The organism is Leisingera sp. M523 (assembly GCF_025141335.1).
In the GTDB taxonomy this organism is placed as follows: Bacteria; Pseudomonadota; Alphaproteobacteria; order Rhodobacterales; family Rhodobacteraceae; genus Leisingera.
Window position 1 is genome coordinate 4,070,187 of record NZ_CP081036.1, and the last position, 55,344, is coordinate 4,125,530.

At 64.2% G+C, this 55,344-nt stretch carries 51 protein-coding genes and 1 pseudogene; 23 read left to right on the forward strand and 29 right to left on the reverse strand.

All coding sequences use genetic code 11. The features are described 5' to 3' along the window. The first annotated feature begins 475 nt into the window (after window positions 1-475). Together K3557_RS20185 and K3557_RS20190 are read left to right on the forward strand one after the other, a co-directional pair. The gene (locus tag K3557_RS20185) at window positions 476-1,228 is read left to right on the forward strand and encodes a hydroxypyruvate isomerase family protein (RefSeq protein ID WP_259996437.1); all 753 of its coding nucleotides are present in this window, start codon (window positions 476-478) and stop codon (window positions 1,226-1,228) included. 90 nt (window positions 1,229-1,318) lie between these two features. Continuing rightward, on the forward strand, window positions 1,319-1,555 hold the full coding sequence (locus K3557_RS20190; RefSeq protein ID WP_259996439.1) for a DUF2798 domain-containing protein: 237 nt from the start codon (window positions 1,319-1,321) through the stop codon (window positions 1,553-1,555). Between the two features lie 343 nt (window positions 1,556-1,898). Here the strand turns inward: K3557_RS20190 and polA are convergent, their stop codons facing one another. The 3 genes from polA to K3557_RS20205 all read right to left on the reverse strand — a co-directional run bounded on the left by polA (window position 1,899) and on the right by K3557_RS20205 (window position 5,845). Continuing rightward, on the reverse strand, window positions 1,899-4,700 hold the full coding sequence (polA, locus tag K3557_RS20195) for a DNA polymerase I (protein WP_259996441.1): 2,802 nt from the start codon (window positions 4,698-4,700) through the stop codon (window positions 1,899-1,901). Between the two features lie 333 nt (window positions 4,701-5,033). Then, entirely contained in the window at window positions 5,034-5,519 is a 486-nt protein-coding gene (locus tag K3557_RS20200) for an NAD(P)H-dependent oxidoreductase (RefSeq protein WP_259996447.1), read from the reverse strand. Window positions 5,520-5,650: 131 nt separating this feature from the next. Beyond that, the gene (locus K3557_RS20205; protein ID WP_129372375.1) at window positions 5,651-5,845 is read right to left on the reverse strand and encodes a zinc-finger domain-containing protein; all 195 of its coding nucleotides are present in this window, start codon (window positions 5,843-5,845) and stop codon (window positions 5,651-5,653) included. Between the two features lie 71 nt (window positions 5,846-5,916). On the opposite strand from K3557_RS20205, the gene K3557_RS20210 reads away from it, so the two are divergent. Continuing rightward, the gene (locus tag K3557_RS20210; protein WP_259996448.1) at window positions 5,917-6,855 is read left to right on the forward strand and encodes an ABC transporter ATP-binding protein; all 939 of its coding nucleotides are present in this window, start codon (window positions 5,917-5,919) and stop codon (window positions 6,853-6,855) included. 174 nt (window positions 6,856-7,029) lie between these two features. Here the strand turns inward: K3557_RS20210 and K3557_RS20215 are convergent, their stop codons facing one another. Next, window positions 7,030-7,512 carry a DUF1203 domain-containing protein gene (locus tag K3557_RS20215; protein ID WP_259996449.1) on the reverse strand — a complete coding sequence of 161 codons (483 nt, stop codon included), beginning with the start codon at window positions 7,510-7,512 and terminating at the stop codon, window positions 7,030-7,032. A gap of 234 nt (window positions 7,513-7,746) precedes the next feature. Here K3557_RS20215 and K3557_RS20220 point away from each other — a divergent pair, with 234 nt between their 5' ends. From K3557_RS20220 to K3557_RS20245, 6 genes are all read left to right on the forward strand, one after another. Continuing rightward, window positions 7,747-10,674: an error-prone DNA polymerase gene (locus tag K3557_RS20220; RefSeq protein ID WP_259996450.1), complete on the forward strand. Its 2,928-nt coding sequence runs from the start codon at window positions 7,747-7,749 to the stop codon at window positions 10,672-10,674. 145 nt (window positions 10,675-10,819) lie between these two features. Further along, a complete protein-coding gene (gene gpmI, locus K3557_RS20225) occupies window positions 10,820-12,337 on the forward strand; it encodes a 2,3-bisphosphoglycerate-independent phosphoglycerate mutase (RefSeq protein WP_259996452.1) in 1,518 nt (505 codons plus the stop codon). Then, window positions 12,334-13,467, forward strand: coding sequence for a murein hydrolase activator EnvC (locus K3557_RS20230; protein WP_259988223.1), 1,134 nt, complete (start codon window positions 12,334-12,336; stop codon window positions 13,465-13,467). The genes gpmI and K3557_RS20230 overlap by 4 nt, the downstream gene beginning before the upstream one ends. A 7-nt stretch (window positions 13,468-13,474) precedes the next feature. Continuing rightward, window positions 13,475-14,809: a S41 family peptidase gene (locus tag K3557_RS20235; protein WP_259996454.1), complete on the forward strand. Its 1,335-nt coding sequence runs from the start codon at window positions 13,475-13,477 to the stop codon at window positions 14,807-14,809. A gap of 429 nt (window positions 14,810-15,238) precedes the next feature. Next, window positions 15,239-16,303 carry a bifunctional transcriptional activator/DNA repair enzyme AdaA gene (locus K3557_RS20240; RefSeq protein ID WP_259996456.1) on the forward strand — a complete coding sequence of 355 codons (1,065 nt, stop codon included), beginning with the start codon at window positions 15,239-15,241 and terminating at the stop codon, window positions 16,301-16,303. Continuing rightward, a complete protein-coding gene (locus K3557_RS20245; protein ID WP_259996458.1) occupies window positions 16,300-17,043 on the forward strand; it encodes an isocitrate lyase/phosphoenolpyruvate mutase family protein in 744 nt (247 codons plus the stop codon). Before K3557_RS20240 ends, K3557_RS20245 begins: the two co-directional genes overlap by 4 nt. 7 nt (window positions 17,044-17,050) lie before the next feature. Here K3557_RS20245 and K3557_RS20250 read toward each other — a convergent pair whose 3' ends face one another. The 3 genes from K3557_RS20250 to K3557_RS20260 all read right to left on the reverse strand — a co-directional run bounded on the left by K3557_RS20250 (window position 17,051) and on the right by K3557_RS20260 (window position 18,981). Next, window positions 17,051-17,428 (reverse strand): hypothetical protein, encoded by a 378-nt coding sequence (locus K3557_RS20250; RefSeq protein ID WP_259996460.1) that lies wholly within the window; start codon window positions 17,426-17,428, stop codon window positions 17,051-17,053. A gap of 12 nt (window positions 17,429-17,440) precedes the next feature. After that, a complete protein-coding gene (locus K3557_RS20255) occupies window positions 17,441-18,202 on the reverse strand; it encodes a DUF6478 family protein (protein WP_259996462.1) in 762 nt (253 codons plus the stop codon). Window positions 18,203-18,291: 89 nt separating this feature from the next. Next, complete coding sequence (locus K3557_RS20260) at window positions 18,292-18,981, reverse strand: hypothetical protein (protein ID WP_259996473.1); 690 nt, start codon at window positions 18,979-18,981, stop codon at window positions 18,292-18,294. A 289-nt stretch (window positions 18,982-19,270) separates the two neighbouring features. Here K3557_RS20260 and K3557_RS20265 point away from each other — a divergent pair, with 289 nt between their 5' ends. The 3 genes from K3557_RS20265 to K3557_RS20275 all read left to right on the forward strand — a co-directional run bounded on the left by K3557_RS20265 (window position 19,271) and on the right by K3557_RS20275 (window position 22,581). Further along, on the forward strand, window positions 19,271-20,185 hold the full coding sequence (locus K3557_RS20265; protein ID WP_259996474.1) for a CPBP family intramembrane glutamic endopeptidase: 915 nt from the start codon (window positions 19,271-19,273) through the stop codon (window positions 20,183-20,185). Between the two features lie 63 nt (window positions 20,186-20,248). Continuing rightward, on the forward strand, window positions 20,249-21,199 hold the full coding sequence (gene accD, locus K3557_RS20270) for an acetyl-CoA carboxylase, carboxyltransferase subunit beta (protein WP_259996476.1): 951 nt from the start codon (window positions 20,249-20,251) through the stop codon (window positions 21,197-21,199). A 110-nt stretch (window positions 21,200-21,309) separates the two neighbouring features. Continuing rightward, window positions 21,310-22,581: a folylpolyglutamate synthase/dihydrofolate synthase family protein gene (locus K3557_RS20275; RefSeq protein WP_259996478.1), complete on the forward strand. Its 1,272-nt coding sequence runs from the start codon at window positions 21,310-21,312 to the stop codon at window positions 22,579-22,581. Between the two features lie 171 nt (window positions 22,582-22,752). Here K3557_RS20275 and K3557_RS20280 read toward each other — a convergent pair whose 3' ends face one another. Both K3557_RS20280 and zapE read right to left on the reverse strand, forming a co-directional pair. Continuing rightward, entirely contained in the window at window positions 22,753-23,658 is a 906-nt protein-coding gene (locus K3557_RS20280; protein WP_259996480.1) for a bestrophin family protein, read from the reverse strand. Continuing rightward, window positions 23,655-24,728, reverse strand: coding sequence for a cell division protein ZapE (gene zapE, locus K3557_RS20285; RefSeq protein WP_259996482.1), 1,074 nt, complete (start codon window positions 24,726-24,728; stop codon window positions 23,655-23,657). Before zapE ends, K3557_RS20280 begins: the two co-directional genes overlap by 4 nt. A 193-nt stretch (window positions 24,729-24,921) precedes the next feature. Between zapE and K3557_RS20290 the strand changes: the two genes are divergently transcribed. Continuing rightward, window positions 24,922-26,166: an MFS transporter gene (locus tag K3557_RS20290; RefSeq protein ID WP_259996484.1), complete on the forward strand. Its 1,245-nt coding sequence runs from the start codon at window positions 24,922-24,924 to the stop codon at window positions 26,164-26,166. Between the two features lie 100 nt (window positions 26,167-26,266). Here the strand turns inward: K3557_RS20290 and K3557_RS20295 are convergent, their stop codons facing one another. The 7 genes from K3557_RS20295 to fghA all read right to left on the reverse strand — a co-directional run bounded on the left by K3557_RS20295 (window position 26,267) and on the right by fghA (window position 32,610). Beyond that, a complete protein-coding gene (locus K3557_RS20295) occupies window positions 26,267-27,196 on the reverse strand; it encodes an alpha/beta fold hydrolase (RefSeq protein WP_259996486.1) in 930 nt (309 codons plus the stop codon). After that, entirely contained in the window at window positions 27,193-28,110 is a 918-nt protein-coding gene (locus K3557_RS20300) for an ornithine cyclodeaminase family protein (protein ID WP_259996488.1), read from the reverse strand. Before K3557_RS20300 ends, K3557_RS20295 begins: the two co-directional genes overlap by 4 nt. Before the next feature lie 29 nt (window positions 28,111-28,139). Then, window positions 28,140-28,760 carry an HAD-IA family hydrolase gene (locus K3557_RS20305; RefSeq protein WP_259996489.1) on the reverse strand — a complete coding sequence of 207 codons (621 nt, stop codon included), beginning with the start codon at window positions 28,758-28,760 and terminating at the stop codon, window positions 28,140-28,142. 5 nt (window positions 28,761-28,765) lie between these two features. Next, on the reverse strand, window positions 28,766-29,728 hold the full coding sequence (locus tag K3557_RS20310) for a DMT family transporter (RefSeq protein ID WP_259996490.1): 963 nt from the start codon (window positions 29,726-29,728) through the stop codon (window positions 28,766-28,768). Window positions 29,729-29,810: 82 nt separating this feature from the next. Next, window positions 29,811-30,266: a YaiI/YqxD family protein gene (locus K3557_RS20315; protein WP_237456484.1), complete on the reverse strand. Its 456-nt coding sequence runs from the start codon at window positions 30,264-30,266 to the stop codon at window positions 29,811-29,813. Continuing rightward, a complete protein-coding gene (gene sthA / locus K3557_RS20320) occupies window positions 30,263-31,759 on the reverse strand; it encodes a Si-specific NAD(P)(+) transhydrogenase (RefSeq protein ID WP_259988188.1) in 1,497 nt (498 codons plus the stop codon). Before sthA ends, K3557_RS20315 begins: the two co-directional genes overlap by 4 nt. A gap of 17 nt (window positions 31,760-31,776) precedes the next feature. Beyond that, the gene (fghA, locus tag K3557_RS20325) at window positions 31,777-32,610 is read right to left on the reverse strand and encodes an S-formylglutathione hydrolase (protein WP_259996491.1); all 834 of its coding nucleotides are present in this window, start codon (window positions 32,608-32,610) and stop codon (window positions 31,777-31,779) included. A gap of 226 nt (window positions 32,611-32,836) precedes the next feature. Here fghA and K3557_RS20330 point away from each other — a divergent pair, with 226 nt between their 5' ends. Then, entirely contained in the window at window positions 32,837-33,178 is a 342-nt protein-coding gene (locus tag K3557_RS20330; RefSeq protein WP_259988184.1) for a cupin domain-containing protein, read from the forward strand. 7 nt (window positions 33,179-33,185) lie between these two features. Here K3557_RS20330 and K3557_RS20335 read toward each other — a convergent pair whose 3' ends face one another. After that, window positions 33,186-34,109, reverse strand: a complete 924-nt coding sequence (locus K3557_RS20335) for an AEC family transporter (RefSeq protein ID WP_259999708.1) — start codon at window positions 34,107-34,109, stop codon at window positions 33,186-33,188. Window positions 34,110-34,484: 375 nt separating this feature from the next. Then, window positions 34,485-35,459, reverse strand: coding sequence for an iron exporter MbfA (mbfA, locus tag K3557_RS20340; RefSeq protein ID WP_259996492.1), 975 nt, complete (start codon window positions 35,457-35,459; stop codon window positions 34,485-34,487). 137 nt (window positions 35,460-35,596) lie between these two features. On the opposite strand from mbfA, the gene K3557_RS20345 reads away from it, so the two are divergent. Beyond that, window positions 35,597-36,214 (forward strand): TetR/AcrR family transcriptional regulator, encoded by a 618-nt coding sequence (locus K3557_RS20345; protein WP_259988178.1) that lies wholly within the window; start codon window positions 35,597-35,599, stop codon window positions 36,212-36,214. 49 nt (window positions 36,215-36,263) lie between these two features. Here the strand turns inward: K3557_RS20345 and K3557_RS20350 are convergent, their stop codons facing one another. Then, the gene (locus K3557_RS20350; protein WP_259996493.1) at window positions 36,264-36,740 is read right to left on the reverse strand and encodes a cytochrome c; all 477 of its coding nucleotides are present in this window, start codon (window positions 36,738-36,740) and stop codon (window positions 36,264-36,266) included. Window positions 36,741-36,852: 112 nt separating this feature from the next. Here K3557_RS20350 and K3557_RS20355 point away from each other — a divergent pair, with 112 nt between their 5' ends. The 3 genes from K3557_RS20355 (at window position 36,853) to K3557_RS20365 (ending at window position 39,758) form a co-directional block, all read left to right on the forward strand. Continuing rightward, complete coding sequence (locus tag K3557_RS20355; RefSeq protein WP_259996494.1) at window positions 36,853-38,535, forward strand: DNA polymerase Y family protein; 1,683 nt, start codon at window positions 36,853-36,855, stop codon at window positions 38,533-38,535. Window positions 38,536-38,608: 73 nt separating this feature from the next. Then, on the forward strand, window positions 38,609-39,298 hold the full coding sequence (locus K3557_RS20360) for a helix-turn-helix transcriptional regulator (RefSeq protein ID WP_259996502.1): 690 nt from the start codon (window positions 38,609-38,611) through the stop codon (window positions 39,296-39,298). Between the two features lie 115 nt (window positions 39,299-39,413). After that, window positions 39,414-39,758: a DUF2794 domain-containing protein gene (locus tag K3557_RS20365; protein WP_129372345.1), complete on the forward strand. Its 345-nt coding sequence runs from the start codon at window positions 39,414-39,416 to the stop codon at window positions 39,756-39,758. A 93-nt stretch (window positions 39,759-39,851) separates the two neighbouring features. Here K3557_RS20365 and K3557_RS20370 read toward each other — a convergent pair whose 3' ends face one another. The 3 genes from K3557_RS20370 to K3557_RS20380 all read right to left on the reverse strand — a co-directional run bounded on the left by K3557_RS20370 (window position 39,852) and on the right by K3557_RS20380 (window position 42,494). Beyond that, on the reverse strand, window positions 39,852-40,676 hold the full coding sequence (locus tag K3557_RS20370; protein WP_259996504.1) for a C40 family peptidase: 825 nt from the start codon (window positions 40,674-40,676) through the stop codon (window positions 39,852-39,854). Between the two features lie 4 nt (window positions 40,677-40,680). Further along, entirely contained in the window at window positions 40,681-42,063 is a 1,383-nt protein-coding gene (locus K3557_RS20375) for a M17 family metallopeptidase (RefSeq protein WP_259996507.1), read from the reverse strand. 86 nt (window positions 42,064-42,149) lie between these two features. Beyond that, window positions 42,150-42,494, reverse strand: a complete 345-nt coding sequence (locus K3557_RS20380; protein ID WP_259988167.1) for a hypothetical protein — start codon at window positions 42,492-42,494, stop codon at window positions 42,150-42,152. A gap of 193 nt (window positions 42,495-42,687) precedes the next feature. Here K3557_RS20380 and K3557_RS20385 point away from each other — a divergent pair, with 193 nt between their 5' ends. After that, window positions 42,688-43,338, forward strand: coding sequence for a carbonic anhydrase (locus K3557_RS20385; protein ID WP_129372341.1), 651 nt, complete (start codon window positions 42,688-42,690; stop codon window positions 43,336-43,338). 2 nt (window positions 43,339-43,340) lie between these two features. On the opposite strand, the gene K3557_RS20390 is transcribed toward K3557_RS20385, so the two are convergent. Beyond that, window positions 43,341-44,504, reverse strand: a complete 1,164-nt coding sequence (locus K3557_RS20390) for a DUF3095 domain-containing protein (protein WP_259996509.1) — start codon at window positions 44,502-44,504, stop codon at window positions 43,341-43,343. Window positions 44,505-44,620: 116 nt separating this feature from the next. Between K3557_RS20390 and K3557_RS20395 the strand changes: the two genes are divergently transcribed. The 4 genes from K3557_RS20395 to K3557_RS20410 all read left to right on the forward strand — a co-directional run bounded on the left by K3557_RS20395 (window position 44,621) and on the right by K3557_RS20410 (window position 49,130). Next, window positions 44,621-45,793 carry an MFS transporter gene (locus K3557_RS20395; RefSeq protein WP_259996511.1) on the forward strand — a complete coding sequence of 391 codons (1,173 nt, stop codon included), beginning with the start codon at window positions 44,621-44,623 and terminating at the stop codon, window positions 45,791-45,793. An 82-nt stretch (window positions 45,794-45,875) separates the two neighbouring features. Then, entirely contained in the window at window positions 45,876-46,898 is a 1,023-nt protein-coding gene (locus tag K3557_RS20400; RefSeq protein WP_259988161.1) for an aspartate-semialdehyde dehydrogenase, read from the forward strand. A gap of 132 nt (window positions 46,899-47,030) precedes the next feature. After that, on the forward strand, window positions 47,031-47,378 hold the full coding sequence (locus tag K3557_RS20405) for a hypothetical protein (RefSeq protein WP_259996513.1): 348 nt from the start codon (window positions 47,031-47,033) through the stop codon (window positions 47,376-47,378). A 102-nt stretch (window positions 47,379-47,480) separates the two neighbouring features. Further along, window positions 47,481-49,130, forward strand: coding sequence for a DUF4139 domain-containing protein (locus K3557_RS20410; protein ID WP_259996514.1), 1,650 nt, complete (start codon window positions 47,481-47,483; stop codon window positions 49,128-49,130). Between the two features lie 191 nt (window positions 49,131-49,321). Here the strand turns inward: K3557_RS20410 and K3557_RS20415 are convergent, their stop codons facing one another. The 6 genes and pseudogenes from K3557_RS20415 to K3557_RS20440 form a co-directional block, all read right to left on the reverse strand. Then, on the reverse strand, window positions 49,322-50,092 hold the full coding sequence (locus K3557_RS20415; RefSeq protein WP_259996515.1) for an HpcH/HpaI aldolase/citrate lyase family protein: 771 nt from the start codon (window positions 50,090-50,092) through the stop codon (window positions 49,322-49,324). 15 nt (window positions 50,093-50,107) lie between these two features. Beyond that, complete coding sequence (gene hpaH, locus K3557_RS20420; RefSeq protein ID WP_259996516.1) at window positions 50,108-50,908, reverse strand: 2-oxo-hept-4-ene-1,7-dioate hydratase; 801 nt, start codon at window positions 50,906-50,908, stop codon at window positions 50,108-50,110. Next, window positions 50,905-51,759: a fumarylacetoacetate hydrolase family protein gene (locus tag K3557_RS20425; RefSeq protein ID WP_259996517.1), complete on the reverse strand. Its 855-nt coding sequence runs from the start codon at window positions 51,757-51,759 to the stop codon at window positions 50,905-50,907. Before K3557_RS20425 ends, hpaH begins: the two co-directional genes overlap by 4 nt. Beyond that, complete coding sequence (locus K3557_RS20430; protein WP_259996518.1) at window positions 51,756-53,168, reverse strand: pyridoxal-dependent decarboxylase; 1,413 nt, start codon at window positions 53,166-53,168, stop codon at window positions 51,756-51,758. Before K3557_RS20430 ends, K3557_RS20425 begins: the two co-directional genes overlap by 4 nt. Before the next feature lie 60 nt (window positions 53,169-53,228). Next, window positions 53,229-54,209: a 3,4-dihydroxyphenylacetate 2,3-dioxygenase gene (hpaD, locus tag K3557_RS20435; protein ID WP_259996519.1), complete on the reverse strand. Its 981-nt coding sequence runs from the start codon at window positions 54,207-54,209 to the stop codon at window positions 53,229-53,231. Window positions 54,210-54,300: 91 nt separating this feature from the next. Continuing rightward, window positions 54,301-55,344: pseudogene (locus K3557_RS20440) on the reverse strand (aldehyde dehydrogenase family protein); the annotation flags it as partial.

The following is a 55,344-nucleotide window of genomic DNA, read 5'->3' on the forward strand; positions in this document are numbered from 1 at the left end:
GCCTGCCGCTGACGCGACAGGCCAGCGTAAATAATCGCGGTAGAGCTAAACCCGGCTGCCGCCCACCGGCTCTGCTGGCTTGGGCCGCTTGTTCTGTGCGGCAATTCCCCTCCAGCCGGTCAACCGAGGACAGCCGCAACAGCTGGCTCAGCATCACCGGTACCAAGCCGAAAATCAGCAGCAGCATTTCAGCCGCTGGAAGGCCTGCTGACTAGGGGATCATCGCGGCTGCTGCCAGGGCATTGCCGCCAAACCCAGTTACCGGCAGCGGCGCATAAAGACCTGCGGTCAGGCGCTCGCGGGGCATCGTCATGGCTGCTATCCTTCGGATTTCCGGCGGAAACATGCCGGTTTCCTGAAGCTGCAGCCGAATCGCGGCCTCAGCTATTGCGGGAAAGCGACAATGCGTCGTTTTCTATCTCTTGGCCTCACGGATTTGCGCGGGATAAACCACCGTGAAGCCAGGAGAAACCCGATGCCCAGATTCGCAGCCAACATCTCGATGCTGTTTGCCGAGCTGCCCTATCCCGACCGGTTCCAGGCCGCAGCGGCGGCGGGGTTCGAAGCGGTGGAAATCCTTTACCCCTATGAGCTTGCCGCCAAGGAAACCCAGCGCGCCCTGCTGGCCAACGGGCTGGAGCTGCTGCTGATCAACGCGCCGCCGCCGAATTACACCGGCGGCACACCCGGATATGCGGCCATCCCAGAGGGCGTCGACCGGTTCCAGCGCGACATCCGCCGGGTGCTGCGTTACGCCGAGGTACTGAAGGCTGGCAAGATCCATGTGATGGCGGGCTATACCAAGGGTGCAGAGGCGCAGCGGACCTTTGTTGAGAACCTGAAATGGGCCGCCGGCCGCGCGCCGGAGCAGCAGTTCACAATCGAACCTTTGAACAGCGGCGACCAGCCCGGTTACTTCCTGGACGACTACAACCTGGCGATGGAGGTGCTGGAGGCGGTGGACCGCCCCAATGTCGGTTTGCAGTATGATGCCTACCATGCCCAGCTGATCCACGGCGATGCAGCCAAGGTCTGGGAGATGTTCGGCTCCCGCGCAGTGCATGTGCAGATCGGTGCAGCACCCGGACGCTGCGAGCCGGGCACCGGTCCGGTCGATTTCCCAGCGCTGTTTGCCGCCATCGACGCCAGCGGTTATGACGGTTGGGTCAGCGCCGAATACACGCCCTCGACCCGGCGCACCGAAGACAGCCTTGGCTGGATGCGTTAAGCCGCCGCAGGCGGGCTGTTACATTCGTGAATTGAAATATGATGCGGCGGCCTGCATAAGGGCGGCAGGATCACAGGAAGGACCCCGCCGATGCTGCCCGCCCGCTTTGCCCCTCTGCTGTTCAGCCTGATCCTGTCGGGGCTGATGTCCTTCATTGTGACCGGTGTGGCGACCTGGAAAGCGCTGGGGATTGGTGGGGGGTTTACGCAGGCCTGGATGCAGGCCTGGTCGGTCAGCTGGCCGATTGCGTTTGCCGTCGCCTTCACGGCCGCACCGCTGGTGCGGCGGCTGGTGGGAAAACTGGTCAAAAAACCGGCCGGCGGCTGAGGCCGGGCAAGGGAAAACTCCCGCCCGCTGCAAGCTGCATCTGCGATGCCGCAGCAGCCGTTGGGCGTGGCGCCGCTGGCGCGGCGCAGAGGTTCCGCTAGGAAGCCCCTAAGGGCAGGCCTGCCCTTGAGGGGTGTTTCCGATTGTTTTCTGTGCAGTCCGCGTCAAGGGCAAGCCGCGCTGAACGCGCGGAGCCTTGCGGCTCCCTTGACCCGGGGTGGAGAGGATGCGGCAATCGCCGCGCCGCGCCAGCGGCGCTTGGCCCAACGGGATGAGATCGCCAGATCGAAGCCGGGCGGGAGTGCCCCGCCTGCCGCGCGAGGGCCGCCTCAAGAAAACTGGCTTAGTGCGCCTCGGCCCAGTTCTGGCCGCGGCCTGCGTCCACCACCAGCTTCACGTCCAGATGCACCGCCGGATCGGCGGCAGTCTCCATCACCTGGCGGGCGGCTGCGATGGTCTCCTCCACGGCCGCTTCCGGCACTTCGAACAGCAGTTCATCGTGCACCTGCAGCAGCATCCGCGCGGGCAGATGGGCAATCGCCGCAGGCATCCGGACCATCGCCCGGCGGATCACGTCGGCAGCTGTCCCCTGGATCGGGGCGTTGATCGCGGCGCGTTTGGCAAAGCCTGCTTTGGGCCCCTTGGCGTTGATTTCCGCGGTGTGGATCTTGCGCCCGAACAGGGTCTGCACATAGCCATGCTCCTTGGCGAACTCCACCGTCTGATCCATGTATTTGCGGATGCCGGGGAAGCGTTCGAAATAGCGGTCGATGAACCCCTGCGCGTCCTTGCGCGGAATGCGCAGATTACGCGCCAGGCCAAAGCCCGAAATCCCGTAGATCACACCAAAGTTGATCGCCTTGGCCTGACGGCGGATCTCCGGTGTCATCTGGTCCAGCGGCACCTCAAACATCTCCGACGCAGTCATCGCGTGAATATCCTGCCCTTCGGCAAAGGCCGCCTTCAGCGCGTCGATCCCGGCCATATGCGCCAAAATACGCAGCTCAATCTGGCTATAATCCAGTGACAGCAGCACATTGCCCTCGTCCGCCACAAAGGCTTCGCGGATGCGGCGGCCTTCCTCGGTGCGTACAGGGATATTCTGCAGGTTCGGATCGGTCGAGGCCATCCGCCCGGTGCTGGCCCCGGTCTGCGCATAAGACGTATGCACCCGGCCGGTATCTGCGTTGATATGGTCCTGCAGCGCATCCGTGTAGGTCGATTTCAGTTTGCTGAGCTGCCGCCAGTCCAGCACCCGCGCGGGCAGATCATGCTCGGTCGCCAGATCCTCCAGGATATCCGCACCGGTGGCATAGGCGCCTGTCTTGCCCTTCTTGCCGCCGGGCAGCGACATTTCGTCAAACAGGATCTCCCCCAGCTGCTTGGGGGAGCCGACGTTGAAGCTGCGGCCCGCCAGCTCGTGGATCTCGGCCTCCAAGCCAGCCATCTTCTGGGCAAAGGCATTGGACATCCGGCTCAGCGTATCGCGGTCCACCTTGATGCCGTTGCGTTCCATATCCGCCAGCACCGGCACCAAGGGCCGTTCCAGCGTCTCGTAAACCGTGGTCACCCGCTCCTGATGCAGCTGCGGCTTGAACGCCTGCCACAGGCGCAGGGTGATATCGGCGTCTTCGGCGGCATAAGGCACCGCATCGTCAATCGGCACCCGGTCAAAGGTGATTGCCGATTTGCCACTGCCCAGCAGCGGCTTGATCGGGATCGGCGTGTGGTCCAGGTAGCGTTCCGACAGCGCATCCATGCCATGACCGTGCATCCCGGCATGCAGCGCATAAGACATCAGCATAGTGTCATCAATCGGCGCCACATCCACCCCGTAGCGGTGCAGGATCTTAGCGTCGTATTTCATGTTCTGGCCGATCTTCAGGATCGCCGGATCTTCCAGCACGTCCTTTAGCATTGCCACGGCGTCTTTCAGCGGCATCTGCCCGTCGGACAACCCCTCGCCGCCAAACAGATCGTCGCCCCCGGCCTTATGCGCCAGCGGAATATAGCAGGCCTCGCCCGGCTCCACGCACAGCGAAATGCCGACCAGATCGACGACCATTTCATCCAGCCCGGTGGTCTCGGTATCCACCGCCACCCAGCCGCGCCGGCGGATGCGGTCCACCCAGACCTGCAAGGCTTCCGCCTCGCGGACGCATTCGTATTTGTCCTTGTCGAACGGCACTGCTTCGGGTGCTGTGACCTCAGCCGCAGCGGCGGCCGCTTCGGGAATAGCAGGCGCATCCATGCCCAGCTGATCGGCAAGGCGCTTGGTCAGGGTGCGGAACTCCATCTCCGACAGGAAGGTCAGCAGGGTCTCGGCATCCGGTTCCATCACTTCCAGATCCTCCAGCGAGAAATCCAGCGCCATATTGTAATCCAGCTGCACCAGCCGTTTGGACAGTTCAATCTGCGCGCGGTGTTCGATCAGGGTCTGGCGGCGCTTGGGCTGTTTGATCTCCTCAGCCCGGTCCAGAAGGCTGGTCAGATCGCCGAATTCATTGATCAAAAGCGCTGCGGTCTTGATCCCGATGCCCGGCGCGCCCGGCACATTATCCACGCTGTCACCCGCCAGCGCCTGCACATCCACCACCCGGTCGGGGCCGACACCGAATTTCTCATGCACGCCGTCGCTGTCGATCCGCTTGTTCTTCATCGCGTCCAGCATTTCAACGCCGCCGCCGACCAGCTGCATCAGGTCCTTGTCGGATGAAATGATAGTACAGCGCCCGCCGGCATCACGCGCCTGATGCGCCAGGGTGGCGATGATATCGTCGGCCTCGAACCCTTCAACTTCCTTGCAGGCGATGTTGAAGGCGCGGGTCGCCTCGCGGGTCAGCGGGAACTGCGGGCGCAAGTCCTCAGGCGCGGGCGGACGGTTGGCCTTGTAAAGGTCGTACATCTCGTTGCGGAACGAATTGCCGGAATGGTCAAAGATCACCGCCACATGGGTCGGCGCATCGGGGCCTGTGTTGCCCTCCACATAGCGCTGCAGCATGTTGCAGAAGCCGGCCACTGCCCCAATCGGCAGCCCGTCGGATTTCCGCGTCAGCGGCGGCAGCGCGTGATAGGCGCGGAAAATGAAAGCCGAGCCGTCGATCAGATGGAGATGACAACCTTTGCCGAACTGAGTATTGCTCATGGTTATTCACTCCCGTTGATTTGGCGCCCGCGTGTTTCAAAAATCCTTATCCTTCATCCCCCGCTGCACTGCAATTGCCGTTCTGCCGGTTGCTACTGACGGTTCTTGTGTCTTGCACTGAACCCATGGGCAATGATGGCACAATCGACGCCCTTTTCCCGCAGAGTGCTCAACTGTGCAAGGCAGCCCGGGCAACTGTGCGTCCCTGGCGGCCTGCCTGGAAGGAGGAGAGATTTTCACCGGGGCCGCAACAGGCTGGCTTAAGGGCAGTTTCAACGGCGAAACGTCCTCGGGCGTGACACAGCCGTGGTCTTCAGTGGCGCAAATGAAGGGTTAAAACACCCCCATCGCCAGCCCCGCGCCTAACGCCAGGCCCAGTTCGCGGCAGGCATCCAGCTGGTGTTTGGGGATCGCCTTCTCGGCCAGAATGGCCTCAGGCGTCTGCGTATGGGTGCAGATGATCAGCGGCTCCTGCACCTGTTTTAATCGCCAGCCGGTGGCAATCCGGGCGCATTGGCGGGCGGCGTTCTCCCCATCCGAGCCGGCACAGACCATCTGCGCATAGGGCCGTCCGCTGAGCCGCCCCAGCACCGGATAATAGCAGCGGTCGAAAAATTCCTTCATCTGGCCGGACAGCGCCGCCAGGTTTTCCGGCGCGCAGAATATGTAGCCATCCGCCGCCAGCAGATCCTCCGGCCCGGCCTCTTCGGCCCGCTTCAGAACCGTGGGAACCTCACCGCGTGCCGCCTCCGCCGCCGCCTCCGCCATCCGGCGGCTGCCGCCGGTGCGCGAGTGGTAGACGATCAGAAGCTGTGCCATGTGCACCATCCGTTTGCTTCAGCCCTGCGGGACCATACCGGGCGCTGGCAAATTTCTTCAAAGAAATTTGGCCGGAAAATTTGAATTTTCCGGTTCCCAGCCGCTGCAGGCCTGGGCTGGGCCGCGTTGGATCACTCCGCCGCCTTGGCTGCATCCTCATAGATATACTTGCAGTCGCAATAGGGGCATTCTACGAAACCCTCGGCCTCGGGGATCTGCAAATAGACCCGCGGATGCCCCAGTGCGCCCTCGCTGCCGTCGCAGGCCACCTTGCGGCTGTTCACGATCCTGGTTTCCGGCGCTTCAGGGGGCGTGGCGGTGCTCATGGCTGGCAGTCCTTTCACTTTTCGGCTAGGCGCTTTTATGAGCCAAGGAAAAACCGGGGGCAAGAGCGGCGATGACAAGCGATGCAATCCGTATCAAAGCTTTGCGCAAAATTTACAAAGGGCACAAAGGCCAGCCCGGGAAACACGCGCTGAAGGGTGTCGATCTCACGGTGCCGCGCGGTTCGGTCTTTGGGCTATTGGGGCCGAATGGCGCCGGTAAATCCACTCTGATCAATATCCTGGCAGGGCTGGTGCGCAAGACCAGCGGACAGGTGTCGATCTGGGGCTTTGACCAGGACGAAAACCCGCGCCAGAGCCGGGCTGCCATCGGTGTCATGCCGCAGGAGCTGAACCTTGATCCTTTCTTCACCCCGCGCGGCGCGCTGGAGGTGCAGGCGGGTCTTTACGGTGTGCCCAAACCCGAACGCCACAGCGACGAAATCCTGCGGATGATCGGCCTCACGGACAAGGCCGGGGCTTATGCCCGGACCCTCTCTGGCGGCATGCGGCGGCGCTTGCTGCTGGGCAAGGCGCTGGTTCACCGCCCATCGGTGCTGGTGCTGGATGAACCCACGGCGGGTGTCGATATCGAGCTGCGCCAGATGCTGTGGCAGAACATCCGCAAGCTGAACGCCCAAGGCATGACCATCATCCTCACCACCCACTACCTGGAGGAAGCCGAGGAGATGTGCGACGAGATCGCCATTATCAATCAGGGCGAGGTGGTGGCGCGGGACAGCAAATCCAGCCTGCTGGGGCGGCTTGATGCCAAGACCATGGTGGTGCATCCGGCGGTGCCCGCCACGGTCGTGCCGCAGGGCGAGGGGATCGAGGCCTGTTTGCGCGAAGACGGCGCCGTGGTGCTGCGCTACCGCAGCCGCCTGACCAGTGCCGAGGACGTGCTGGCCGCGGTCCATGCCGCCGGTATTTCGATCCGTGATGTGAAGACCGAAGAGGCAGACTTGGAGGACGTTTTCCTGTCGCTGACAAAGTCAGCCAGAGCGGGATAGTCTGTCCGGCAGGTTGGAACATCTGTTCCGCGCGGCCGGCAGGCCAGGCCGCGCTTGCCAGCCCGTCAATTCGAAGGTTTGCCTCCGGCAAAACAGACAGGCACGTTCGCGCCTGCCCAGGCAGACGCCGCCCTCAGTGTTCCGAGGCCAACGTGAGGGTTGACACTTGCCCCTTTACCCCCCGGTTTCCCCTTCAACCCGGTCGATCCGCGCCTGGTAGCAGTTGTTGCGTGATGACCGGACGTGGATGTAGCTGACCCGCTCATCCGCAAAGATCGCTTCCGTCTGCCGCCTCATCTCGGCCTGCGGGATGACAATGCCGGTGCCGTAAACAATCCGGTGATCGGCGCTGTAGCCTTTGATCAGGTAATCCGGGGAGCCCGTCAACATCTCCGGCATATCTTCGCCTTCGTGCCGTTCGCAATGATCGGCGCACAGGAAAATCGGCCCTGTTTCGGCATAGGGCTGTGCTTCGGGAAAGGGGCGGTGGGCCAGGATCAGCATGCCTCTACCATCGGGGATGTATTGCAGGCAGTGGCGGCAGGGGTTGCTGCCGCCGCCGGACACCGCGCGCTCCGGCGCGTGGCCGTGGGCATCGACGCCGCCCTCCTGCAGCGCGCGGACAATCTCTGTGGGCAGGGCGGTGATCCTGATCATGGGTTTTCTCCTTTTGCTGACACCACCATGCCCGGACCGCCCCGCCGCAATCGACCCGGATCTTGCGCATCCCGCAGTGGCCTGAAACAAAGCGCTCCCGCCCGTCGTGCGGGCATTGAAAATGCCCTGCGGCGGTTGGGCCAAGCGCCGCGCAGCGCGCGGCGCGGGCGGCGTCTGCGGCTGGCGTTGCGGCAGGACTCCACATGAGAACAAAACGGGAATATCATGCAGGCCATGTTTGCCGAATTTGCCTGCCTTTCCAACTTCACCTTCCTCACCGGGGCCTCCCACCCTGAGGAGTATGTGACCCGCGCGCTGGAGCTGGGGATCGCGGCGCTTGCCATTGCCGACGAAAACTCGGTGGCGGGCATCGTGCGCGCCCATGCCGAATGCCGCGGCATTGCCCGCCAGGTGCGCGAGCGGCAGGACTGGAACCGGCAGAACACGCCCATCGGCCCGCCGCCCCCCGAGGGCATTGCGCCGCCGCTTTCTTTCCCTATCTGCGATGCGCCACGGCTGATCCCGGCGGCGCGGCTGATCTTCAGTGATGCGCCAGAGGTGATCGCGCTGCCGGTGAACCGCGCGGGCTGGGGCAGTCTGACACAGCTGATCTCCACCGGGCGGCTCAGGGCGGAGAAAGGCAGCTGTCTCCTGCATATCGCTGACCTGCTGGAATTCGCGGAGGGTCTCCACCTTCTCCTGTTGCCGCAGACGGAACATGGCCTCAGCGGTGCGGGCGGATGGGGGCCGCATATGGACGGGCTGACGCGCCGCTTTGCCGGCCGCATGCATCTGCTGATGGCGCCTGCCTATGACGGCGGCGACCAAACACGGTTTGCGCAGCTCGCGGATCTCGCCCGGCATCTGAACCTGCCGCCGCTCGCCAGCGCCGCGCCAAAGATGCACCACGGCAGCCGCCGCCGCCTGGGCGATGTCCTCAGCGCCATCCGCCTGCGCTGCAAGGTAGAGACCCTGGGCCGCGCCGCCATGGCCAATGGTGAACAGCGCCTGCGGTCAGAGGCGGAAATGCGCCGTCTGTTCCGCGGGTATGAAGACGCTGTGGACAATGCCGCCCGGCTGGCGGAGCAGCTGAATTTCTCCCTGGATGAGCTGCGTTATGACTACCCGGATGAGGGGCGCGGCAGTGAGACCCCGCTGCAACGCCTGCGGCGGCTGGCCGAGGAGGGCCTGCAATGGCGCTATCCGGGCGGCGCGCCGGACAAGGTGCGCAGCCTGCTGGAGCATGAACTGGCCCTGATCGGCAAGCTGAAATATGATCCCTACTTCCTGACGGTGCGCGACATCGTCGCCTTTGCCCGCTCCCGCGGGATCCTGTGCCAGGGGCGCGGCTCGGCGGCGAATTCGGTGGTCTGCTACTGTCTCGGCGTGACCTCGGTCAGCCCCGAACTCGGCACCATGGTGTTCGAGCGTTTCGTCTCCGAGGCCCGCGACGAGCCGCCCGACATCGACGTCGATTTCGAGCACGAACGGCGCGAGGAGGTGATCCAGTGGATCTATGAACGCTACGGCCGCCACCGCGCGGGCCTCTGCGCCACGGTGATCCACTACCGCGGCAAGCGCGCCATCCGCGAGGTGGGCCGTGCCATGGGCCTGACCGAGGACACCATCTCGGCCCTGTCCTCGCAGCTGTGGGGGTTTTTCAGCGCCAAGGGGGTGGAGGCCGAGCGGATGCGCGAGATCGGGCTGGACCCCGGCAGCCGCCGCCTGCAGCTGACGATGCAGATGGTGGAGCAGATCATCGGCTTCCCGCGCCACCTGTCGCAACATGTGGGCGGCTTTATCATCACCCAAGGCCGGCTTGACGAGCTGGTGCCGATCGAGAACGCCACGATGGAGGGGCGCACAGTCATTTGCTGGGACAAGGATGACATCGACACGCTTGGTATCCTCAAGGTCGATGTGCTGTCCTTGGGCATGCTGACCTGTATCCGCAAGGCGTTTGATCTGCTGCAGCAGCACCATCAGCTGGACTACAGCCTGGCCACCCTGCCGCCCGAGGATCCGGCGGTCTACAACATGCTGTGCCGGGCCGACAGCATCGGTGTTTTCCAGGTCGAAAGCCGGGCGCAGATGAATTTTCTGCCGCGGATGAAGCCGCGCCATTTCTATGATCTGGTGATCGAGGTTGCCATCGTCCGCCCCGGCCCGATCCAGGGCGATATGGTGCACCCCTATATCCGCCGCCGCAATGGCGAGGAGCCGGTGCATTTCCCCTCGGACGCGCTGGGCGAGGTACTGGGCAAGACCCTTGGCGTGCCGCTGTTTCAGGAGCAGGCGATGCAGATCGCCATCGTTGGTGCCGGTTTCACGCCCGAGCAGGCCGACCGGCTGCGGCGGTCGCTCGCGACCTTCAAAAAACACGGCAACGTCAGCGAATTCCGCAGCCTGTTTTTGCGTGGCATGGCCAGGAACGGCTATGACACAGAGTTCTCCGAGCGCTGCTTTTCCCAGATTGAGGGCTTCGGCTCTTACGGGTTTCCGGAAAGCCATGCGGCGTCTTTTGCGCTCTTGGTCTATGCCTCTGCCTGGATCAAATGCCACCATCCCGGCATCTTTGCCTGTGCGCTGCTGAATGCGCAGCCGATGGGGTTTTATGCGCCCGCGCAGATTGTTCGCGACGCCCGCGAACATGGCGTAGACGTGCGCCCGGTCTGCATCAATAATTCCTACTGGGACAATGTGATGGAACCCGACGGCCATGGCGGCCTGGCGCTGCGGCTGGGGTTCCGGCAGGTGAAAGGTCTGCGCGATGAGGACGCCGCCTGGCTGACTGCGGCGCGCGGCAATGGCTATACAGAGGTGGAGGACGTCTGGCGCAAGGCAGGCACCCCGCCGCCGGTGATCGAGCGGCTGGCTGAAGCCGATGCCTTTGCTGCCCTCGGGTTGAACCGGCGTGAGGCCTTGTGGGCGGCCAAGGCGATCACCGCCCGCAAACCGCTGCCGCTGTTTGCCCGCGAGCTGGAGGGCGAGGGGATCTATGAGCCGGAAGCGGACTTGCCGCAGATGGGCCTGGGCGAGGAAGTGGTGGAGGATTACGTCGCCATGCGGCTGTCCCTGCGCGCCCATCCGGTGGCGCTGCTCCGGCATCTCTTGACGCCGCAAAACAGGGGCGGCGGTGCGGAGGGCGGGCCGGGGGATTGAGTATTTGGGGAAAGATGAAGCGGATTGGCGGGCTTTGCGCCGGCCTGCGCGCTGATAACGCCAACTGTGGCAGGAATGCCGGTTCACCCCGGCGCGGCGAGGCGTTAGAAGGCTTGCGAACACAGCCTTGCCCCGGAGCTACCCCATGACCGCACCCAAACCCGTTGTCCTGTGCATTCTTGACGGCTGGGGCAGCGGCGAGCCCGGCAAGGCAAACGCGCCTTATCTGGCGCAAACGCCAACCTTTGATGCGATCCTGGCCAAGGGGCCGGCCGCCCGGCTGATCACCCATGGGCCGGATGTGGGGCTGCCGACCGGGCAGATGGGCAATTCAGAAGTGGGCCACACCAATATCGGCGCGGGCCGGGTGGTGGCGATGGATCTGGGGCAGATCGACCTGGCCATTGAAGATGGCAGCTTCTTTGAAAACGAGGCTTTGCAGGCGTTTATCAGCCAGCTGAAGGACAGCGGCGGTGCGGCGCATCTGATGGGGCTGGTCTCGGACGGCGGCGTGCATGGGCATATCAACCACATCCTGGCGGCGGTGAAGGCGGTGACGGACGCGGGCGTGCCGGTCTGGCTGCATGCAATCACCGACGGGCGCGATGTGGCACCGAAATCGGCCTTTCGCCATTTCCGCCGGCTGGAGGAGAAGCTGCCCGAAGGCGCGCGCATTGCCACCGTCACCGGGCGCTATTTCGCGATGGACCGCGACAACCGCTGGGGCCGCGTCAGCGAGGCCTATGATGCGATGATCCACGCCAAGGGGCGGCCGGGAATGAATGCCCACGGCGCGGTGGATCATGCCTATAATCAGTCGGAAACGGATGAGTTCATCGCCGCCACCGTGCTGGACGGCTATCAGGGGGTGAAGGACGGCGACGGGGTCTTTTGCCTGAACTTCCGGGCTGACCGCGCACGCGAGATTCTGCGCGCGATTGGCGAACCGGGGTTTGCTGAATTTGATGCAGGCGAGCGCCCCAAACTGGCGGGCCTGCTGGGCATGGTGGAGTATTCCGACAGCCACAGCGATTACATGACCACCTGTTATCCCAAGGCGGCGATTGTGAACACGCTGGGCGCCTGGGTGGCCAAACAGGGCAAGCGGCAGTTCCGGCTGGCGGAGACCGAGAAATATCCGCATGTGACCTTCTTCCTGAATGGCGGCAAGGAAGACCCGGAAAAAGGCGAGGACCGGTTCATGCCGAAGTCGCCCAATGTGGCCACTTATGACTTGCAGCCGGAGATGTCGGCCCCAGAGGTGACGGAGAAGTTTGTTGAGGCAATTGCTGCGGGCTATGACCTGATTGTGACCAACTATGCCAACCCCGACATGGTCGGCCATACCGGGGATCTGAAGGCGGCGATGCTGGCCTGTGAAGCGGTGGACCGCGGGTTGGCGCAGGTGATGGAAGCGCTGGAAAAGGCGGGCGGCGCGATGATTGTTACCGCAGATCACGGCAATTGCGAGGTGATGGTGGACCCGGAAACCGGCGGCGCGCATACCGCCCATACGCTGAACCTGGTACCGGTGGCGCTGGTCGGCGGGCCGGAAGGCGCCACACTCCGGGATGGCCGGCTGGCGGATCTGGCGCCGACTATTCTGGAGCTGATGGGGCTGGAGAAACCGGCAGAGATGACCGGGGAGAGCCTGCTGTCATGACCTTGCGGGCGGGTCTTTTGCTGCTGGCCCTGCTGGCCGCGCCGCTGCAGGTTGCGGCGGACCCCGCCGGGGCCGCACGCACGGCGGCGGCGCAGCTGGAGGGGGCTTCGGTGCAATTGCAGGAGGCCGGCAGCTCCCGTGACCGGGTGAAGGCGCTGACCGCAACCGTGCAGGCGTTTGAGGCCGGGCTGGCGGCGATGCGCGATGGCTTGCGCCGGGTGGCGCGGCGCGAGGCGCAGCTGAGTGCGCAGCTGGCGGCGCGGCAAGAGGAGGTCTCGGGGCTTCTGGGGATTATCCAGACCATTGAAACCTCGCCGCCGCCGGTGCTGATGGTGCATCCTTCGGGGCCTTTGGGCGCGGCGCGCTCGGCGATGATGCTGGCCGAGGTGACCCCGGCCCTGCACGCCAGGGCGCAGTCGCTGAAGATGGATCTGGACGAGGTGCAGAGCCTGCGGCTGCTGCAGCAGAATGCGGCCAGGACGCTGGAGGAGGGGCTGGCAGGCGTGCAATCCGCGCGGGTGCAGCTGTCCACCGCGATTGCCGACCGCACCACGCTACCGCGTCGTTTCACTGCTGATCCGGTGCGCACCGCGATCCTGATTTCCTCGACTGAAACCCTGTCGGGCTTTGCCGACGGGCTGGCCGAGATTGCCGGCGGTGACATCGCCGGGACCAGCGCCGACATCACAGAGCTGCGCGGCACCCTGCCGCTGCCGGTCGAAGGGCTGCTGCTGCGCGGCTACGGCGAACGCGATGCGGCGGGCATTGCCCGGCCCGGTCTGTTGATCGCGGCGCGTCCCCGGGCGCTGGTCACGGCGCCAACGGCGGCCACCATCCGCTATCGCGGGCCGCTGCTGGATCTGGGCAATGTGGTGATTCTGGAACCGCAGCCGGAGACGCTGTTTGTGCTCTCCGGCCTGGCCGAGGTGTTCGGCGAGGCGGGGCAGGTGATCCCCGAGGGCACGCCGGTGGGATTGATGAGCGGAGAAAACCCCAAGCCGGACGCAATTCTGTCACTTAGCGGTGAAGGGGGTGGAACTGACCGGACAGAAACGCTCTATATAGAAGTGAGAATGGACAACAGCCCGGTGGACCCGGAAACATGGTTCCGCACTGGAAAAGGTGGATGAAGGCTTGATGAGAAAATTTGCGATGGCGGCCATTGGCGGCACGCTGGCAGGGATCGTGGCAACAACCTATGTGGCGGGTCCTTTACTGGCGCAGGAAGGCACGCGCGAGGCAAATGTCTATGAGCAGCTGGACCTGTTCGGCGACATCTTCGAGCGCATCCGCGCCCAATATGTCGAGGAAGTTGACGAGAAAGAGCTGATTGAGGCGGCCATCGGCGGCATGCTGACGTCGCTGGATCCGCATTCCAGCTATCTGTCGCCGGATGATGCGGCCAGCATGCGGGTGCAGACCCGCGGCGAATTCGGCGGCCTTGGGATCGAAGTCACCCAGGAAGAGGGTTTTGTCAAAGTTGTTTCGCCGATCGACGGTACCCCGGCGGACGAGGCCGGCATGGAATCAGGCGATTTCATCACCCATGTGGATGGCGAAAGCGTGCTGGGCCTGTCGCTGGACGATGCGGTCACCCTGATGCGCGGACCGGTGGGGTCCGAGATTGTGATCACCGTGGTGCGCGAAGGCGAGTCCGAACCGTTTGATGTCTCGATCATCCGCGACACCATCAAGCTGACGGCGGTGCGCAGCCGTGTTGAGGGCGATACCGTGGTGATGCGGATCACCACCTTCAACGATCAAACCACAACCAACCTGGTGTCCGGGCTGAAAAAGCAAATCGAGGATGCGGGCGGCAAGGACAATGTGAACGGCATCGTTCTGGACCTGCGCAACAATCCCGGCGGGCTGCTGACCCAGGCGATCAAGGTGGCAGACAGTTTCCTGGAATCTGGTGAGATCGTCTCGACCCGCGGCCGCGACCCCGAGGACGGGGAGCGGTTCAACGCAACGCCGGGCGATCTGGCGGATGGCAAGCCGATTGTGGTGCTGATCAATGGCGGTTCGGCCTCGGCCTCGGAAATTGTGGCCGGTGCGCTGCAGGATCACCGCCGCGCCATCGTCATCGGCACCAAGTCTTTCGGCAAGGGATCGGTGCAGACGGTGATGCCGCTGAAGGGCGAGGGGGCGATGCGTCTGACCACTGCGCGCTATTACACGCCGTCGGGCCGGTCGATTCAGGCGCTGGGCGTCAGCCCTGATATTGTGGTGCAGCAGCCCCGCCGAACCGCTGCGGCTGAGGAGGAGAACGACTCGCCTGCCCGCCGCTCGCGCTCCGAGGCTGATCTGCGCGGCAGTCTGAACAATGACAGCCTGAGCGAGGATGAGATCCGCCAGATCGAAGCCGACCGCGAAAAGGCCGAGAAGGCCGCCGAGCTGCGCGAACAGGATTACCAGCTGGCCTATGCCATCGACATCCTGAAGGGGCTAGTTGCCCTGGGACCGAAATAAGGCTTGGCCATATTGCAGCACAAAGGGGCCGTCCGGTTGGGCGGCCTTTTTCATGTCTGCTGTGCCGCCGGAACTGCCGGTGGCTGATCTGCTGATGTCTGGGGGTGCCGGCAAAAGGGATGGCGGCGCCGCCGGGCAGAGAATGGACAGACCCCGCAGGGCCTGCTCGGACAGGAATTCCTGAACGACCCCCTTTTTATCGGGGCCGGTCTCCGGGTGATACGCGGGCAGCCGCACAGCTTGCCCGCGCCTTGTGCAATGGGTGATCGATCAGGGGAGAGTATGTTGTGAAAACCTGATGATCAGGTGAAACTGGCGTACGCTGAAAGGGCAACACCCAGCCCGGCACAACGCATTTGTCGCGTCAAAGTGAATATCAACGCCCGATCTCCGGCGGATTGATTGCATGGGCTGGGCTATGTTCGCCCCATGATGTTTGACCTGCCTGATTCCCCGACGCTGTACCAAGCGCTGATCACCCGTGATGACGCCTATGAGGGGCGCGCCTATGTCGGTGTGACCTCCACCGGCATTTTCTGCCGCCTGACCTGCCCGGCGCGCAATCCCAAATTCGAGAACTGCCGGTTCTACGCCAGCCCCGGCCAATGTATTGAGGCAGGGTTCCGCGCCTGCAAGCGCTGCAAGCCGCTGGCGGCTGCTGCCGGGGATGATCCGATGGTGCAGGATCTGCTGGCCCGGCTGGAGGAGCGTCCCGCCTATCGCTGGGGCGAGGGCGATCTGGCGCGGATGGGTTTGGATGCGTCCACCGTTCGGCGGGCGTTCAAGCGGCATTTCGGCATGACCTTTCTGGAAATGGCCCGCCAGCGCCGCCTGCGCGAGGGGTTCACCGCGCTAAAGGCCGGCGAGCCGGTGATTGCGGCGCAGATTGATGCCGGGTTTGAAAGCGCCAGCGCCTTTCGCGCGGCCTTTGCCAAGCTGGTCGGGATAGCGCCGGGCGCCTTCCGCAAGGACGCGCTGTTGCTCGCCGACTGGATCGACACGCCGCTGGGCGCGATGATTGCGATCAGCTGCCGGCACCAGCTGCATCTGCTGGAATTTGCCGACCGCAAGGCGCTGCCGCGGGAAGTGGCCAAGCTGCAAAAGGCGCAGCCCGGAGGGATCGGCTTTGGACGGCCGGCGCCGACACAGCAGATCGCCGATGAGCTGCAGCGGTTCTTTGCCGGAGAGGGTGCGGATTTCCAAACCCCGCTGGCCCTGCATGGCACCGGATTTGAACGCGAGGTCTGGCGCTATCTGCTGACCATTCCAGCGGGTGAAACCCGCAGTTATTCGCAGATCGCGCGCGAGCTGGGCCGGGCTTCGGCCACCCGCGCGGTGGCGCGGGCCAATGGTTCCAACCAGCTGGCGCTGGTCGTACCCTGCCACCGGGTGCTGTCGGCGGATGGATCGCTGACCGGTTATGGCGGCGGCTTGTGGCGCAAACAGCGGCTGATCGAGATTGAGACAAGCTACAAACAGAGGATTTCTGCATGACATATTCCGACCGCGCACGCGCCTTTGCGGGGCTGCACCAGCCGGGCAACCCGGTGGTGCTGTATAACATCTGGGATGCTGGCAGTGCCAAGGCGATTGCCGGGGCGGGGGCCGCGGCCTTGGCGACCGGCAGCTATCCGGTGGCCGTGGCGCAGGGCTTTGCCGATGGCGAGCAGATCCCGCTGGAGTTTGTTCTGAGTAACGCTGAACGCATCATCGCCGCCACGGATTTGCCGGTGACGATTGATTTTGAGGGCGGCTATGCCCGTGCGCCGGAACAGCTGACCGCCAATGTGAAGCGTTTGGCCGAGACCGGTGCGGTGGGGCTGAACTTCGAGGATCAGGTGGTCGGCACTGCGGATCTTTACGGCATCGAGGAGCAAGCCCGGCGGGTTGCTGCAGTACGGGCAGCCAATGCGGATATCTTCGTCAATGCGCGTACAGATCTGTTTTTGAAGGAAAAAGATGCGTCAAAACACGCGAGCCTGATGGCGGAGACGCTGGAACGCGGCGCGGCTTATGCCGAGGCCGGCGGCAATGGGTATTTCATCCCGGGCCTGACCGATCCAGATCTGATTGCACAAGTCTGCGAGGGCTGCAGCCTGCCGGTCAACACCATGATGCGCGGCATCACGCTGGAAACCGCGCGGCAGGCAGGTGTTGCGCGCTGCAGCTATGGCCCGATCCCGCACGCCAAGCTGATGCAGGTGCTGGCAGAGCATTTCCAGACATTGGTGTAACCGCCGCTCAGGTGGTTTTCAGGCAGTGGCGGCGGAAGGCGCGTTTCAGCATGTCGAGTTCTGCGCGCAGCAGTTCGACCTCGGCGCGCAGATCGTCCGCCACAGCCTCCCCGGCGATCAGGGTGAAATCGCCCAGACGGGTGCCGCCGGCGGCATCGAATATCACGAAAGTCTGCACCCCGTCGGCCAATGCCTCGGCGGGGACCGGCACCGAGATCAGCCATTCGCCGCCTGCCTGGCCTTCGTTCAGTTTTGCATCGGCCACCGGCTGATCCTGGAACATCACGGAAATCTCGGGCCTTGCGCCGCTGGCGGGGGCGTTGCTGATCCGGCCCTCCCAGATGCCGTTGCGGAAGCGGATTTTGGTCAGTGACAGGTCGCTCATGGCTCAGGTTCCTCAGATCGCCGCGCGGCGGTGGCGCGAGAAGGTCAGGTCGCGCAGGATCACCTGGTTCATATCCGGCGCTTCAAATATCAGATCAAGCCAGATCTTTTCGATCCGCTTTTCGTTCAGCTTGGAATAGGCCAGATCGAACTCCACCACGATGTTCTTTTGCTCCTGCGGCAGCTCGCGCACGATCTGTTCGGTATTGGGACCGTGCTGGATGTTGAGCCGGGCAAAAATCTCGATCGGTTTTTCGGATTCGATAATGCTGTCGATCCGCAGCAGATGCTGCCGGGTCATGCCGTTGGCAGCAGCGGGCGGCAGGTCGATCACCAGCGACAGGAACGAGCCGTCGAATTGGAACACATCCATGCGCAGACCGAAGGGGGCGAGGTCTTCTTCGCGGGTGTTGCGCAGCTGGCGCAGGGTCAGTTCGGAGAAGGCGCAATCGTGGAACAGCTGCGCCTCATCGCCGAGCCGGGCCTTGGCGGGGACGGAGGACAGCCCGCATTCGGGCAGCGGCCCGCGCCACAGCTCCGGGCGCCAGGACCAATCGGTGCCATGCGGACGCGGAAAGAAGGAGGAGCCGATCTGCGGCAGCGCCAGGCGGCCGTCGGCGGTGTGGATCAGCCGGTCCAGATGGGTACGCAGCTGGCGGGCCTGATTGCGCTGGCGGCGCAGTTCAGACAACGGCGCGCGGGACGACTCCTCTGCCGCAGCGCGCCAGCGGCGCAGGCTGCGCAGGTGCAGCAGCCGGTCCATGATCCTGCCCATCGTGCTCTCTCTTGCCTGTTGCGCCGTATTGCGGAGTCCGGCCCGTGCGGTAATGCGGCGGGCGCTGGCGCCAGTGTAACCGCTGGCGGCTATTGAAATAAACCGGCAATCCGCTGGCCAAGCCCGCGTTTTTTACGCAGGGCAGGCGTGGCGCCGGTTTCCGGGGCGCCGGCGGCTGCCGCTACGGGCCGTGCCAGGGGGCGCAGGGACTGCCGGGGGCCTTTGGGCAGCACCGCGCCGGCTTCCTCAAGATCCGGCAGTGTGGAGGCTTCCAGCGAGCGGTGGGTCACTTCGTTCAGCAGCGCAGCTCCCTGACGGCCCAGGGCGCGGCTGCCCTCCGGTGCATAAAGCGCCAGGGCGACCAGATGCCGGTCGAGCACAAAGGCGCCGCGCCAGTGGACCGGGCTGGCCCCTTCGGCGACGGCTTCGGGGAATTCCAGCCGGACCAGCGGCAGCAACTGGTCGTCTCGGGTTTCCAGCAGCGTGGCGCCGGGGAACATGGCCACGATATCAGCCGCTTGCGGGGCTGCGGCGTCTTGTTGTGCCGGACCGATCGAGGCGGTCAGCACGGCCGCATTACGGGAGCCGAACCAGCGGTTCCGGTCCAGCCGGCTGCAATGGGCAATCAAGGCAAAACCGCCGCTGTCATCCGCCGTGCTGCTGCGCCGGTCAAAGCAAAAGGTTTCCGGGGCAGCCAGCAGCACGCCGCCGCCGGCAAAGGACATCACTTGGCCGCTAAGGCGCGGCGCCGGGCCGGACACGCGGGCGGCAAAGGACATGCCTGTGGGGGCGGGGCTGCATCCTGCCAGGACCAGGCCGGCCAGCGCGGCAGCGGCTGCAGCTCTGCGCAGTCTTGGCGTCTTTCCGCCGGGGAGCGAAAAAGACACGGGTTTCCCGTTGCTTATTCTGGTCACTGCTATCCCTGCCAGTCTTGTTTTTGACAATTTTACTACGGGCCAGGCTGCCTCGCGGCAAGTGTGAACCGTGCGCCGGGCTGTCTGCCTTGCCATGGCGTTGCAGCAATGCATAACGTTGGCGCAATTTGCCGCCATTCCAGCCGGAGGACACATGCAGCACAGGCACAGAAACCGGTACAGCGACGGGCACGGTTACAGGGCGCATGAGGCCTTGGTGCGCTTTGCCCGGCTGCAGCCCGCACTGTGGCGGCTGCTTTTGGGGCTGGTGCTGGTGGCGGCGGTCAGCTTTGCGATGACCGCGGCGCTGCAGGTGATGGTGGCGGGCCTGTTCCCCGGTGCCTGGCTGCAGGGGCTGGGTGACGGCAGCACGCCCGGCGCTATGCTGGTGCTGCTGGGCAGCTTTGCCTTTTTATCGCTGGGCGTAGCCATGGCGGCGCGGCTGTTCCACCAGCGCAGCTTTGCCACCGTCACGGGGCATCTGGTGCCGCTGGTCTGGCAGTTCGGCAAGGTCAGCCTGTATCTGCTGGGCTTAAGCGTGCTGATCATGCTGCTGCCGCCCTACAGCATGGGGCCGGCGATGACCCCGAACCTGCCGGTCTGGACCTGGCTGGGCATTCTGCCGTTGTCCATTGCTGCGGTGCTGGTGCAGACCTCCGCAGAGGAGATCCTGTTCCGCGGTTATATCCAGCAGGCGCTGGCGGCGCGGTTCCGCAGCCCGGCAGTGTGGCTGTTGGGGCCGTCGGCGCTGTTTGCGCTGGGGCATTATCTGCCTGCCGAGGCTGGGGAGAATGCGCTGCTGATCACGGTCTGGGCCGGATTGTTCGGGGTGCTGATGGCGGATCTGACAGCGCGGGCCGGTACCCTGGGTCCGGCGATGGCGGTGCATTTCTTCAACAACGTGACCGCGCTGCTGCTGTTTGCCTCTCCGACCAGCCTGAACGGGCTGGCGCTGTATCTGATCCCCTTTGAGATGGCCGATGTTCAGGCGCTGCGCCCGTGGATGGCGGTGGACTTTGCGCTGATGCTGGTCAGCTGGCTTTGCGCACGGCTTGCCATACGCCGCTGATTGCAATTGCGGCCAAGGCGCCTTATCTGGGGGGCAAACCGCGCCCCCGGAGAGGCAAGCAATATGAACTGGATCACCAACTACGTCCGGCCCAAGATCAACTCGATCTTTTCGCGCCGCGAAGTGCCCGAGAACCTTTGGCAGAAATGCGATGAATGCGGCACCATGCTGTTTCACCGCGAGCTGAGCGACAATCAGAATGTCTGCACCAGCTGCGGCCATCACATGCATATCACGCCGCGCGACCGGTTCACCGCGCTGTTTGACGGCGGTGTGTTCACCGAGGTTGCGGTGCCGGAACCGCTGGCCGATCCCCTGAAGTTCAAGGATCAGAAGAAATACCCCGACCGGATCAAGGCGGCACAGAAAAAGACCGGCGAGAAAGACGCCATGCTGGTGGCCGCCGGTGAAATCGGCCGCACTCCGATCATTGCCGCCGCGCAGGATTTTTCCTACATGGGCGGCTCGATGGGCATGTATGTGGGCAATGCGATCATTGCCGCGGCTGAAGAAGCGGTGAAGCTGGGCCGCCCGCTGGTGCTGTTTTCCGCCGCTGGCGGCGCCCGCATGCAGGAAGGCATCCTGTCGCTGATGCAGATGCCGCGCACCACCGTGGCGGTGCAGATGCTGAAAGAGGCGGGCCTGCCCTATATCGTGGTTCTGACCCATCCGACCACCGGCGGGGTGACGGCGTCTTATGCGATGCTGGGCGATGTGCATATTTCCGAACCGAACGCGCTGATCTGCTTTGCCGGACCGCGGGTGATTGAACAGACCATCCGCGAAAAGCTGCCCGAGGGCTTCCAGCGCGCCGAATATCTGCTGGACCACGGTATGCTGGACCGGGTGACCTCGCGCACCGAGATGCGCGGTGAGCTGATCACCATCATCCGGATGCTGATGGGCCTGCCGCCGCAGGTGGTGGGTGATCTGCCCTCGCCGGAAGAGGAAGACCCCGCCAAGGCCGCAAATGCGCCAGCCGAGGCCGCAGTCAGCGAAGAAGCTGCCGAATAAACCGGTCTATACTGACCTGTCCGGCTGTCCGGCCGGGCCGCGCCCGTCCTTACCAGGGCGGGCGCTGTTTTTTGCCACGCAAGACTATCCGATCTGACAGGACCAGGCTGATGACCCAGACCTCCGACGCGATTCTCGCCCGCATGATGGCGCTGCACCCCAAGATCATCGACCTGACGCTGGACCGGGTCTGGCGGCTGCTGGACGCATTGGACAACCCGCAGGACAAGCTGCCACCGGTGATCCATCTGGCCGGCACCAATGGCAAGGGGTCGACCCAGGCGATGATCCGCGCCGGGCTGGAAGGCATGGGCAAGAGCGCGCACGCCTATACTTCGCCGCATCTGGCGCGGTTCCATGAGCGGATCCGGCTGGCGGGGGAGCTGATCTCGGAACAGTATCTGACTGAGGTGCTGGACGAATGCTACGGCGCGAACGGCGGCGAGAACATCACCTATTTCGAGATCACCACGGTGGCGGGGCTGCTGGCGTTTTCCCGCACCCCGGCGGACTGCACGCTGCTGGAGGTGGGCCTGGGCGGGCGCCTGGATGCAACCAATGTGATAGATAAGCCCGTGATCAGCGTGATCACCCCGATCTCCATCGACCATGAGCAGTTCCTGGGCGACACGCTGACCAAGATCGCTACCGAGAAGGCCGGGATCATCAAGCGCGGCGTGCCGGTGGTGGTTGGCCCGCAGCCCGACGAGGCGATGGAAGTGATCGAGGCCACCGCCGCCCGTCTTGGCGCGCCGGTGATTGCCTATGGCCAGCAGTGGCATGTGCATCAGGAACACGGGCGGCTGGTGTTCCAGGATGAAACCGGCCTGCTGGACCTGCCGCTGCCGGCATTGCTGGGGGCGCACCAGGTCCAGAACGCCGGTGCTGCGCTGGCGGCGCTGCGCCATCTGGGCGCCGATGAGGCCGCCTGCGAGGCGGCGATGGTGAACGCCGAATGGCCTGCGCGGATGCAGAAGCTGAAAACCGGCCCGCTGATTGAGGCGGCGCCGGAGGCAGAGCTGTGGCTGGACGGCGGCCACAATGCTGCGGCGGGTATTGCATTGGCGGATGTCCTGGCGAAACTGCCGGAACGCCCCACGCACCTCATCTGCGGGATGCTGAACACCAAAGACGTGAGCGGCTACATGGCTCCCCTGGCACCGCATGTTGCCAGCCTGACGGCGATTTCGATCCCGGATGAGATCAACACGCTGAGCGCCGAAGAGACTGAGGCTGCTGCCAGGTCGGTCGGCATCGAAGCGGGCACCGCGGAGAGCACCCTGGCGGCGCTGCAGGCGATCACCGCCAAGGACCCGCAGGCGCGGGCGCTGATCTGCGGTTCGCTGTATCTGGCGGGCCACATCCTGCGCGAAAACGGCTGAGGCTGGAGGCTTCGGCGGGGGGAGGTTCTCCCGCCCGGCTTCGATCTGGCGATCTCACCCCGTTGGGCCGGGCGCCGCTGGCGCGGCGCGCCTCCTGCTTCTTTCTGGTTTCAATACCCCGGGGGTGAGGCCGTGAGGCCGAGGGGGCAGCGCCCCCTTCTTGCCTGCGCCCTAGTCCAGTACGTAGTCCACCGGCTCCAGTTTGGGCGGCACGTCGCGCCCCAGCGCATTGCAGACCGAGATTTCCATCACCCGGCACATGGCGCTGAGCGGAACTGAGTTGGCCTGTTTGCGGAACGGGTGTTCCAGCTCATGGGTGACCTCGGCCAGGCCGAAGAACACATAAGCCACCACCGCCGCCACCAGCGGTTCGAACCAGCCTGCACTGTCCAGAAGGGCAAAGGGCAGCAGCAGGCAGTACAGATACGTGGTGCGCCAGACCAGCAGCGAATAAACAAAGGGCAAGGGCGTGGTCAGCAGCCGCTCGTTGCCGGCCTGGGCGACGGGAAAGGTGGCCAGACGTTCAGCCAGGGCGCGCTGGCCGAACCCGTCGATACGGCCCGCCTCGGCCATTCTGCGCAGGCGGGTGGCGATGTCCCTGAGGGCGGCGTTCGGGCTGTTTTCCGTTTTCATGAGCTGATCGGCGTCTTCGCTGCCGACCCAGCGGCGGACCGTATTGGCCACCTCATCGCCGCGCAGCTGGGCGCGGTGCAGGTGGTGAAAGGCCAGAATGCGGGTCAGGATGTAATCCTCATCCGGGCCTTGGCCGGCAAAGATCCGCAGCTCCTGCGCCAGGCTGCGCACGTCCGAGACCATGCGGCCCCAGATCTTGCGCGCCTCCCACCAGCGGTCATAGGCGGCGTTGTTGCGAAAGCTGAGGAACAGCGACAGCGACAGGCCGAACACCCCCATGGCGCCGATGGAAATCTGCGGCATCGCAACAACGTAGCGGTCCAGCACCAGCACCAAGAGCGCCCAAAGCGCGGCGCCGATGATATTGGGCAGGATGCGCGGCACCACCGACCCGTTCAGGATCAGAAAAATCTCCCAGCGGCTGGGCGTGTCGCGGACAATCATAGGGTGGCGGCTCCCCAATCCTTGTCCTGCATTTCGCGCAGGCGCGAGGCTGTGCGTTCGAACTCAAAGGTGCCTTCGCCTTCGACGTAGAGCATTTCGGGCTGCGCCGCCGCCGAGCAGATCAGCCGCACCTTGGCCTCGTACAGGGCATCAATCAGAGTCACAAAGCGCCGGGCCTCGTTGAAGTTGTTACGGGAGAGGCGGGGGATGTCCTCCAGCACCAGAACCTTCACCTCTTCGGCGATGGCGAGATAGTCGCCGGGGCCCAGCATCTTGCCGCACAGGTCATAGAAGGCGGCACGCGCGACCCCGTTGCGGAAGGCGGGCAGGGTGACTTCGCGGCCCTTCACCTCCAGCGTCAGGGGCTGCGCCGGGCCGCCGGACAGATCCGCCCAGATGGCGCGGATCTGCGCGCGGGCCTCGGCATCGACGGGGGCGAAATAGACCTGGGCACCGGTCAAACGGTGCTGGCGGTAGTCGGTCGGGCTGACCATCTCATGCACGTGCATCTGAACCTTGATGAGATCAATGAAGGGCAGGAACAGCTGCCGGTTCAGCCCGTTTTTATACAGGTCGTCCGGCACCCGGTTGGAAGTTGTGATCACGGTGACGCCGGCGGCAAACAGCGCCTCGAACAGGCGTCCCACGATCATCGCGTCGGTGATGTCGGTGATCTGCATCTCGTCAAAGGCCAGCAGGCGCACCGAGTCCGCAACCGCCTTGGCCACCGGGGCCAGCGCATCCTCCACGCCGCTTTGGCGGGCCTCGTGCAATTGGGTGTGGATTTCCTGCATGAAGGCGTGGAAGTGCACCCGGCGGGCGGGGATATCCTCCAGGCTGTCGACAAACAGATCCATCAGCATCGACTTGCCGCGGCCCACCCCGCCCCAGAGGTAGAGCCCCTGGACCGGTTCATATTCCGCCTTGCGGAAGAAGCCGCGTTTCACCGGCGGCGCCATCAGCCCTTCGGCGATGCGGTCGAAATGGGGAAGCACGGCCTCCTGGGCCGGGTCGGGCTGCAATTCGCCCGCGTCGATCTTCTGCCGGTACAGCGTGGTCAGATGGGTCATGGGACAGGGATAGCGCGGGGCGCTGGGGATGGGAAGCGCCGCAGTGATCCAGGGGCAGGAAGAGTGCAGGGTTGGATGGCGGCCGGGAAGTGCCGGCTTCACATCAATAATTCTTAATGATGTGCGCAATATTCCTGATTTGACCGTGAGGCAAATTTCCCCGAGGGTTGCGCGGCCTGTCAGGAGAAACCCTATGGACCGTCCCGCGTCGCTGTTTACCCCCGTTCTGATCGTCGGCTGCATTATCATCATGGTGAGCTTTGCGGTGCGGGCCTCGTTCGGGGTGTTCCAGATCCCGATTGCCGAGGAGTTCGGCTGGCTGCGCTCGGAGTTCTCATTGGCGATTGCCATTCAGAACCTGGCCTGGGGCATCGGCCAGCCCATTTTCGGTGCCATCGCCGAGAAGATCGGCGACCGCAAGGCGATCGTCATGGGGGCGATTGTCTATGCCGCCGGGCTGGTGCTTAGCTCCTGGGCGACAACGCCGTTTGAAATGCAAAGCTATGAATGGCTGGTGGGCTTTGGCATTGCGGGCACCGGTTTTGGCGTGGTGCTGGCGGTTGTCGGGCGGGCGAGTTCCGACGAGAACCGCTCGATGTCGCTGGCGATTGTCACCGCAGCAGGGTCCGCGGGGCAGATTTTCGGTGCACCCACGGCGGAGTGGATGCTGGGCTTTCTGCCCTGGCAGACGATTTTTCTGGTGTTTGCGGGCGTGGTGCTGGCGCTGATTGCCTTGCTGCCGCTGATGCGGGCGCCGGAGACCGCCGGCAAGGCAGAGCTGGAAGAGAGCATGGGCGCGATCCTGGTGAAGGCTTTCAAGGACCCGTCTTACACGCTGATCTTCCTCGGCTTTTTCAGCTGCGGCTATCAGCTGGCTTTTGTCACCGCGCATTTCCCGGCGTTCGTGACCGAGATGTGCGGGCCGATCCTGCCGGGCGGGGCGCTGCACTCATTGGGCATTACCACCACCTCTGCGCTGGGGGCGGCTGCGATCTCATTGATCGGGGCGGCCAATGTGGGCGGCACGCTGCTGGCGGGCTATCTGGGCAAGCGCTATTCCAAGAAATACCTGCTGGCGGCGATCTATACCGGGCGGACGATTGCGGCGGCGGCGTTCATCATGTTCCCGATCACCCCCATGAGCGTGATCATCTTCTCGGTTGCGATGGGGTCCATGTGGCTGGCGACGGTGCCGCTGACCTCAGGCCTGGTCGCGCATATCTACGGGCTGCGTTACATGGGCACGCTTTACGGGATCGTGTTTTTCAGCCACCAGCTGGGCAGTTTCCTGGGCGTCTGGCTGGGCGGGCGGATGTATGACGCTTATGGCGATTACACCTTTGTGTGGTGGATCGGTGTCGGTGTCGGGGCGTTCAGCGCGATTGTGCATCTGCCGGTGAAGGAACGTCCGCTGCGGGCTGCGGTGGCGGCGGGGTAACGCCGGCGGTTTGCTGTGATGCCGGCTGCCGGACCGGGGCCAGCCCCGGACCCCGGAGTATTTCTGCAAAGATGAAGCAAAAGGGGCCTATCCGCGGGTGTCACATCAGGCCGCGGCGGTGGTTTTCGGCGATGATCTGCAGCACCTCGTCCGTGTGGGTGTAAGGCAGGCCGTGGCCCGCGCCCGGGATTTCCTCCTGGCGGACCGAGCGGGCGCGTTCGGCCAGTCGGCCGGCGGAGTTTGGCGGGATCACTGCGTCGTCCTGGCCCCAGATCACCAGCGCCGGCACGCCGGCCTTGTGCAGGCCACGCAGCTCATCGGTGAAATCTTCGTTCAGGATGCCGCGCAGGGCGGCGAGCACGGCGGGGATGAAACCCTGAAAGCCTAGCTCGCGCTGCTGCAGATCGGTGATGCCGGGCACAGAGGTTGGCAGGTTGCGCTCGGCCTCGGTGCTGCGGATGTGCAGGGCCGGGTAGAGCGCGTGCATCAGCCAGCTGCCCATCAGCGGCACATGCCGGATCATCCGGGTAAGGCGCCCCTGGCTGCTGCCGAAGCCGGCCGGCGCCAGCAGGATCAGCTCGCGCAGGCGGGTGGGGTGAGCGGCGGCAAATGCGGTGGCGATGGCGCCGCCCATGGAATAGCCGATCAGGGTGAAATCATCGCCGACCTCCTGATCCTGCAGCAGCTGTTCCAGCTGGGTGGTGAAGAAACGGCTGTCCTGCAACCCTTCCGGGCGGTCCGAGTAGCCGCGCCCGTAGAGGTCATAGCTCAGCACCCGGTAGCCCATGGCGGCCAGTCCCCGGGCGACGCCGTCCCAGACAAACGACGGTGTGGTGAGGCCGTGCACGCAGACCGCAACCGGCCCGCGCAAGGGACCGGACCAGCGGTAGTGGGTCAGCCCGCCGGAGAGCTGCGCAAAGGCGCCGGGGGCGGATTGCCGGGCCAGGCTGTTCATCGGTTTGCGCAGGCGTTCGCGCAGGAAAGGCGCGGCGGCGATCAGCAGAACAACAAGGACCAGCAGCCAGATCATGCCTTGGCCTTCCATTTTTGCAGGATGTGGTGGCTGGTCATCAGGTCCAGATGGGCGCCGCCGCCGTTCTTGAACAGCGTGATCCGGTCCGGGTCATAGGCCTGGAACCGGCTGAGGGCATAGAAGTCCGCCAGCACGTCGCTGCGCTGGATGGTGCCGGCAGCCAGCGGGATCTTGAATTCGCCGATGTGGTCCAGGGTGGTATCGAAACTGTCGCAAAAGATCTGCGCGCGCCTCAGGGCCTCGTCGTCTGCTTCGCGCATGTCGGGGCGGTAGGCGCCGATCAGGTTGAGATGCTGGCCGGGGCTGAGCCATTCGCCCTTGATCACCGGCTCGGAGGACATGGTGCAGGTGACGATGATATCCGCCGCCCTGACGGCGGTTTCCAGCTCCGGCGCGTGGAGGGTGCTGGGGTATTTGGCACAGAGGTCTCCGGCCTTGGAACCGGTGCGGTTCCAGACCCGGATCTGCGCTTGCGGGAAGCCGGCGCCGAAAGCCTCGATCAGTGAGCCGCCGACGGTGCCGGCGCCGACGATCAGCACTTCGCGGGCGGCGGGGTTGGCCAGCCGCAGGGCGCCGAGCAGGCTGTCGCCCGCGGTCTTCCACTTGGTGACCAGGTGGAAGTCGACCAGCGCCTCAAGCGTGCCATCCGCGTCCGAGTAGAGGCAGACGGAGCCGTTGATCATCGGCTTGCCTGCGCCAGGGTTGCCCGGGAAGACGTTGGCTGTCTTCACTGCCAGGCCCATGCCGTCAATCCAGGCGGAGCGGCTGAGCAGCGTGTCAGGATCGCGGTAGAGGAATGTATCGCCGATCCCGGCCTTGGGCAAATCGTGGCTGGCAGCCAGCGCGTCCGTGAAACTGATCCAATCGAGCAGCGCTTCGCCCTCGTCAAACCCGATGAATGGGATGCTCATGTGCCTGTCTTCCTTTTTCGTGTGCCGTCTCAGGCGGCCTCATGTTCTGTTAGCAGCTTTGCCTGCACCAGCCGCGCCGCCAGGAGGGCGGGGGTTGTGAACAGATGGGTCTGCCAGCCGCGTATCGTGGCGGCCTCGATGTTCTCTAGGCGGTCGTCGGTGAACAGCAGCCGGTCCGGCGCTACCCCTGTATCACGTTCGAGAATGGCATAGATTTCCGCCTCTGGCTTGATGCATTTCAAATGGGCAGAGACAAATGTGCGGTCAAAGCCACGCAAGAACGGATAGGAACCGCAGGCCAGCTCAAAGGTCTCGGCGCCGAAGTTGCTGAGGGCGAAAACAGGCGTGCCTGTGGCCTGTAGAGCCTGCATCAGACGGACAGAATGAGGGATGGCCTGCGGGACCATCTGCAGCCAGCAGTCGTGCCACCAGCGGATTTCCTCAGACCACTCGGGGTGCTGCTCTGCTAGCGCGTAAACACTCTCGCGGAAGGGGTGGCCGCGGTCGACATTCAGGTTCATTTCATGCAGCGGCACCTGGGCAAACAGCTGGCGGCGGCGGTCCGCGCCGATGCGGCTGTCGTAGAAGCGTTCCGGCTCCCACTCGATCAGCACGCGGCCGATGTCGAAAACGACGGCGTCAATGGGCATGTGGCTTATCCTTCTGCGCGCGGGCGGGGGCGCGGCGCGGGGCGGTTGCGGCGGGTCTCGCGCCAGACAGAGACCAGGCCGGAGGCGATGATCAGGGCGCTGCCGAGCCAGACCGGCAGGTCGGGCCATTCGTTGAAGATCAGCACGCCCCACAGGACCGACATCGGCATGGCGATGTACTCAAACGGTGCGGCCAGCGCGGCCTCGTTCATGCGGTAGGCTTGGCTGACCAGATAGCCGCCCGCAGAGCCTGCAATGCCGACGCCGATCAGATAAGGCCAGTCCTGCGGCGCGGGCCAGATCCAGGCGCGCAGGATGAAATCTAAGGCGGGGCTGGAGCCGGTGGCAAAGCGGCCGTCGCCGAAGATCAGACCGGCCAGGGCGCTGATGATCAGGAAGCCCATCATTGGGTAGAAGGCGAGCGTGGCGCCGGCTTCGGAGCTGCCGGCGTGGCGGGTCAGCACGTGCAGGGTGGCATAGCCGCAGGCGCCGAAGAAAGGCAGCAGCGCCGCGGCCTGGAAGCTGCCGGGGCCGGGGCGCATGATGATCAGCACGCCCAGGAAGCCGGCAAACACTGCGCCCCAGCGCCAGGGGCCGGGACGTTCGCCCAGAAACAGCGCCGACTGGGCGGTGACGATCAATGGCGTGGCAAAGGCAATCGCTACTGCCTCTGCCAGCGGCAGCAGGGTGAGGCCGGTGAAAAAGCAGATATTGGCAAAGAACACCACCAGACAGCGCGCAAGGTGCAGTTTCGGCTGGTGGGTGCGCAAGAGGTGGTAGCCGCCCTCCAGCGGCATGATAATAGCGAGCATTACTGCAACCGCGATGACGGAGCGGAACAGCACCATTTCGTAAAGCGGGTAGTCACCCGACAGGAACTTGAAGATCATGTCGATGACGGAGAATGCAACGCCGGCACCGGCGGCGGCGAACAGGCCGGGGACGCTGATCTTTATGTCTGCGCTCATGCCGTTGCCCTCCTGTTTCCTGCCCCTGAACGCGCCTGTCCGGGTTTTCGGCGGCCTGCTCCCGCAGATCCTTGACCCGGGGTCAGGCCTGTTTTGCTGCCCTTAGCTCGCGTTCCAGCGCGTCCAGGAACCGCGAGCGGTCGGCCTTGGTAAAGCCTTTGCCGCTGCCGCCTGCCCCCAGCGGATTGGCAGCGCGCAGGTCGGCCATCAGGTCGCGCATTGCCAGTTGCTGGCCGATATTGGCCTCAGTAAACCGCTCGCCGTTGTGGCGCAGCACGCGTGCGCCTGCTTCGATGCATTTGGCGGCAAGGGGGATGTCGCCCGTTACCACCACATCGCCAGGGCCGCAGCGGTCTGCGATCCACATGTCGGCGACATCGGCGCCCTCAGACACGATCACATTTTCCACCAACGGGTTCTGCGAGGGGCGCAGCCCGCCGTTGGAGACCACGAACATGCGCAATCCGTGGCGGGTGGCGACCCGCTCGGCCTCCTGCTTCACCGGGCAGGCGTCGGCGTCGATGTAGAGGGCGGTCACTCGGCTGCCTTCTTCTCGGGCTCAGGGGCGGTCTCTGTCTTGGGGGCGGGTTTGGCCTTAGCCTTGCGGGCGTGCTTCTTCACCTTGAACTCCTCCGGAATCGGCATCCGGTTGAAGGCGTCGAGGCCGGCGATTTTGTACGCCTCGGCAAGGGTCGGGTAGTTGAAGGTGTTCTGCACAAAGTAGTCCACCGTGCCTTGCAGGTTCATGACCGCCTGGCCGATATGGATCAGTTCGGTTGCGCCTTCGCCAACGATCTGGACGCCCAGAACCCGGCGGGTTTTCAGCGACAGCAGCATTTTCAGCATGCCGTGCTCCAGCCCCATGATGTGCCCGCGCGAGGTTTCGCGGAAGCGGGCGACGCCGACCTCGTAAGGGATGCCGCGCTCCTGCAGTTCTTCCTCGGACATGCCGCAGGTGGACATTTCCGGCACCGAGTAGATGCCATAGGGGTACCAGGGGCTTTCGGGCATGGTAGGCGTGTCGAGCGCATGGCAGGCGGCAACCCGGCCCTGCTGCAGCGAGGTGGAGGCGAGCGACGGATGGCCGATCACATCGCCGGCGGCATAGATGTGGGGCACTTCGGTCTGGTAAGTCTTGCGGTCAACACTGAGGCGGCCGCGGTGGTCGGTCTTCAGCCCGGTCGCCTCGAGATTCAGCGAGGCCGTGGCGCCCAGGCGCCCGGCCGCAAACAGTAGCATTTCAGCCCGCACATGGCGGCCGTTGGCCAGGGTCACTTCGACATGCTCGCCTGCGTCTTCGATGGTTTCCACCGCGGAGCCGAGCCGCAGATCAACGCCGTTTTCACGGATCTGATGGGTGAATTCCTGGATCAGGGTCTTGTCGATGAAATCAAGAAAGCTCTCGCGCGGCTCAATCAGGGTGACGCGCACATCAAGCGCCGAGAACATGGTGGCATATTCCACCCCGATCACGCCGGCGCCAATCACCACCAGCGAGCGCGGGATATCCGCCATTTCCAGAAAATCATCCCCATCCACCACGGTGCGGCCATTGAACGGAACATAGTCCGGGCGGTAGGTGCGGGTACCGGTGGAGATCAGGAACTTCTCTGCCGTCAGCCGGGTGGTTTCGCCGGCTTCGGTGGCGACTTCAACCTCGTTCGGGCCGATGAATTTCGCCAGCCCCATCAGCGTGTCCACATGGTTGCGGTTGAACTGATGTTCCAGCACGTCAACCTCGTGATCCAGGGTCTTGTGCAGGCGCGCCTTCAGATCCTCGGCAAGGATGTCATCCTTCACCCGGTAGGAACGGCCATAGAAGCTGCGTTCGCGCCAGCCCGAGAGGTTCAGCACGGTTTCGCGCAGGGTTTTCGACGGGATGGTGCCAGTGTGCACCGACACGCCCCCCAGACGGTCCTTGCGGTCGATCACCAGCACCCGGCGGTGCAGCTTGCCTGCCTGAATGGCAGCGGAGCGGCCCGAGGGGCCGGAGCCGATGATGATCAGGTCATAATCAAAGTCTTCACTCATGGCCGCGTCCTTTGTGTTCAGTTCTGGTACAGCGCGTCGGCATGGAAGGAGACATGCTCCTCCATGAAGGTGGACACGAAGAAATAGCTGTGGTCATAGCCCGGCTGCATCCGCAGGGTGGCCTGCTGGCGGCGTTCGGCGATGGCGTGGGCCAGCGCCTCGGGCTTCAGGAGGTCGATGAACTGGTCAGAGGTGCCGGTGTCGATCAGGACCGGGCCGTCAAAGCCTTTCTCCTGCATCAGACGGGTGGCGTCGTGTTTGGCCCAGGCGGATTCATCTTCGCCCAGATAAGCGGCCAGCTGCTTGCGGCCCCAATCCGATGCGGTGGGGTTGCAGATCGGCGCGAAGGCGGAGACCGATTTGTAGCGGCCCGGCAGGTTCATCGCCAGCGTCAGCGCGCCGTGACCGCCCATCGAATGACCGGTGATCGCCTGGCGGCTGAGGTCGATGGCAAATTTTTCGCCCAAGAGTGCGGGCAGTTCCTCTGCCACGTAGTCCCACATGCGGAAATGCGGCGCCCAGGGCTGTTGCGTGGCGTTCACATAGAAACCTGCGCCCTGGCCCAGGTCATAGGCGTCATCGTCCGCCACGCCTTCGCCGCGGGGGCTGGTGTCAGGGAAGACGATGGCGATGCCCTGCTCAGCGCACCAGGCTTGGGCGCCCGCCTTGGACATCGCGTTCTCGTGGGTGCAGGTGAGACCCGACAGATACCACAGCACCGGCACCGGGCCGTCTTTGGCCTCTTCCGGCAGGAACAGGCCGAATGTCATGTCGCCGCCGGTGGCGCTGCTGGCGTGTTTGTAGACGCCCTGGGTGCCGCCAAAGGCACGGTTCTCGGAAACGGTTTCCATCGGTGAGGCTCCTAATAATCTGTTAGCCCTATCGCTATCCGCAGTTGGCCTCAGGGTCCAGCGGATGGGCGGCAGCAATGCCCGTTTTTGCGGCACAAGGCTTGCGATTTCGCAAACATGCGGGCGCCAGGCCGGTGATTGTTTGGTGAAAGGCGCGACGGGATGCTGGACACCGGGCCGGAATGCCGGAACAGTCTGCGGCCGGAAAACAGGGAGCGACAGAGATATGAGCGATTTTCAAAGACTGACCACCAGCGCCGCCGAACCGGAAACCGAACGCCCGGATCCGGCCAAGGTGGTTGCGGGCGACCCGGTGTTCACCACCTGGAATGCAGAGGAGCGGGACGGGCTTTACTGCGGCATCTGGCAATCGACGCCGGGCAAGTGGCGGATCTCTTATGACGAATGGGAATACTGCCGGATCCTGCAGGGGCGGTCGGTGATCACCAGCGACGACGGCGCTGAGTATCCGCTGGCGGCAGGCGACAGTTTCATCCTGCGCCCCGGTTTCAGCGGCACCTGGGAAGTGATCGAGACCACCCGCAAGGATTACGTGATCCGTCTATAGAGCTGCGTCAGGACACCCAGGCGATCACCGCAGGCACGGTGATGATCGACAGCATGGTTGAGATCAGGATAGCGGCGGAGGCCCGGTGCGGGGCCACGCCGTAATGCTGCGCCAGCATGTAGACATTGCCCGCGACCGGCAGCGATGCGGCAGCGATGGCGACGGCAGCAGAAAACGGCGCGGCGGGGATCAGCCACAGCACGGCGAGGGCGACGCAGGCCGGGTGCAGCACCAGCTTGGCAAAGCTGAGCCAGCCGGAGATCTGCACCCGTTCCGCCGATTTCGAGGCGAGCGAGGCGCCGATGGCAAAGAGGGCTCCGGGGGTGGCAGCGCCGCCGAGGATGGTGAGGAAGTCGTTTGCCGGCGCCGGGATCGGCAGCTCGGAGGCCGACCAGGCGAGGCCCGCAACAATGGACAGGATCATCGGGTTCTTCAGCAGGCCAAGCCCCACCAGTTTCAGCGTTGCCAATCCAAACCCCTGGCCGCGGCCCGTGTTGATCAGGATGACGATCAGCGAGGAAAACACCACCAGATCGACGCTCAGCACTACCATCATCGGCGCCACCGAGGCCGGGCCAAAGAGGATCGCCATCATCGGCAGGCCGAGAAAGCCGACATTGCCGATCGCCGCACATTGCGCCTCAACCGCTGCAGTGGGCATGTCCAGCCCGCGGAGCACGGCCACGGCTGTCACCAGCAGGTAGACCGCCAGGGTGCCCGCCAGATAGCCGAGGATCAAAGCGGGGTCAAAGACCTCGGCAAAGGAGAGGTTGGCGGCAAAGCCGAAGATCATGGCCGACAGCGGGAAGTAGAAGACAAAGCGGGTGAGGTAGGCGGTGGCTTCCTCAGTAAAGAAGCGGCTGCGCCCGGCCCAGTAGCCGAGGCTGATGATTGCAAAGAAGGGCAGGGTGCGGAAGAAGATCTCGGCCATGGGGATTGGTAACAAGAGCTGACCAATTGGCAAAGGCTGTTTTTGGCAAAAGGGGTGTGCTCCCGCCTGCTCATGGGCATCCTTCGGAATGCCTTTCGCAGTTGGGCGTGGCCCCGTGCTGCGCACGGGGCAGGCGGTTCTGCTGAGACGCGCTTTAAGGGCAGGTGTGCCCTGAGAGCGCCAAGCCAATTGTGAGACTGGCCATGACACCCTCAATGGTAGACCGCGCTAGCGGGCGGCGGCTTTGCCGCCCTTGACCCTGAGAAGCCCGGTGTAACCAAAGGCGCATCCGCAGCGCGTCAGCGCTGCCGGGCCCAACCGGGGAGGGCAGCCTGTGGCTGTTCCGAAGCGGGCGGGAGAGCGCCGGGGCCGGTTCTAGCCGCTGCCGATCAGCGCACCGGCACCCAGCACCAGGGCGCCGCCCAGCACCACTTGCATGGTGGCGCGCCAGAACGGGGTTTGCATGAAACGGTTCTGGATCCAGGCAATGGCCCACAGTTCCACGAAGACGATCAGCAAGGCGAGTGTGGTGGCGGTCCAGAAGTCCGGGATCAGATAAGGCAAGGCGTGGCCCAGGCCGCCCACGGTGGTCATGATGCCGGAGGCCAGCCCGCGTTTCAGCGGCGAGCCGCGGCCAGAGAGTTCTCCGTCGTCGGAAGCCGCCTCGGTGAAGCCCATCGAGATGCCGGCCCCGACCGAGGCGGCCATGCCGACCAGAAATGTGGTCCAGGTGTCCTGGGTGGCAAAGGCGGTGGCAAAGATCGGCGCCAGGGTGGAGACCGAACCGTCCATCAGCCCGGCCAGCCCCGGCTGCACCCAGGTCAGAACGAACTGGCGGTGGGCGGCTCGGTCCTCGTCCTGGCGCGTATCCGTGTCCAGATGCGTGTCTTGTAATTCGCCTGCGCGTGCCTGATGGCTGGCCTCAGCTGCGGCCAGATCACCCAGCAGCCTGCGGGTGGCGGCATCCCGGGTGCGGGCGGCGGCGGCGGTGTAGAAGCGTTCGGCGTCGCGCTCCATCGCGCGGGCCTCGCCGCGGATGCGGTCCAGGCTGAGGTTTTCCATCAGCCAGATAGGGCGGCGGGCATAGTAGCCCGCCACATGCTCGCGCCGGATCAGCGGAATTGCCGGCCCGAACCGGGCCTGGTGCAGGGCAATCAGCTGGGCGCGGTGTTCGTCTTCCTCGGCGGCCATGCCGTCGAACATCGCCGCGGTTGCCGGAAATTCTGCGCGCAGGCGCTCTGCATAGCCGCGGTAGATACGCGCATCATCCTCCTCGGAAGATATCGCAAGGGCGAGGATCTCCTGCCCGGTCAGCTCCGCAAACCGCTTGCGCTGAGTGAGAAAACGCATCTGCTGCCCCTTGGTTTAGAATGATTCTAAATATAACGGTTCCGCGAGAGAGCGCAAGACGGTGCGGCTTATGCTGTTGCTATGCGGCAGCAGAGGCTACACTAGGTCCAGACCCGCAGGCAGCCAAAGGAACCCGCATGAATCAGCAAGCCAGCGTCCTGCGTACAGGCCGGAAATTTGATCAGGTCCTGGCAGGGGCCCGCGAGGTGTTCCTGGCTGACGGGTTTGAGGGTGCGAGTGTTGACAATATTGCCAAGGCGGCGGGCGTGTCCAAGGCAACGCTGTACAGCTATTTCCCCGACAAGCGGGTGCTGTTCATGGAAGTGGTGCGTTCGGTCTGCGTGCAGCAGTCTGAAGCGTCGCTTGATCTGGCGGCGGGCAGTTGCGGCCCGCGCGAGGTGCTGCGGGTGGCGGCGGAACATGTTCACGCGGTTCTGATAGGCGGTCTGAGCCTGCAGCTGTTCCGCATCTTTGTGGCCGAGGCCGACCGTTTCCCTGAGCTGGGGCCGATGTTCTATGAAAGCGGCCCGATGGTTTTGCACGGGCAGATCCGCGATTACCTGAAGATCGCCGCAGAGCGGGGCGAGCTGGCAATTCCGGATGCGGACCTGGCTGCCGCGCAATTCATTGAGCTGTGCAAGGCGGATATTTTCCTGCGTTTCCTGTTCAATATCGACGAGCATTTTACCGAGGCCGAACGCGAGCGGGTGATCGCCGGCGCGATCGAGACCTTTATGGCGCGGTTCGGCACCTGACGGCGGCGGGCATGCCGGTCAGAGCGTGCTGGTCAATGCCCGCCGGTCATCAGTGCGTGGTAAAGCTGTTGGGCGCATTGCGGTAGGTCTCGTGGCAGCTGAGACAGCTTTGCATCAGGCTGGGCAGGGTGCGGCGCAGGGCGGGCAGGGACCGGGTGCTGAGGTTCCTGGCTGCCGTTTCGGCGGTGTCTGCACGGGTTTTGAAATCCTTCCAGGCGTGCCAGATCAAGGGCCGCGCATGAGAGCGCGGATCCAGCTGCGGCTTCTTGAAATGCTTGCGGATGGTGCCGGTGGATCTGATCAGCTGCCGCCGGGCCGCGCGGGCCCTGTCCCGGTCAAAATATGTGCGCCCGGCCATCATGCTGGTCAGCACATCCATCGCTGCTTTTTGCGAGGTCATCAGGGCCATTCTGCGTGTCACGTGCTTGCTGGTGCCGTCCCTGGCTGTGACCGGGGCGGTGGTGCCAATTGCAAGAGCCGCAAGGATGACCATGAAGGCCATGGTTTTGAACAGGCGGATGGTCATTGCGCGGCCCCCGGGCGGACCGGCCGAATCGCATGACATGAACAAAATAAGAACATATGCTGTGGAACTCCTGTAATCTGCCGTCCGCCGGCCCCTGTTGCCCGATCTGCCCATGCCCCATCGCCGCATCTTATCGCTTTGGTTTCCGCGCCTTGGCGCCGAACGTATCATGCGGGCAGAGCGCGGCGGTATTGCCGGACCGCTGGCCGTTGCCGAAGAAGTGTCCAACACCCAGGTTATTTCCGCGTTAAACACGGCGGCTTCGGCACAAGGTTTGCAGCCGGGCCAGCCGTTGCGCGATGCCCATGCGATGTGTGCGGCGCTGGTGGTGCGGCCGCGCAACCGGCCGGCTGAGGCGGCGTTCCTGGCCGCCCTCAGGCGCTGGGCCGGGAAGTTCAGCCCCTGGGTGGCAGAAGCCGGGGAGGACGGGCTGATCCTTGACCTTACCGGCTGCGCGCATCTGTTCGGCAGCGAGGCGGTGCTGATGGAGACGGCGGGGCGCGATTGCGTGGAGATGGGCCTCAGCGTGCAGATGGGGCTGGCGGATACCCTGGGCGCGGCTTGGGCGCTGGCGCGTTATGCGGGGGAGGACGCCGTGCCGGACCGCTCGGGCGATGCCATCGATCAGGAAGCCCGCGCGACCCGGGCCCGGGCGCAGAAACGCACGCCGGGGCACAGCGCCAAGCGCCGCCATTGGACCCGGGGCGGCGCGGCGCCGCAGGTGCAGGCGCCGCCGCCGCAGATGGGGCGGATTGCCGGGCCTGGGCAGGCTTACGGCGCGCTTGGGCCGCTGCCGGTGGCGGCGCTGCGGCTGGACAATGCCACGGTGGCGCAGCTGAACCGGCTGGGGCTTCGCCGGATTGGCGATCTGCTGGGGCAGCCGCGGGCCGGCCTGGCGCGCCGGTTCGGGCGCGGGCTGGTCTTGCGGCTGGATCAGGCGATGGGCAGCGCGCCCGAGCCGGTCTCGCCCGCGCGCAGCCCGGATCACTTTGCAGTGCGGCTGACCCTGCCGGAGCCGATCGGGCTGATGGAAGACCTGCTGGCAGGCATTGACCGGATGCTGCCCAGGCTCTGCGCCCGGCTGGAGGCGCGCGGCAAGGGCGCGCGGGTGCTGCGGCTGGAGGCGCACCGCTGCGACCAGGAAATGGAGGCCGTGACCCTGGGCCTGGCCCGTGCCAGCCGCGCGCCGGACCGCATCCGCCCGCTGCTGGAGATGAAGCTGGAACAGATTGATGCGGGCTATGGCATCGATATGCTGCGGCTGGAGGTGCTGCAGGCCGAAGCGATCCACGCCCGCACCCCCGCGGGCCATATGCAGGCGGGTGCTGCGGTGCAGGCGCGGCAGGAGGATGGCGCGGCGCTGGAGGATCTGATCGGGCGTCTGGGCGCGCGGCTGGGGCTGGAGGCCATCACCCGCTGCCACCCGGCAGAGAGCCATATTCCGGAAAAGACCTTCACCGTGCAGGCCGCAGCCTGGTCTGAGCCTGCCGCCGGGGACTGGCCGCGCCCGCCCCGTCCGCGTCCGCTGCTGATCTGGCGGCCCGAACTCGTTCATGCGCCAGAGCGGCCTGAGGTGCCGGAGCGTTTCCGCTGGCGGGGGCGCGACTGGGAGCCGGCGGCGGCAGAAGGCCCCGAGCGGATAGCCCCGGAATGGTGGCTGGAGGATCCGAACTGGCGCAGCGGCGTGCGCGATTACTGGGTGGTTGCGACCCGCAGCGGTGAACGGCTGTGGCTGTTCTTTGCCCATGGCGGCGCGCTGTCGCCGGGCTGGTTCTGTCATGGGTCGTTTGCGTGACGGGCCGGATAGTTCGATGCGCAGCGAAGGGTTTTGCTTGGGCCTGCCTGCGGGAACCGCTTAGGGTAAGAGCATGATCACACCGCGTTTCGACATTCTGGGCCAGGCCATCAGCGACGCCAGCCGCACGCAGATGCTGTGCGAGCTGATGGAGGGGCGCGCCTATACCAACAAGGAACTGGCTGCCGCTGCGGGGGTGACGCCGCAAACCGCCTCGGCGCATTTGCGGCTGCTGCAGGATGCCGGGCTGGTGGTGGCCGAAAAACGCGGCCGCTGTGTCTATCACCGGCTGGCAGGGCCGGAGGTGGCCCATGCGCTGGAGCAGCTGGCGGCGATTGCGCCTGCGGACAGCCTGCACCGGGCGCAGCGGCGCAAGGCGGGGGATCTGGCACAGGTGCGCAGCTGCTATGACCATTTGGCCGGGCCTTTGGCTGTGGCGATGACCCGCGCGCTTCTGGACCGGGGGATGCTGCGCGAGGAATACGGCGCCTTTCGCGCTGTTCCGGCCGGGGAATGGCTGAAACTTGGGGTTGTTCTGCCTGAGAAACCGGGCCGCCAGCCTTTTGCCCGGCCCTGTCTGGACTGGACCGAGCGCAAGCTGCATGTGGCGGGGCCGATGGGGCGGCTGATCCTGGATCACGCACTGGACAGCGGCTGGGTCAAACGCCACCGGCACAAGCGCGGGCTGGTGCTGACGGCGCCTGGAGCGCGCGCGCTGGAGCAGATTCTGGGCCTTAGCTGCGGCGGTCTGGTGGCGGCCTGAGGCAGGCCGGAGCGGGCTGGAAACAGGAGGCAGAGCCTGTGCGCCTTCTGCATCACACGAAAATTCGAAGGGGATAAACCTTGATTTGCCCCGGAAACGGCGCAACCTTTAATCTATGAGCTTTGATCAGGTGCAGCCTTTTCCCGGATCTCCCTACCCTCAGCAAGTCGCGTTCGACCGGCGGGAATTGTCGGTCATTCTATCCCTCTACGGGCGGATGGTTGCCGCGGGGGAGTGGCGCGATTACGGCATTGCCTCCCTGCGCGACCTGGCAGTTTTTTCTGTTTTCCGGCGCACGGCAGAGCACCCGCTTTACCGGATCGAAAAGCGCCCCAAGCTGCGGGTGCGGCAAGGGCAGTATTCGGTGGTCGGTATGGACGGGCATATTCTGAAGCGCGGGGCAGATCTGAAAACCGTTCTGCGGGTGCTGGAACGCAAGCTGATCCGGTCCGTGGACTAACGCGAGGGCTGCAGCCGCGCGGGGACCGGAAAATTCAAATTTTCCGGTCAAAAATCTTGCAAGATTTTTGCCGCTTGGGGCGGCTGATGCGGATTACGCCAGCCGTTTGTGTCCGGTGACCGGGCCGTCGCCCTGGGCTTGAATACGTTTGATCGCCGTGCCGATCGCTTCGATCGCCACCGCCATATCGTGGGCATTGGCGTGGATCAGGGTTTCCGCGTCCCGCACCATTGCGACATGGCCTTTCCAGAACAGCAGATCGCCGCGCTGGTAGTCTGTATCAGGGGCGGGTTCACCCAACTCTGCTTCCTGCATATTGCTGTCGCCGGGGCAGGCCGTGCCGCAGGCCAGCAGAGCCGCTTGCACCAGGCCGGAGCAGTCGATGCCGGACCGGCTGTTGCCGCCCCAGAGGTAGGGCGTGCCGAGAAACAATTCTGCCACCGCCACCGGATCAGCAGCATGGGCGCCCAGCGGCAACAGGTGGCAGGCGGGGATGAACCCCAAGTCGGTTTCAAGAAACCGCCCGGTGCCGCCCAGGACCTGCACCCGGCTGCCGTGGCTAAGCGCTTGCGTCTCCGGCGATTTGAAGTCATCCGCCGAATAGCTGTGGGTCGCCGGGGCGCTGACCCAATGGGTGGCTTCAAACGGCACCGTGAGGGCAGTGCCGGGCACATATCCGACGTAGGAATCCTTGGCCGCTTGCAGGAATGACCAGCCCTGCCGGTCCTCGTAGACGGTCACCGGCTCGCCATAGACAAGCTGGCGGTCGCGGGTGCCGTCCGGTGTGCGCAACAGGTCTGCAACCGGAACGCCGATGCGGGCGGCGGTGCCCTCCACCGGTTCCAGGCCGGCGGGGACATCCGCCAGATGCACGGCGGCGATGCGGGAGTTCATGGGAGTACGGCGGCGGTCGGTCATGCTGCTAAAGCTCCAGCATGTCCGGCAGGGCGGCAAACAGCGCCCGGGCGCCCTGCAGGGCACCGCCCTTGGGCTGCCCGGGGGCGGCGCTGGGGGTCCAGCCGTAGATGTCGAAATGCATATAGCGGGTGTCTCCGGCGAAACGGCGCAGGAACAGCGCGGCGGTGATCGAGCCTGCAAAACCGCCAGACGGCGCATTGTCCAGATCGGCGATGCCGGGTTCGATCATGGCCTCGTAAGGGTCATGAAACGGCATCCGCCAGACCGGATCGGCAGTGCGTGCCGCACTGGCCGCCAGCGCGGCGGCATCTGCATCATTGCCGGTATAGAAGGGGGAGAGGTCCGGGCCGACGGCCACACGGGCAGCCCCTGTGAGGGTGGCCATGGAGATCAGCAGATCCGGCGTGTCCTCGGCTGCGAGCGCCAGCGCGTCGGCCAGCACCAGGCGGCCCTCGGCGTCGGTGTTGTTGTTCTCAATCGTCAGCCCCTTGCGGGACATCAGCACATCGCCGGGGCGGAAGGCAGAGCCGGACACGGCATTTTCCACTGCCGGAATAAGCACCCGCAGTTGCAGTTGCAGCCCGGCGGCCATGATCATCCGCGCCAGCCCCAGCACATTGGCTGCGCCGCCCATGTCCTTTTTCATCAGTGCCATGTTGCTGCCGGGTTTGAGGTTCAGCCCGCCGGTGTCGAAACAGACGCCCTTGCCCACCAGGGTGAGCCGGGGGCCGGACGTGCCCCAACCGATATCGATCAGCCGCGGCGCGCGGTCCGAGGCGCGGCCCACGGTGTGGATCAGCGGGAAATTCTGGTCCAGCAGATCCGCGCCGGTGACCACAGAACAGCTGGCGCCGAACTCCCCGGCCAGGGCTTCGGCGGCTGCCTGAAGCTCTTGCGGGCCCATGTCAGAGGCAGGCGTATTGATCAGATCGCGGGTCAGGCATTCGGCGGCAGCCAGTGATTCTACGGCGCCTGCATTCAGGCCTTCCGGCGCTACCAGTGAAGCGGTCTGTGCCGCGCTTTTCTTATACCGGTCAAAGCGGTAGGCGGTCAGCAGCCAGCCCAGCGTTTCGGTGGCAGCAGCTTCTTCCGGCAGGCCGGAGGCGATCCGGTACGTCCCGCCGGGCAGTTTCGCGGCAGCCTCGGCCAGCACGAAACGGCGGCGCGCGCGCTGGGCGGCGCTGCCAAAGCCGGCCAGGGCCATCTCAACCTTGCCATCTGCGCCTGGCACCGTGACGGCCTGACCGCAAGTGCCGGTAAAACCCTGTGCCGAAACCCAAGCCTGAACGCGCTGCGGCTGGCCTGAAAGCCAGCTGTCAAAAGTGTCGCTTGCGATAACATGCACTGGACAGGCGTCCGGGCTGGACGCGGCAAAGACGGGCGGCATGGGCATACTCCGGTTAGCGGATCAATAAGGATGCACCAGAGTAGCCGCCGCAGCGCCGTCTGCAAGCCCTGCAGGCTGCGGAAGTATCAGATCGTCATGTCCTGCTGATCCCAGACCGCTGTCAGTGAGCGTTCGCCCACCCGCATCAGCCGGAACAGGATCGCGGCAACCGCCGGAGCGTCCCCGGAATCAATGGCCACCGTCGCATCCCTGGCAATGGTTGCCAGCGCTGTCATGCCGATCTGATCGGCAATCGCAATCAGCGACCGCGCACTTTTGCGCAGGTTGATCATGTCATTCTGCCGCCACAGACGCTCGCAATGCGTCAGGCGGACTGCCATTTCTTCGACCGCCCGGCACACCACATCTTCGGCGCCGGTTTCTCCAAGCTGCTCATACAGCGCGGAGAGTTTGTCCGGATCCAAGCGCACTGTTTCAGAACGTATTACTGTTAGTATATTGGCCACCACATTCACCCAAATTCTATGTGCCCCCACGGCACAACTGCCAATTTGAAGCCCACAAGTTTTCAAAAGGTTTCTGAAGGGGGGCTCAAATCGCTCGAATTTGCGGACAATGCAGGGTAACACGTCCGGCAACGTGCAACGATCGGAGGATTCGACAATGGACTTTGCCAAACCTCTCCCCAGTTATCTGGTGACCCGCTATCACGGCTGGAAGGCCACATCATATGAGGAAAACCAGGGCTGGTACCGCCGCCTGGCGACCGAAGGCCAGCGTCCGCGGGCCATGGTGATTTCCTGCTGTGACAGCCGGGTGCATGTGACGTCGATCTTCGGCGCCGACCAGGGCGAGTTCTTTATTCACCGCAATATTGCCAATCTGGTGCCGCCGTTTGCACCGGATGGCGATCACCACGGCACCTCGGCTGCGGTGGAGTATGCAGTGACCGCGCTGAAGGTGTCGCATCTGATCGTGCTGGGCCATTCACAGTGCGGCGGCGTGCAGGGCTGTATCGACATGTGCAAGGGCAACGCGCCGCAGCTGGAAGAGAAGACCAGTTTTGTCGGCCGCTGGATGGATATTTTGAAGCCCAAGTTCGAAGGCGTCGCAGGTATTGAGGATCCAGACCTGCAAGCGCGCCAGTTCGAGCGCCAAGCCGTTGTTGCCTCATTGGAAAACCTGATGACCTTTCCCTTTATCGAATCGTCGGTGAAGGCCGGGCAGCTGAGTCTGCATGGCCTGTGGACCGATATCGGCGAGGGCGGGCTGGAATGTTATGATCCCAAGACGGGCGCGTTTGCGCCTGTCTGACGTCATGCCGGATTTTTGCCGCCACCAAAAGCAGCCGCCAGATTGGCGGCTGCTTGCGTATAGCCGCCGCCGGCCCCATCGACAAAGTGGACGTGGTCGTCCTCTACCGGCGAGGGCACGATGCAGGTGACCATGGCGGCGTCCTGTTCGTGCAGGCCGAAATGCACCAGCCCCGCCCCGGCGGCCTGTTGCAGGCGGTCGCGGATCCGGGTGCTGATGGCCGGTGTGCAATCCAGTGTCATCTTCAGCCCGTCATCAAATTTGCGAAAATCGGAATGGGCTTTGAGAACCGACAGGTAATGCACCGGGTCAAAGGCGCCCACGGGGCGTTTCAAGGCGAAGATCAGCCCGGCAAAGAGGCTGTGTGAGAAAAGATAAAACTTCCGCAAAATCACCGGCAATTTACCGCGGGACGCCTGGGCTTCCAAAGCCAGGCCGGAGGGTGGAAAGCGCAATTTGGGACCGGAATCGGGCACCGGGTGGCCGTTTTCCGCAAGTTCGGAGGCCAGATCCAGCAATTCTGCCGAGAGCCGGGCAAAGGCCCGCTGGCTGGTGCCCGGCGCGGGCTGGGCAACCACCGACAGGATAATGCCATTGCGCGCCGGAGTGTTGCTCCAGCGGCAGGACAGGCCGTTGAGGTCCGGGGGGGCGGCGTGCGGGGCGGCGGGCACTTCGAAGGCGCCGGCCTTCATCTGCGCCTCGGCCCAGGCCAGGCCGCCGCCGTTGAACATGGCGAAATCCGCGTGTTCCGAAACGGCATAGCGGGCAATCCGGACGTCCAGCCCCTCGGCACGGATCCAGCCCATCGGCAGCATCGCAGCCCGCAGGCTGACACCGAATTCCGCTTCAGTCCAGCTGCGCAGACCTGCCAGCACCTGTTTGGCGGTGTCCTTGTGCCGCGGCGGCACCGCAAAGGAGGCGCCGTCACCGCCGAAAACATAGGGGAAGGCCTCGCCCTCAAGCGCGTTGCGCATGGCGGCGATCACCGCGGCGCCGATCATGTTGACCGTTTTGTAGCGGCCTGCAGCCGCCAGCCCGGTGGAGTTCACAATATCGGTGCAGCACAGGTGCCAGTCCGGCGGCAGCGGCACAAAGGCCTCTGGCGCGGCAAGGCTGTCGAAAGACCGGGTGCTTGCCAGGCCGGAATAGAAAGTGTCTGTCGTCATTCCGTTCCCGCCCCAGTATCCCGTGCCAGTGACCTGCTGTTCCTACCTAAACGAATTGTGTGCCGGGGCCAAACATGCAAGCTGTGCCGCGGAAACGGTAAACCGGGGGACGGGAAATGCAGGCAGGATTGGTCTTATTGTGCCTGGCTTATGTGCTGAGCCAGTTTTTCCGTGCGTTCCTGGCGGTGCTGTCCAGCGTGCTGGCACAGGATATCGGGGCGGCGCCGGATGATCTCGCCTTTGCCTCGGGCATGTGGTTCCTGTCCTTTGCCGCTATGCAGCTGCCGGTGGGCTGGGCGTTGGACCAGGCAGGGCCGCGCCGTACCGCGGCGCTGCTGCTGCTTTTGGGCGGTGGCGGCGGAGCGGCGCTGTTTGCCGCGGCCACCGGGCCGTTGCATGTCAGTATCGCGATGTTTCTGATTGGTATCGGCTGTTCGCCGGTGCTGATGGCCTCATATTACATTTTTGCGCGCCAGTACCCGCCTGCACGGTTTGCAACCCTGGCGGCGCTGATGCTGGGGGTGGGGTCGGCTGGCAATCTGGTGGCCTCTTATCCGACGGCGCTGGCGGTGGACCTGTTCGGCTGGCGGGAGACGCTTGCGGGACTGGCAGTGGTTTCCGTGGCGGTGGCGGCGGGAATTTTCCTGACCGTTTCAGACCCGGAAAAGCCGGACGGTGAGCACAAGGGATCGGTGCTGGATCTGCTGAAGATGCCGGTGATGTGGGCGATTTTTCCGCTGATGCTGGTGTCCTATGCGCCCTCCGGCGCGCTGCGGGGGCTGTGGATCGGGCCGTATCTGAATGACCTTTACGGGCTCAGCACCCAAGCTGTGGGGCTGGCGACACTGGTGATGGGGGCGGCAATGATTGCCGGCACCTTTGCCTATGGGCCGCTGGACCGGGTGCTGGGCAGCCGCAAATGGGTAATCCTGGGCGGCAATGTTTTAAGCTGTGCGGCATTGGGAGGGCTGATCCTGGCGGCGGGTGCGCCGGTCTGGGTGCCGGTTGCGATGATGGCGGTGGTCGGGTTCTTTGGCGCCTCTTTCCCGGTAATCATGGCGCATGGCCGGGCCTTTGTGCCGCCGCATCTGGCCGGGCGGGGCGTTACCCTGCTCAACCTGTTTGGCATCGGCGGCGCGGGAATCATGCAGTTTGCCACTGGCCGTATCCATGTGGAAATGGCCGGAGCGGACCCATCTTTGCCCTATACGGGGATTTTCGCCTTCTTTTTGGTCTGTCTTGCGTTGGGATGCGCAATTTATCTGTTCAGCCGGGACAGCATGGACTGATCCGGGACTTTAAACTTGTCCCCAGAGGGATTATCACTCCGGCGCCGGCCATGGGGCCGGGTATTACTGGAGAAACAGACAAATGGGTTACCGCATCGTCGTCGTTGGCGCCACTGGCAACGTGGGCCGCGAAATGCTGAACATCCTGGCCGAGCGCCAGTTCCCTGTGGATGAGATCGCTGTGCTGGCCAGCCGCAAATCTCTCGGCACTGAAGTCAGCTTTGGCGATAAGACACTGAAGACCCAGGATCTGGACACCTTTGATTTCACCGGCTGGGACATGGCGCTGTTTGCCGTGGGGTCCGCCGCGACCAAGGATTACGCGCCCAAGGCAGCGGCCGCAGGCTGCACTGTGATCGATAACTCGTCGCTTTACCGCTACGATCCGGAGATTCCGCTGATCGTGCCCGAGGTGAACCCGGAAGCGATTCACGGTTACGCCAAGAAAAACATCATCGCCAACCCCAACTGCTCGACCGCGCAGATGGTTGTGGCGCTGAAGCCGCTGCATGACCGCGCCAAGATCAAGCGCGTTGTCGTCTCGACCTATCAGTCGGTATCCGGTGCCGGCAAAGAGGGCGCCGACGAGCTGTGGGACCAGACCAAGTCGATCTATAATCCGACCTCTGATGTGCCGCCGAACAAGTTCCAGAAGCAGATCGCCTTTAACGTCATCCCGCAGATCGACGTGTTCATGGAAGACGGCACCACCAAAGAAGAGTGGAAGATGGTGGTGGAGACCAAAAAGATTGTCGATCCGGCGATTAAGGTCACCGCAACCTGCGTCCGCGTGCCGGTGTTTGTCGGCCACTCGGAAGCCGTGAACATCGAGTTCGAGGAGTTCCTGGACGAGGATGAGGCCCGCGACATCCTGCGCGAGGCGCCGGGCGTCATGGTGATCGACAAGCGGGAAGCCGGCGGCTACGTGACCCCGATCGAATGTGTGGGCGATTTCGCCACTTTCATCAGCCGGATCCGCCAGGACTCGACCATCGAGAACGGCCTGAACCTGTGGTGCGTATCGGACAACCTGCGCAAGGGCGCGGCCCTGAACGCGGTGCAGATTGCCGAGCTCCTGGGCCGTGAGGTTCTGAAAAAAGGCTAAGCCTTATATCCTTTTGGTGAGGGGGCTGCTTCGCAAGAGGCGGCCCCTTTTCTTTTGCACGGCTACCCGGCGGCAGGCCGCTCCGGTAAGTTGAGGGAGACAGGAACAACAGCAGACCTAAGGACCAAAGCCATGATCGCACTGCAGGATTTCAGCCGCTCCGCCCCCGTTTCCGCAACTCTGCCTTTTGGCGCCATGGCGGCTGTTCCGTCGCAGCCCAAGCTGAATTGCGCATCCGCGGCAGAGTTGCGGCAGCAGCTGGCGGCGGATTTCGCCGCCTCCGGCGACTGGTTCACCCTGTGCCGGGGCCTGCGCCGCAAGGGTATCTGTTTGCGGATGCGTGGCGGGGATCTGTGGGTCTATGACGCGTTGAGCCTGGCGGCGATCTCCTCCTGCGAGGATCTGGGGATCGACACAGATGAACTGGAGCTGCGCTTTGGCCCGTCGCAGCCGCAGCAGGCCGCCGCGCATGGTGCCTGAGCGTGCTGGCCACGCCGAAGACTGAAGGATAGGTTTGGCATCAGGCGGGCAGTTCCGGCCCGCCACTTGATTGATTGAGAGATGCCAATGAGATTTTCCTTGATGGCTTTTGCCGTTTGTTCCTTTGTTCAGGCTGCCGCATCCGCTGTAGCGGCCGATACCATTTCTGTCAGCAGCCGGGTGTCCGAAGTGACCCTTTATCCCGGCCTGGCCGAGGTGACCCGGCGCGCTGCAGTCGCGCTGCCTGAAGGGCGGCACCGGCTGATCCTGCAGAATGTGCCAAAGTCGGCGCTGCTGGAGACCCTGCAGGTTGAAATCACCGGCGCCCGCCGCATCGCCACCCTGCTGCGCGAGGATTACGTGCCGCCGCGGGATGCGGATGATCCGGAGGTTGAGGCCGCCGAAGCACGGATCCGCGATCTGGAGGCCCAGGTTGCCTCGGTTCGGGATGAGGCTGCGGGCACCCGCGCCGGAGTACGGGCAGCAGAGGCATCAATCGGGTTCCTGCAGCAGCTTGGCGGCAATGAGGGCCTGGCTCAGGCGAATGCATCGGCTTTGAGTGAAATTGCGCGGATGATCTCCCGGGAGGCCGGTAAGGCGAGCCAGACAGCGGTGGAAGCTGAAGCCGGGGCACGCCGGATTGAGCTGCGTCTGGAAGCGCTGGACGAAGACCTGGCAGCGGCCCGCGCGGCGCTGGCGGCCATCGCGCTGGAGGACGGGGACCGGCTGTACATTGCGGTGGATGTTAAGGCAGAACAGGCGGGCGAAGGCACGGTAAGGCTTAGCTATTTCACCGCCGGAGGCGGTAATATCGGCTGGCAGCCGTCTTATGAAATGCATCTCAGCACTGGGGATGCGGCTGAGGTTACCCTGAAACGCGCGGTTACGCTGGTGCAGGATACCGGCGAGAACTGGCAGGATGTGGCATTGACCCTGTCAACTGCGGTGCCATTTGGTCAGGGCAGCCCGTCGGCTTTGAACCCGTGGCTGCGCCGGATTGAAGAACCAGAGCCACCCCGCGCTCGGAAATCACTTGGTCTGGACGTGGCGGAAATGTCTGCATTTGCCGAGCCGGCGCTTGAGGCGCCAGCCTTTGCGCAGGATGCTCGTGGCGGATGGGGAGTTGACCTGGGCGGTGCGGCTGCGACCTACAGGTTTGAGCTGCCGGTTTCGATTGCTTCCGGCGCGGACTTGCTCCGGCTGGAAATGGATAGCCTGTCTGCTGCGGCTGAATTGACCGCGGTGGCGGTGCCTTCGCGGGATGAAACCGCTTACCGGGTGGTGAAATTCACCAACAGTTTCGGCGAGCAGCTGCTGGCCTCGGATGAGGTGCCGCGCTTCGTTGACGGCAAGCTGATCACTGTCGAGAATTTTGCCGGGCTGGCGCCGGGGGCGGAGATGAAGGCGGGATTCGGCCCGATCGAAGGCTTGCAGCTGCGCCGTGATGTGCTGCGGCAGAGCGAGGGGGAACAGGGGCTGATCTCGCGCAGCAACGCGCAGGTGCAGAAGGTCGAGATCATGGTGGAGAACCTGACAGGGCAGGACTGGCCTTTGCGTGTTTTGGACCGGGTGCCTTATTCGCAGCAGGATGATCTGGAGATCGAGTGGAGTGCGAAACCGCAGCCTACGGCAGAAAACGTCGAAAAGCAGCGCGGCATCCTGGCCTGGGACATGGAGCTTGAGGCGGGGGAGAGCCGGACCATCCGGTTGGACACCACGCTTAACTGGCCCGAGGATATGGTGCTGCGCTGACCCGGGTGCTGCGATGGCGGCACAGGAGATGCTCCCGCCCGTCGTCAGACATTGAAAATGCCTTCCTCCCGTTGGGCGTGGCACCGCGTATGGCGCGGTGCCACGCCCAAGGCCGCTGCCGGTGCTCTGGCTTTGCCAGGGCGGCGGGCGGGCACGGGAGTGCTTCGCATTTGAAGGTCTGAGGGACAGTGTTACTCTGCCTTCCAGCGTGCGGCCAGATCGCGGGCATTGCGGGCAAGCACCATCACGTCGATACCGACGGCCAGAAATTGTGCCCCCATGTCTGCGTAGGACTGAGTGGCTTCATCCGTGGTGCCGAGGATGCCAGGCGCCGGGCCTGCGGCCTTGATCCGCTGGATGGCATCGGCAATCACAGCGCGGACTTCCGGGTGGGCGGAGTTGCCCTGGTGGCCCATGTCGGTGGACAAATCCGCCGGGCCGATGAAAACGCCATCGATGCCCTCGATCAGCAGGATCTCGTCCAGCGCTTCGATCCCGGCGCGGTTTTCCACCTGCACCAGCAGGCAGATTTCCTGGTCGGCAGTCTGGATGTACTCGCTGACCGAACCGAACATGGTTGCCCGCGCTGCCGTGGCACCGACACCGCGCAGTCCCCGGGGCGGGTAGCGGCAGGCACGGACCAGCTCGCGGGCCTGATCGGCGCTTTCGACAATCGGCACCAGCACCGTTTGCGCGCCGGCATCCAGCACTTGCTTAATCATCCAGGTCTCGCCAATTGGCACCCGCACCACGGGATGGCTGGGCGAGGCTGCCAGCGCTATCAGCTGGTCGCGGATCGAACGGATGTCGTTGGGCGCGTGCTCACCGTCGATCACCAGCCAGTCAAAGCCGCAGGTGCCCATGATCTCGGCGATCTGGCCGTCGGCAAAGCTCATCCAGCAGCCGATCTGGCGTTTGCCCTGTGATAGAGCCTGTTTGAAGCTGTTCTTGGGTGCGGGCATGGGCGGGGCCTCCTGTCAGGCGAAGTTGATGGATACGGAGCCGAAGGGGCCGAAATCTGCGGCGATTTCCGTACCCGGCGGGCATTCGATGGGGCGGATGAAAGAGCCTGACAGCACGATATCCCCGGCCTCGATCTGTTGTCCATATTCGGCCATCCGCCGGGCCAGCCATAAGACCGAGGTGAGGGGATCATTCAGAACGCCGGCGCCAAGGCCGGTTTCCTCGACCGTGCCGTTGCGGGCGGCGATGGCACCAACCCAGCGCAGGTCGTGGCCGTCCACTGCGTGGCGCTCCGCCCCCAGCACGACGCCTGCATTGGCGGCGTTGTCGCTGATGGTGTCGGTGATGATGCGGGCCTGGCCGGTTGCCGGGTCCGCGCGCAGGATGCGAGTGTCGAGGATCTCCAGCGAGGGCGTTACATAGTCTGTCGCGGCCAGCACGTCCCCGCGGGTGCACTCGGCGCCTGCGAGGGGGGATTTCATGACAAAGGCGATCTCCGCCTCGATCCGCGGCTGGATGAAGCGACCGGCTGGCACTGTGGCGCCATTTGCAAAGAGCATATCGCCCAACAGCACACCGCTGTCCGGCGTGGTGATGTTCAGCGCCTGCTGCATCGCGCGGCTGGTGAGGCCGATTTTCCAACCGATTTTCCTGCGCCCGGACGCCAGTTTCTGCTGTATTAGAGCCTTTTGCACCGCATAGGCATCATCCAGCGTCATGCCGGGATAGGCCAATGAGAGCAGGCCGCATTGCTGGCCGGTTTGCTCGGCTTTGAACAGACGATTGGCGGCTTTCTGGTGCTGCTCCGGCGTCATGTCTCATCCTCAATAGTGTTGCGCAGAATGCCGATGCCTTCGACCTCAACCTCGACCACATCGCCGGGGACCAGGTATTTCGGCGGATCAAAACGGGCGCCGGCGCCAGTGGGGGTGCCGGTGATGATCACGTCACCCGGCTGCAGAGTTGTGAAGGTGGAGATATAGGCAATCTCCTCGCGGATCGGGAACATCATCCGGCTGAGGGTGTCATCCTGGCGGACCTCTCCGTTCACGCGGGTGATAATGCGGGCCTCATCCAGCTGGGCGGCATCGGTGAAGGGCACCAGCCAGGGGCCGATGGCGCCGGAATTGTCCCAGTTCTTGCCTTGTGTGACGTTAAACTTGGCGTGGCGCACCCAGTCGCGGATCGTGCCCTCATTTGCCAATGTTAGAGCCGCAATATAGTCGTAGGCGTCCTCCGGTTTGATGCGGCGGCCTGCCTTGCCGATCACCACCGCGACTTCGCCCTCGTAATCCAGCGTGTGGTTTTCCAGCGGGCGGATCAGCGGGCGGTCCGCGCCGGTAAAGGAGCGCGGGAAGCGGGGGAACAGGGACATGTGTTTGGGCTGGGATGAGCCGTCCTTGTACTCCGCGTTGCGCTCCGGGAAGTTGACGCCGACGCAGATGATCTTTTCCGGGTTGGGGATCGGGATTTCAAAAGCGAAATCCGTGTGGGTCACGGGTTTGCCCTCGGCTGCATTTGCCAGCGCAGGCAGGCCGTCCGCCGCGATCACGTCGCGCATCGTGGGCCAGTCCGGGAACTGCGGCGACAGGGCGATCATGCCGGCGTCTGTCACCGCGCCATAGAAAACCTCGCCATCGGCGGTATAGGTGGCAAAGCGGGTCATTGCAGGTTCCTTGCGATTTCGGTGATGACGTCAAAACCCATCATCACGTCTGCTTCGGTGGTTTCAAACTGGCCGGCCTGGAAGCGGATCACCAGCTGGCCGTCGACGCGGGTCTGGGTCAGGTAGATGCGGCCATCGCCGTTGATCGCATTGACCAGCCGCAGGTTCAGATCGTCGAGGTCCGTCGCACCTTCGGGCGCATAGCGGAACGACCAAAGCGACCACATCGGCGGGGTAGTGATCTCAAAATCAGGCTCTAACTTGAGCTTTTCGTGCAGTTGATTCGACCAATTGATGTGATTCCTAAGGCGCTGGCGCAGGCCCTCAAGCCCGTAGCTACGGATCAGGAACCAGATTTTCAGCGCGCGGAAGCGGCGGCCCAGCGGCACTGACCATTCGGAATAGTTGATGATGCCATCGTGGCCGTGGGTCTTGAGGTACTCGGGGCTGATGGCAAGGGTTTGCACCAGGTCATCCGGGTTCTTCAGGAAATGGGCAGAGCAATCGAACTGCACGCCCAGCCATTTGTGCGGGTTGAAGACGATGCTGTCGGCACGTTCCACCCCCGGCCAGTAGTGGCGGTATTCTGGGCAGATCATCGTGGAGCCGGCCCAGGCGGCGTCCACATGGGTGTAGAGGCCGTGCCGTTCGGCGACGTCCAGCACCTTGTCCACCGGGTCAGTGGCGCCAACACCGGTGCCGCCAACGCAGAGGATGACGCCGGCGGGCTGGTGCCCTGCGGCGAGGTCGGCCTGAATTGCGGCTTCCAGTGCGTCGGGGTCCATGCCGCGCCAGTCGCCCTTGACGGGGACGCGGATCAGGTTCTGCTGGCCGATGCCCGCGACCCAGATGGCGCGGTCGATGGAGGTGTGGACCTCGGACGAACAGTAGATGCGCAGGGATTTCTGTCCGAACAGGCCTTGGCTGTTGCCCTGCCAGTTCAGCGCCTTTTCCCGCATGGTCAGCACCGCAGCAAGGGTGGCGGAGGAGGCGGAGTCCTGAATGACGCCCCTGAACTGGTCCGGCAGGTCCAGCGCTTGGCGCAGCCAGTCCATCATCCGGGTTTCCATCTCGGTCGCTGCGGGCGAGGTTTGCCACAGCATGCATTGGGGCGCGATGGCGGAGGCGAGGAATTCCGCCAGCACTGAAGGTGCTGCTGCGTTGGAGGTGAAATAGGCAAAGAAGCGCGGGTGCTGCCAATGGGTGATGCCGGGCATCACGATATCTTCAAAATCGCGAAAGATCGCCTCCATCCCTTCGCCATCCTCGGGCGGGGTTTGGGGCAGGGCGTTCAGCACTTGGCCGGGTTCGGTTTGGGCCCGCACCGGACGGTCGCCGACGGTCAGGTGGTAGTCCTGCGTCCAGTCGGCCACCCTGCGGCCCCATTCGGAGAAGTCATCCCATTTCATTTTTCTTACCTTGTTCTTATGGGAGTGTGCCCGGCTAGGGGCCGGGCGCGATCCTTTTCATCAGGGGGCAATAATCGGCTGGGCATTCAAGGCGCTTGGCTTGGGGGTGGTGCCTTCAAACACCGAGCCTTCCTCAAACCAGCTGCGTGGCGCCGGCGCGCCCCAAAGGGTCTGGCGCTGCGGATCGGTGAGCGACCATTTTATCGGCTCCAGGTCCGGGTCGACAGTCTGGTAGTCGGAGCAGTAGATCTCAATCCGGTGGCCGTCGGGGTCGCGCACATAGAGGAAGAAGGCGTTGGAGATGCCGTGGCGGCCCGGGCCGCGCTCAATGTTGTCCACGTAGCCGGTGGTCGACATTAAATCGAGCAGGTCGATGATGTTCAAAGGGTTCGGCACCCAGAAGGCGGTGTGGTGAAGGCGCGGGCCGAGGCCATTGGTGAAGGCGACGTCATGCACGCCGCCCTTGCGGTGCATCCAGGCGGCCCAGATCTTGCCGCTGTCATCATCCTCGGTGAACTCAGTCACGCGGAAGCCGATCTCGTTATAGAAGGCGACCGAGGCATCCACATCCGCTGAGAACATGTTGAAATGGTCGATGCGCAGCGGTTTTACCCCGTTATAGAGCCTGTATTTCTGATGTATCGGTTCCAGCCGGTCCATTTTCACATAGAACTCCAGCGGGATGCCCCAAGGGTCGCGGGTACGTAAAGTGCGGCCCATATGGGGGCGGTCCACCCACTCAACCGGCAGGTCCTTGGAGGCGAAGAATTCGGCTGCTTTATCCAGGTCCGGTTCGTCATAGAGCTTGAAGCCCAATACGCCTACGGAGGCCGTGTCTGCCTTGACCAGCACGATGCAGTGGTGGCCGCGTTCTTCCATCGCACGCAGGTAGATGCGGCTGTCGTCCTCATGCGTGAGCTGCAGGCCGAGCGTGTCCACATAGAAGGCGCGGGCGGCGGCGAAGTCGGTCACGGCATATTCCACATGGGACAGCCGCACGATGTTGAAGGGCGGATAGAGGTTCGGGGCGGGGACGGGCATGATTTGAACCTTTCACTTGCAGTTGCGGGCGGGAGCGAGGGGCCGGCCCCTCGCGCTCCCCGGGGTATTTGAGACCAGAAAGAAGCACGGGTCAGGCGCCGAGGCGCGGGATCTTGTGGAGGCCGAGGGCAAAGCCGATGTGTTTTTGTTCCATGTAGAACTCGAAACTCCAGTCGCCTCCGTCGCGGCCGATGCCGCTGGATTTGACGCCGCCAAAGGGGGTTGGCAGGTGGCGGACGTTTTCCGAGTTCACCCAGATCATCCCCGCCTCTAGCGCGCCGGTGAAGCGCAGGGCGCGGGTCAGGTCGTTGGTCCAGACATAGCCGGTGAGCCCGTATTGAGTATCATTGGCCAGTGTCAGAGCCTCATCTTCGTCTTTGAAGCGGATCGCGGTGAGGACCGGACCAAAGATCTCCTCCTGCGCGATGGTCATGTCGTTGGTGGCACCCGTGCACAGGGTGGGGCGGACGAACCAGCCCTTGTCTCCGGCGCGGGTGCCGCCTGCGGCGATAGTGGCGCCATCCTGTTTGGCGGTCTCGAAATAGGAGGTCACCTTGTCGAAATGCACCTTGTGGATCAGCGGTCCGACCTCGGTGGCCGGGTCCAGTGGGTGGCCGACCTGGATGTTGTTGACGCGCTTGATCAGCTTGGATTCAAAATCATCGGCGATGCTGTCCTGCACCAAAAGGCGCGAGGAAGAGGTGCAGCGCTCGCCGTTCAGCGAATAGATCATGAAGATGGCCGCATCCAGCGCCCGGTCGAGATCGGCATCGTCAAAGACCACCACCGGGTTCTTGCCGCCCAGTTCGAAATGCACCCGTTTCAGGGTGTCGGCACCCTGTTTCATGATCATCGAGCCGGTTTTGCTCTCGCCGACAAAGGCGATGGCTTTGATGTCCTTGTGTTCGGTGAGCGCCTTGCCGGCGTCTTCGCCAAAGCCGTTGACCAGGTTCCAGACGCCCGGCGGCAGGCCGGCCTCATGGGCGATTTCGGCCAGGATGCGGGCGGTGAGGGGGGAGAATTCGGCCGGTTTATGGACCACTGTACAGCCGGCCGCCAAGGCCGGGGCGATTTTCCAGGTCGACAGCATGAAGGGCGTGTTCCAGGGGGTGATCACGCCCACCGGGCCGATCGG

What these genes read in the sequence shown, in the direction of transcription:
- hpaD (WP_259996519.1), bottom strand. Translation starts at nt 54,209, where the DNA reads ATGCCCGTCCCCGCCCCGAACCTCTATCCGCCCTTCAACATCGTGCGG.
- K3557_RS20405 (WP_259996513.1), top strand. Translation starts at nt 47,031, where the DNA reads ATGATCGCACTGCAGGATTTCAGCCGCTCCGCCCCCGTTTCCGCAACT.
- K3557_RS20385 (WP_129372341.1), top strand. Translation starts at nt 42,688, where the DNA reads ATGGACTTTGCCAAACCTCTCCCCAGTTATCTGGTGACCCGCTATCAC.
- K3557_RS20255 (WP_259996462.1), bottom strand. Translation starts at nt 18,202, where the DNA reads ATGGGCAGGATCATGGACCGGCTGCTGCACCTGCGCAGCCTGCGCCGC.
- sthA (WP_259988188.1), bottom strand. Translation starts at nt 31,759, where the DNA reads ATGAGTGAAGACTTTGATTATGACCTGATCATCATCGGCTCCGGCCCC.
- K3557_RS20275 (WP_259996478.1), top strand. Translation starts at nt 21,310, where the DNA reads ATGACCCAGACCTCCGACGCGATTCTCGCCCGCATGATGGCGCTGCAC.
- K3557_RS20400 (WP_259988161.1), top strand. Translation starts at nt 45,876, where the DNA reads ATGGGTTACCGCATCGTCGTCGTTGGCGCCACTGGCAACGTGGGCCGC.
- K3557_RS20250 (WP_259996460.1), bottom strand. Translation starts at nt 17,428, where the DNA reads ATGAGCGACCTGTCACTGACCAAAATCCGCTTCCGCAACGGCATCTGG.
- K3557_RS20220 (WP_259996450.1), top strand. Translation starts at nt 7,747, where the DNA reads ATGTTTGCCGAATTTGCCTGCCTTTCCAACTTCACCTTCCTCACCGGG.
- polA (WP_259996441.1), bottom strand. Translation starts at nt 4,700, where the DNA reads ATGAGCAATACTCAGTTCGGCAAAGGTTGTCATCTCCATCTGATCGAC.
- accD (WP_259996476.1), top strand. Translation starts at nt 20,249, where the DNA reads ATGAACTGGATCACCAACTACGTCCGGCCCAAGATCAACTCGATCTTT.
- gpmI (WP_259996452.1), top strand. Translation starts at nt 10,820, where the DNA reads ATGACCGCACCCAAACCCGTTGTCCTGTGCATTCTTGACGGCTGGGGC.
- K3557_RS20410 (WP_259996514.1), top strand. Translation starts at nt 47,481, where the DNA reads ATGGCTTTTGCCGTTTGTTCCTTTGTTCAGGCTGCCGCATCCGCTGTA.
- K3557_RS20350 (WP_259996493.1), bottom strand. Translation starts at nt 36,740, where the DNA reads ATGACCATCCGCCTGTTCAAAACCATGGCCTTCATGGTCATCCTTGCG.
- K3557_RS20310 (WP_259996490.1), bottom strand. Translation starts at nt 29,728, where the DNA reads ATGAGCGCAGACATAAAGATCAGCGTCCCCGGCCTGTTCGCCGCCGCC.
- K3557_RS20230 (WP_259988223.1), top strand. Translation starts at nt 12,334, where the DNA reads ATGACCTTGCGGGCGGGTCTTTTGCTGCTGGCCCTGCTGGCCGCGCCG.
- K3557_RS20215 (WP_259996449.1), bottom strand. Translation starts at nt 7,512, where the DNA reads ATGATCAGGATCACCGCCCTGCCCACAGAGATTGTCCGCGCGCTGCAG.
- K3557_RS20375 (WP_259996507.1), bottom strand. Translation starts at nt 42,063, where the DNA reads ATGCCGCCCGTCTTTGCCGCGTCCAGCCCGGACGCCTGTCCAGTGCAT.
- K3557_RS20235 (WP_259996454.1), top strand. Translation starts at nt 13,475, where the DNA reads ATGAGAAAATTTGCGATGGCGGCCATTGGCGGCACGCTGGCAGGGATC.
- K3557_RS20265 (WP_259996474.1), top strand. Translation starts at nt 19,271, where the DNA reads ATGCAGCACAGGCACAGAAACCGGTACAGCGACGGGCACGGTTACAGG.
- K3557_RS20370 (WP_259996504.1), bottom strand. Translation starts at nt 40,676, where the DNA reads ATGACCGACCGCCGCCGTACTCCCATGAACTCCCGCATCGCCGCCGTG.
- K3557_RS20200 (WP_259996447.1), bottom strand. Translation starts at nt 5,519, where the DNA reads ATGGCACAGCTTCTGATCGTCTACCACTCGCGCACCGGCGGCAGCCGC.
- K3557_RS20305 (WP_259996489.1), bottom strand. Translation starts at nt 28,760, where the DNA reads ATGCCCATTGACGCCGTCGTTTTCGACATCGGCCGCGTGCTGATCGAG.
- K3557_RS20330 (WP_259988184.1), top strand. Translation starts at nt 32,837, where the DNA reads ATGAGCGATTTTCAAAGACTGACCACCAGCGCCGCCGAACCGGAAACC.
- K3557_RS20430 (WP_259996518.1), bottom strand. Translation starts at nt 53,168, where the DNA reads ATGAAATGGGATGACTTCTCCGAATGGGGCCGCAGGGTGGCCGACTGG.
- K3557_RS20415 (WP_259996515.1), bottom strand. Translation starts at nt 50,092, where the DNA reads ATGCCCGCACCCAAGAACAGCTTCAAACAGGCTCTATCACAGGGCAAA.
- K3557_RS20360 (WP_259996502.1), top strand. Translation starts at nt 38,609, where the DNA reads ATGATCACACCGCGTTTCGACATTCTGGGCCAGGCCATCAGCGACGCC.
- K3557_RS20240 (WP_259996456.1), top strand. Translation starts at nt 15,239, where the DNA reads ATGATGTTTGACCTGCCTGATTCCCCGACGCTGTACCAAGCGCTGATC.
- K3557_RS20290 (WP_259996484.1), top strand. Translation starts at nt 24,922, where the DNA reads ATGGACCGTCCCGCGTCGCTGTTTACCCCCGTTCTGATCGTCGGCTGC.
- K3557_RS20390 (WP_259996509.1), bottom strand. Translation starts at nt 44,504, where the DNA reads ATGACGACAGACACTTTCTATTCCGGCCTGGCAAGCACCCGGTCTTTC.
- K3557_RS20345 (WP_259988178.1), top strand. Translation starts at nt 35,597, where the DNA reads ATGAATCAGCAAGCCAGCGTCCTGCGTACAGGCCGGAAATTTGATCAG.
- K3557_RS20295 (WP_259996486.1), bottom strand. Translation starts at nt 27,196, where the DNA reads ATGATCTGGCTGCTGGTCCTTGTTGTTCTGCTGATCGCCGCCGCGCCT.
- K3557_RS20355 (WP_259996494.1), top strand. Translation starts at nt 36,853, where the DNA reads ATGCCCCATCGCCGCATCTTATCGCTTTGGTTTCCGCGCCTTGGCGCC.
- K3557_RS20280 (WP_259996480.1), bottom strand. Translation starts at nt 23,658, where the DNA reads ATGATTGTCCGCGACACGCCCAGCCGCTGGGAGATTTTTCTGATCCTG.
- mbfA (WP_259996492.1), bottom strand. Translation starts at nt 35,459, where the DNA reads ATGCGTTTTCTCACTCAGCGCAAGCGGTTTGCGGAGCTGACCGGGCAG.
- K3557_RS20190 (WP_259996439.1), top strand. Translation starts at nt 1,319, where the DNA reads ATGCTGCCCGCCCGCTTTGCCCCTCTGCTGTTCAGCCTGATCCTGTCG.
- K3557_RS20185 (WP_259996437.1), top strand. Translation starts at nt 476, where the DNA reads ATGCCCAGATTCGCAGCCAACATCTCGATGCTGTTTGCCGAGCTGCCC.
- K3557_RS20205 (WP_129372375.1), bottom strand. Translation starts at nt 5,845, where the DNA reads ATGAGCACCGCCACGCCCCCTGAAGCGCCGGAAACCAGGATCGTGAAC.
- K3557_RS20300 (WP_259996488.1), bottom strand. Translation starts at nt 28,110, where the DNA reads ATGAGCATCCCATTCATCGGGTTTGACGAGGGCGAAGCGCTGCTCGAT.
- K3557_RS20335 (WP_259999708.1), bottom strand. Translation starts at nt 34,109, where the DNA reads ATGGCCGAGATCTTCTTCCGCACCCTGCCCTTCTTTGCAATCATCAGC.
- K3557_RS20365 (WP_129372345.1), top strand. Translation starts at nt 39,414, where the DNA reads ATGAGCTTTGATCAGGTGCAGCCTTTTCCCGGATCTCCCTACCCTCAG.
- K3557_RS20395 (WP_259996511.1), top strand. Translation starts at nt 44,621, where the DNA reads ATGCAGGCAGGATTGGTCTTATTGTGCCTGGCTTATGTGCTGAGCCAG.
- hpaH (WP_259996516.1), bottom strand. Translation starts at nt 50,908, where the DNA reads ATGACGCCGGAGCAGCACCAGAAAGCCGCCAATCGTCTGTTCAAAGCC.
- K3557_RS20245 (WP_259996458.1), top strand. Translation starts at nt 16,300, where the DNA reads ATGACATATTCCGACCGCGCACGCGCCTTTGCGGGGCTGCACCAGCCG.
- K3557_RS20425 (WP_259996517.1), bottom strand. Translation starts at nt 51,759, where the DNA reads ATGACCCGCTTTGCCACCTATACCGCCGATGGCGAGGTTTTCTATGGC.
- K3557_RS20260 (WP_259996473.1), bottom strand. Translation starts at nt 18,981, where the DNA reads ATGTCCTTTGCCGCCCGCGTGTCCGGCCCGGCGCCGCGCCTTAGCGGC.
- K3557_RS20210 (WP_259996448.1), top strand. Translation starts at nt 5,917, where the DNA reads ATGACAAGCGATGCAATCCGTATCAAAGCTTTGCGCAAAATTTACAAA.
- zapE (WP_259996482.1), bottom strand. Translation starts at nt 24,728, where the DNA reads ATGACCCATCTGACCACGCTGTACCGGCAGAAGATCGACGCGGGCGAA.
- fghA (WP_259996491.1), bottom strand. Translation starts at nt 32,610, where the DNA reads ATGGAAACCGTTTCCGAGAACCGTGCCTTTGGCGGCACCCAGGGCGTC.